This window comes from Amycolatopsis sp. NPDC006125, from assembly GCF_040614195.1.
GTDB classification, from domain to species: domain Bacteria; phylum Actinomycetota; class Actinomycetes; order Mycobacteriales; family Pseudonocardiaceae; genus Amycolatopsis_E; species Amycolatopsis_E tucumanensis.
Genome location: NZ_JBEXTZ010000012.1, coordinates 1 through 54846, shown reverse-complemented (window position 1 = coordinate 54846; position 54846 = coordinate 1). Strand labels below are relative to the sequence as shown.

The window sequence follows — 54846 nt, the reverse complement described above, 5'->3', positions numbered from 1 at the left end:
CGCTGCGGATGTAGGTTCTGTTTCATGAGCGGCGGAGCCGCTTGCGGTGGGCCGTCAGGCAGGTCACGTCCAAAACACACCCTAGGCGCCGAACTCCAAATTGAGGATCCCGGCGAGGTCGCGCAGGCAGTCCTCGAACACCGGCTCCAGGTCGGAGTAGGCGAAGTCGAGCTGGTGCAGCACTTCCATGCACAGCAGGCCGTACAGCCGGATCCAGCAGGACAGGAAGACGTGCGCGGCCGCGGGCGGCAGCTGTCCGTCGATGGCGGCCGAGTAGGCGGTCAGCTGCTCGCGCAGTGACGCGGGCAGCTCGGCCAGGTCGGGCACCGGGAACGGCCGGGTCCGCCACTGCTCGGCCACCAGGTCCAGCAGCACCTGCTCGAACCGCTGCCCGGCCTGGTGGCGCGGCGACTCCCGGTCGGACGGCGGGATCGGGCTGGCGAAGATCCACCCGAACTCGGCCGGGTGCGCGATCGCCCAGGCCCGCATGCCCCGGCAGGCCGCGAGGATCCGCTCGCCGGCCGGGGCGTCCGCGCGGGCGTCCCTGGCCTCCTCCATGGCCGTGGTCAGCTCGCGGAAGAAGTCGGCGGTCACCGCACTGACCAGCTCCTCGTGACCGGCGTAGTAGTGGTACAGCGCCGGGCCGCTCATGCCCACCTTCCGGGCGACCGCGTTGATCGTCACCGCGGACGACCCCTGCTCGACCAGCAGCGCGCGTGCCGCCGCGTGGATCTCCGCCAGCGTGGACCGGCGCAGCTTCTCCCGCCTACTGCTCGTGCCTGCGGGCATCGTCACCCCTCTCGTCACTCCGTTGACATCCTAGAGCATCTATGTTTACTTAATGGCTCTAAGCCAACTTAGAAGCGATAAGGAGAACCGATGAACTGGTGGTGGGCGGCGGTCGCGTTCGTGCTGCTGACGACGGCCGTGTGGTGGCGCAGGTCCAGGACCGTGCACCTGCGGCGGGCGGAGTCCGGGCGGTGAAGGCGACCATCGTGGGCGGCGGCATCGGCGGGCTGGCCGCGGCCGTCGCCTTCCACCGGCGCGGCTGGCAGGTCGAGGTGCTGGAACGGGCGCCCGAGTTCTCGGAGATCGGCGCGGGACTGTCGATCCAGCCCAACGGTCTCCGCGCGCTGGACGAGATCGGGCTCGGCGACGCGGTGCGCGCCGGCGGACTGGCGGACCCGCCCGCGGGCATCCGCCGCGCGGACGGGAACTGGCTGGTCCGCAACGACGTCGGCGACCTGCGGCGCCGGTTCGGGCCGTGGGTGGTCGTGCACCGCGCCGCGCTGGTCGACCTGCTCGTCGCGGCCCTGCCGGCCGACGCACTGCGGCCCGGCGCCGAGGTGCACACCGTGCGCGCCGACGGTTCAGTAGTCCACAGTGGAGGAACCTCGACCGCGGATGTGGTGGTGGGCGCAGATGGCGTGCGCAGCGTGACGCGGCGGTCGCTCTGGCCGGACCACCCCGGGCCGCGCTACGTCGGGTACACCACCTGGCGGTTCCTCGCCCCGCCGCACCCGGTGGACGGGAGCGTGGAGATCTGGGGCCGCGGCGAGCGGTTCGGGCACGTGCCGATGCCCGACGGCCGCGTCTACTGCTACCTGATGGCGAACGCCGAGGCCGGCTCCCGCACCGGCCTGGCCGCGCTGCGCGACCGGTTCGCGCACTGGCACGCGCCGGTTCCCGCGCTGCTGGACTCGGTTTCGGCCGACGCAGTCCTGCAGCACGACACGCACGAGCTGCCGGAACTGCCCACGTTCGTCCGCGGCCGGGTCGCGCTCCTCGGCGACGCCGCGCACGCCATGACCCCCAACCTCGGGCAGGGCGCGTGCCAGGCGCTCGAAGACGCGGTCACCCTCGCGACCACAGTGGACAGTCGGGGCGTCGGCGCGGGACTGGCCGAGTACGACCGGATCCGGCGGCCGCGCACGCGGATGATCGTGCGCCGTTCCCGGCAAGCCGGCGCGCCCGCGCACTGGGCGGCTCCGCTGGCGGCGGTGCGTGACGTGGCTCTGCCGCGGCTGCCGGCGGCGCTCTTCGGGCGCTCCATCACGCCCGCCTACACCTGGGAGCCGGCCCGATGACCCTCCCCCGCGTCCTGATCGCCGTGGTCGGTGTGGTCACCACGGTCAGCGCCGTGCTCGCCGACCTGGTCATCCCCGGCCTGGCGGCGCAACACGCGTTCAACCCGGCCTGGCCACCGCACGCCAAGTTCCACGACGCCCAGTACCTGGTCATGACGGTGCTGCTCGGCGTCATCGGCTTGGTGCTCGCGCGCCGGAACACGCGCGGCGGGTTGTGGTGCGCCGCCGCCGTCCTGGCCACGCCCTGGCTCGGCATGGTCGGCGCGCTCGCCTTCCCCGGCACCGCCACGCACGACCCGGAGTTCGCCGACCGGACGCTGTTCGTGCTCGGGATGCACGGGCAGGTCTTCCTGGCGATCGTCCTGCTCCTGGTCTTACTCGCCGCGACCGTCCTCGCGGCACGCGCCGAGCCGGCTAGGTGATGGCGTTGAAGCGGTCCAGCGCGACCTTGCGTTCCTGCGCGTGGTCGACCATCGGGGCCGGGTAGTCCTTCGGCGGGCGCGGCAGCTTCCACGGCTGGTGCACGGCCTTGCCGGGGATCTCACGCAGCTCCGGGACGTACTTGCGCACGTAGGCGCCGTCCGGGTCGAACTTCTCGCCCTGGGTGGTGGGGTTGAAGACGCGGAAGAACGGCGCCGGGTCGGTGCCGGTGCCCGCGACCCACTGCCAGTTCAGCTGGTTGGACGCCAGGTCGCCGTCCACGAGGTGGTTCATGAAGTGCCGGGCGCCCAGCCACCACGGCTGGTGCAGGTCCTTGACCAGGAAGCTCGCGACGATCATCCGGACGCGGTTGTGCATCCAGCCCTCGGCGAGCAGCTGCCGCATCCCCGCGTCGACGATCGGGTACCCGGTGCGTCCGTCGCGCCAGCGGTCGAAGGACTCCTGGTCGGTGTCGTACTCCAGTTTGTCGAAGCGCTCGTCGTAGTTCTCGCGCGCGGTTTCCGGGCGGTGGTGGAGCACGTCGGCGTAGAACTCGCGCCAGGCCAGCTCGCTGCGCAGCGATTCGGCGTCCTTGCCGTGCCGCGTGTCGAGGTCGGCCAAGAGGGTGCGCGGGTGGATGCAGCCCCAGCGCAGGTACGGCGAGAGGCGCGTGGTGGCCGGCCGGTCCGGGCGGTCGCGGTCGGTCGCGTAGCCGTCCAAGCCGCCGTCGAGGAACTTCTCCCACACCTCGTGCGCGGCGGCTTCACCCGGTCGCGGCAGGGTCATCGAACCGAGGTCGGGTTTCTCGGGGAGGCGGAAGGGTTTCTCCGGCTCGATCCAGTCCACTGTGGAGCCGGGGGCGGGGGCACGCCGGCCGTGCCGGCACCAGGCGCGGTAGAACGCGCTGAAGACCCGGTAGGGCTCGCCGTCGGGTTTCGTGATGCGCCCCGGGGTGACCGCGTAGGGCGAACCGCACTCCACCCACTCGATCTCCCCCAGCGCGGCGGCCACCGCCCGGTCGCGGCGGCTCCCGTACGGCGCTGTGTCGGTGCTGACGTGCACGCTTTCCGCACCGATCGACCGCGCCACCCGGGGCACCTCGCGCACCGGATCGCCGCGCACCACCATCAACCGCCCGTCCAGGCTCTCCGCCAGCGCCTCCAGGCACCCGTACAGGAACGCCTGCCGTGGCTTGCCCGCCGGTTTCAACAGCGCGTCGTCGAGCACGTACAGCGCGAGCACCCGTGAGGCGCGTGCGCTCGCGCTCACCAGCGCGGGCAGATCGGCGAGCCGCAAATCGCGCCGAAACCATAACAAGGCGGTACTCACGGCCTCCGACTCTAGGCGATCCGGGGTAATCCGGCTCAGCGACTACTCGATCGGGAACGCCGGTGACCCTGCGTACGTCTAGATCATGTGCGGCAGACACCGGAGAACCCCGTGTTCGAGGGCGCCCATGCCCTGGTCGACCTCGTCCGGACGCTGTACCGGCGCCCGGGTCTGAGCAGGCGGGACCCGGAGCTGCGCATCCGCGGCGACGTGCCGCTCCCCTTGGTCTGCCTGCTGCGCAAGCCGGGCTCGGCGAAGTTCCTGCCGCGGCTGGGCGCTCAGCTGGACGTCGAACTCCGGCAGGTCCCGCACGCCTACCTCGACGCGAACGCGGTGCGCAACCCGGCGGTCCTGCCGCTGCTGGAGGAGCTGCACGACCGCCTCGGCGCGGACGCGTTCGGCCGCGGTCACCTCAAGCACTTCGACCACTACCGGCTCGCGACCTGGCTGACCGAGCGCTCCCTGCCACGCGCGGAGGGCAAGGGCGACCGGCCGATCGTGCGGCTGCTGCGCGACTGGACCGGGCAGCGCGGGCCGGGTGGCGCGGACGCGGCGGTCGACCACGTGCCGGCCGGTGGGTGGAGCAAGGTCGCGCTGAGCGTGCTGTGGTGGATCCTGCGGTACTTCGGGTTCCGGTGGGGCCGTCACCGCGTGCCCGGGCTTGGCCGGGAGAGCCGCTGGTTCATGCGCCAGCCGTTCATGGTCCCGCGCCACTCGGCGGACTTCCTCGGGTTCGCCGAGCGCCTGACCCGGGACCGGCTCGGGTCGGAGAACCCCGAGCAGCTCAAGAAACTGCTCGTGCACGCGTTCCTGCAGGATCTGCGCGAGGCGTACCGCCGACGGAAGCTGCGGTTCCTGCCGCGGCGGCGGGGCTGGCGGCGCACGGCGTACGTGACCGTACTGCTCGACAACGTCACCGAGGCCAACGGCGGCTGGGAACTGCTCCGGCTGATCAACGAGGTGCGCAACGAAACGGGCGACCTGGACCCGCTGCTGATCATCACCGCGAGCGATGAACGCCCGCCGCCGGCCGCGGAGTCGGTCGCGGGGGCCGAGCCGGCCGCCCGCGCCACCCGGGCGTGGTCGACGTGGAAGCACCGGCTGCCGGGCCGGCGGCAGATGCTGGCCGGCGACGCGCGGTACCTGTTCATCGACCTGCCCAAGCCGTCGGTGGCGATCACCCCGGAGGACGCCGGCGTGTGGGAGGACCGGCAGGCCGGGCCGGTCACGCCGCCGTGGATCGCGCGTCGCGGGGTGCTCGAACTGGCTGTGGCGGCGCTGTTGGTGGTGAGCCTCGCGCCGACCGCGGTGCAGGTGAACGAGTACTGGGGCGCGCACTGCTCGTTCTTCCGGGCGGGGTTGTCCTCGGGCGTGGCCACGAAGGTCTCGGACGGGCAGTGCGTCGGCTACAGCGACAACGCGCGCCAGGTCTTCGGCGAGAACGAACGTCTGCGGCAGGCGCAGTTGCTGGTGTTCGCGGAGAACGCCAAGGCCGAGGAACTGCACCGCGCCAATCCGGGACGCGCGTACGTGAGCCTGGTGTACCTGGCGGGGCTGACGAACAACGAGCACTCGCCGGCGACCGCCCACGCCGTCGCCGAGGAGCTGGAAGGCGTGGTGATCCGGCAGCGTGAGCAGAACGACCCGTCGTCGAGCGTGAAGCCGCTGCTGCGGGTGGTCGTGGCCAACGGCGGGACCGGGATGTCGGCCGCGGACGTGGTGACCCGGGACATGCTGGTCCCGTTGATCGAGGGCGATCCGCGGATCCTCGGGGTGCTCGGGTTCGACCGGAGCGTCGCGCAGACCGAGCAGGCGATCGCGGAGCTGGGTGCGCACGGGATTTCGGCGCTGGGCACGACGTTGACGGCGGTGGGGCTGGCGGAGCGGTCGCCGCTGTACTTCCAGCTGGTGCCGGACAACACCCAGCAGGCCGAGTTGCTGGCCGGGTACGCGCGGTACGTGGGTGCGCCGAAGGTGACGATCTACCACCCGCCGCTGGATCCGGGGAACAGCTATGTGAGCACGCTGGTCGAGGTGGTGCGGCAGCGGTTGGCCGGGATCGAGGTGGCGAGCCAGGGCTGGACCACGAGTGTCGGGTCGTTGCCGTCACTGTGCCGGGATTCGGCCGATCGGAGCAGCGAAATCGTGTTCTACGCGGGGCGGGAGACCGAGTTCGGTGATTTCCTGCGCACGGTGCGGAGCAATTGTGCCGAGCCGCGGAAACTGCCGCGAATCGTCGCTGACGACGCGGTGTCGCGGTTCGTGGCGCACGCGCCGGACCGGAACCGCAGCGAGCTGAACGGGATTCCCGTCTCCTACGTCGGGATGGGCAGCCCGGTGGTGCTCGGCGGGCAGGCGTGCGTGGACGGACGGCCCGGGGCGCTGCCCGGTGGCGGGCCCGCGCTGGACGCGTTCTGCGCCGGCTACGCCGATCTGTTGCGGGACTTGCGGAAGCTGCCCCCGGAGGAGGCGCCGACGACGCCGTGGGCCGGGGAGCGGGTGGGCGGCCTCTACGACGCGGCCGGGTTCTTCCTGGACGCGGCCCGGCGGTTGCCGCTCCTCGGGGGTGGCGCGGGGGCTTCCGGCGCTTCGGGCGCTTCCGTTGCGGTGGCCCCGAACCGGGCGGCGGTGGCGCAGCAGTTCCGCGAGATGACCTTCCAGGGCGCGACCGGGGAGATCAGTTTCGCAAGGTCCCGGATCGCGAACGACCGGAGCCTGGCGATCCTGACGATCGCGAACATCTCCCGGCTCGATGGCCCGGAAGGGGTGCCCACGTGCGCATACCTGGTGGGCAAGCTGTACAGCGAAAACGAGCCCCGCGAAGCGAATGGGTGCCCGGTGGCGGGGTGAGGGGTTCTTTTCCGGGGGGTAGCTCGGGTTGGGGCGGGGCGCTCAGGTTGGGGCGGGGTGCTCGGGTTGGCGGGGTCGAGTTGGCGAGTGGCGGGCTGCTCGGTTGGCGGGGTACTCGATTGGCCCGGTGCCCGCGCTGGCGGGGTACCCGGAAGGGGGTTGGGGCGGGCTGCTCGGTTGGCCGGGTGTCCCGGGCGGCGGGGTGCCCGCTTGGCGGGTTGGCGACATGGCAGCCGCGTGCTGGCGCGGCGGGTTGGAGACATGGCAGCCGCGTGCCGGGGTGGCAGGTGGGCGACATGGCAAGGGCGTGCCGACGTGGCGGGGCGTCGCAGCGAGGTGCTGGGTTGGCGGGGCGGCTCGATTGGCGGCGTGCGCGCGTTTCTCTGGTTGGCGGGTTACACGGATGTGCTCCAGCGGGCACGGCTCGGGACCCTGCGCGCGGTGTCCGGCGGCCACTCGCAGCCGTACCAAACGAACTCGCGCGAGAGCACCACTCACACGAGATGGCCACCGGTAGCCGCATCAATGGGCCAACCGCGCCAATACGCCTCCCCGGAAAACAAGAACGGCGCGCCCCGCCAGGGACGCGCCGTCAGGGAACGCAGCAGAGTCAGCGTTCGGAGATCGCGGTGTACTCGCGCTCCTTCTCGCCGATGTAGATCTGCCTCGGGCGGCCGATCTTCGTCTGCGGGTCGTTGATCATCTCGCGCCAGTGCGCGATCCAGCCGGGCAGCCGGCCGAGCGCGAACAGCACCGTGAAGAACTGCGTCGGGAACCCGAGCGCGCGGTAGATCAACCCGGTGTAGAAGTCGACGTTCGGGTAGAGCTTGCGCTCGATGAAGTAGTCGTCCGAGAGCGCGGTCTCCTCGAGGCGCTTCGCGATGTCCAGGAGCTCGTCGTTCGGCGCGAGCTTGCCCAGGATCTGGTCCGCGGTGCGCTTGATGATCTTGGCGCGCGGGTCGTAGTTCTTGTACACCCGGTGGCCGAAGCCCATCAGGCGCACGCCCTTTTCCTTGTTCTTCACGCGGTTGACGAAGTTCGCCACGTCACCGCCCTCGGCCTTGATGCCGTTCAGCATCTCCAGCACCGCACTGTTGGCGCCACCGTGCAGCGGCCCGAACAGCGCCATGATCCCGGCCGAAATGCTCGCGAACAGGTTGGCCTCGGACGAACCGACCAGCCGCACCGTCGACGTGGAGCAGTTCTGCTCGTGGTCGGCGTGCAGGATGAACAGCAGGTCCAGCGCCTTGGCGACCTCGGGGTCGACCTCGTACGGCTCGGCGGGCAGGCCGAACGTCATCCGCAGGAAGTTCTCCACCAGGCCCAGCGAGTTGTCCGGGTACAGGAACGGCTGGCCGATGGACTTCTTGTAGGCGTACGCCGCCAGCGTCGGCACCTTGGCCAGCAGCCGGACGGTGGACAGCTCCACGTTCGGTTCGTCGAACGGGTTGAGCGAGTCCTGGTAGAAGGTGGACAGCGCGGACACCGCCGAGGACAGCACCGGCATCGGGTGCGCGTCACGCGGGAAGCCGTCGAAGAAGCGCTTGAGGTCCTCGTGCAGCAGGGTGTGCCGGTTGATCTTCTGGGTGAAGTCGTCCAGCTGCGCCTGGGTCGGCAGGTTGCCGTAGATCAGCAGGTAGGAGACCTCGAGGAAGCTGGAGCGCTCGGCCAGCTGCTCGATGGGGTAGCCGCGGTAGCGGAGGATCCCCGCGTCACCGTCGATGTAGGTGATGGCCGAGGAACACGACCCGGTGTTGACGAACCCCGGGTCGTACGTGATGTACCCGGTCGACGCCAGCAGCTTCCCCAGCTCGATGCCGGGAGCACCCTCGACGGCATTGACAACCTTCAGCTCGTGCTCGCCAGTCGGTAGGCGCAGCGATACGGTGCCGCCACCGGTCGCCGCAGTCGCGTCGGACATGCAGGTCGTCCCTCTCACGGTCACACGGGCCGGCAGCTCCTGCAGGTCACACAGGCAGCTTCGTGAACGCGCGTGACCGGAAATCGTCCGCGCACACCGCCCCGCTGGGGTATTAATTCTCCCATTACGCTAGTCGAACAACGGGCCTTCGCGCAGCCATTGTGTTACCTAGAGCAAACCGTTGGGATCAGGTTCACACCATCTCGGCCGCGGTGGGCGGCTCGGCGCCACTCCGCGAGACGGTGATGGACGCAGCCTTGGCCGCGAAAGTCAAGGCCTCGCGCCAGCCGGACTCACCCAGATCCGTGAGCGTGCCCACATTCCGATCGTGCAGCCACGACAACAGCGCGCCCTGCACCGTGTCGCCGGCGCCGATCGTGTCGACGAGCTGCGCGGGCGCGGACGGTACCGAAACGGTCACGGATCCGGTGTGGACGGCCAGACCGTCGCCGCCGCGGGTCAGGACGACGGCGTCGACCCCGGCGTCCAGCCACGACTTGATCGCCGCGTCCAGCCCGGCTGCGCCGGCCAGCCACTCGCCGTCATCGTCGGACAGCTTCAGCAGGCGCACGTCCGGCAGCCACGAGGTGAACCGGCGGCGGTAGGCGTCGGCGTCGGCGATGAGGTCGGCCCGGATGTTCGGGTCCAGCGCGGTCAGCACACCGCGGGCGGCTTCGCGGCGCAGCACCGTCTCGTAACTGGTGGCGCCGGGCTCCAGGACCATGCCGAGCGTGCCCAGGCACAGCACGGTGACGTCCTCGGGCAGCGGGCCCGGGTCGGCGACGAGCCGGTCGGCCGTGCCCTCGGTGTAGAAGGTGTAGCTCGCCGACCCGTTCGGCGCGAGCGCCACCACGGCGAGGGTCGTGTTCTCCGGACCCTCCTGCACCATCGATATGTCGACGTTCGACGCCGTCAGCCGCTCCCGCAGGGCCTGGCCGAAGCGGTCGGTCGAGATCCGGGACAGGAACGCGGTCGGCGTGCCGAGCCGCCCGGCCGCGAGGGCCACGTTGTACGGGCCGCCGCCGAGGCGCGGCACCAGGGACGTCAGGCCGTCGTTCGTCTTCTCGGCACCCGGCACCAGGTCGACCAGCGCCTCACCACCCACCACGATCACGGGCGAGATGCTAGCCCGCCGAGCAACAGTTCGGACAACGCCGTGAAGGCCTCCGCATCCGACACCCCGGTCCGCGAGCCGACCACCCCGGTCTGGATGGCCTCGACGAGCACCGCGGCCATCTCCGCGATGAGCGTCGCGTGCACGTCCCGGAACACCCCGTCCGCGACGCCCTTGGCGATGAACGACCGGATCTTCGCCGCCGCGGCCCTGCTGTTCAGCTCGTAGGCCGCGCGCGCCGGGGCGAAGTCGTTGATGTCCCGCATGAACGCCGGGGACGCCCGGTTCAGGTACTCGGCGATGCCGCTCAGGTAGACGCCGATGATCTCGCGCGCGTCCTCGATGCCGGCGGTCCGCTCGTCGAGCAGGTCGGCGGCGCCCTTGAAGTAGTGCGCCACGACGCGGACGGCGAGCTGTTCCTTGCTCGGCGCCAGCGCGTACAGCGTCGACTTCGAGCAGTGCGTCTTCGCGGCCAGGTCGTCGAGCGTGAAGTGGACGAAGCCCTCGACCAGGAACAACTCCTCCAGCTCGGCGAGCAGCGCCCGCTGCCGGGCGGTCAGCGCCTTGCCGCCCGGGGGTCGTAGCGCCTCGCGACTGGTCATCGGACCACCGTATGTGCTGTACTGGAGACGATTACAGAGTACTGTTTTGAGTACACCCCCGGAGGCGAAGATGCCGGTCGACCGCCTGCTCCCCGGCCGCGAGTACGAGGACCTGCTCGCGCTGGCGACGGAACTGGCCCGCGACGAGCTCAAGCCGCTCGCCGCCGAGTACGAGGAGGCCGAGCGCTTCCCGCGCGAGCAGTTCCGGCTGCTCGGCAAGTCGGGCCTGCTCGGGCTGCCGTACTCCGAGCGCTGGGGCGGCGGCGAGGTGCCGTACGAGGTGTACCTGCAGGTCCTGGAGGAGATCGCGGCCGCGTGGATGTCGGTCGGCGTCGGGCTGTCCGTGCACACGATGTCCTGCTACGCGCTGGCCCACTACGGCACCGACGAGCAGCGCGACCGGTGGCTGCCGGACATGCTCGAGGGGCAGTTGCTGGGTGCGTACGCGCTGTCGGAGTCGCACGCCGGGTCCGACGCGGCGGCGCTGTCGACGCGGGCGCGGCTGGACGGTGACCAGTACGTCGTCAACGGCACGAAGGCGTGGATCACGCACGGCGGCGAGGCCGACTTCTACACGACGATGGTGCGCACCGGCGAGTCCGAGATCTCGTGCCTGCTGGTGGACGGCCGCACGCCGGGCCTGTCCGCGGCGCCGCCGGAGCGGAAGATGGGACTCACCGGGTCGACCACCGCGCAGATGATCTTCGCCGACGCGCGGGTGGACGCCGACCGGCTGATCGGCCCGGCGGGCGCCGGGATGCGCATCGCGCTGTCCTCATTGGACTCCGGACGGCTCGGGATCGCCGCCTGCGCGGTGGGTCTGGCGCAGGCGGCGCTCGACGAGGCCGTCGCGTACGCGAAGGTCCGCACGCAGTTCGGCAAGCCGATCATCGACTTCCAGGGGCTGGAGTTCCTGCTCGCCGACATGGCCGCCGCGGTCGACTCGGCGCGCGCGACGTACTTGGACGCGGCACGGCGGCGCGACCGCGGGATGCCGTTCGGCCGCCAGGCGTCGGTCGCGAAGCTGATCGCGACCGACGCGGCGATGAAGGTGACCACCGACGCCGTCCAGGTCCTCGGCGGCGCCGGCTACACGCGGGACTTTCCGGTGGAGCGCTACATGCGAGAGGCGAAGGTGCCGCAGATCTTCGAGGGCACCAACCAGATCCAGCGCATGGTGATCGCGCGGCACCTGAAGCGCGCCTGAGCCGATGCGGCGCCGCTGGGTGTGCGACTCGGGCGGCTGAACGCAGACCTCGCGCGGCGGAGCGCGGGACTCGCGCGGCCCTCGCGGGCGTGAGTTCCGCGAGCGCGGGGCGCGGCGAGCGTGAGCCATCGCGGCGCCGCTGAGCACGGGACTCGCGTGGCGGATCGTGGGACTCGCGAGACCCGCGAGTCCCACCTTCGAGGGCGGCGCCCCCGGGACCTACTCCGCGTAGCGGCGCGGCGTCACCACGCCCTCGCCGCTGGTGTCGTCGAAGCGGTAGACCTCCTGGCCGCGCACGAAGACCCGCATGGCGCGGTTCATCACGTCCAGCGGGTCGCCCGACCACAGCACGATGTCGGCGTCCAGGCCCGGCTTCAGCGAGCCGATCCGGTCGTCCAGCGACAGCATCGCCGCCGGGTTGACCGTCAGCGCCCGCAGCGCGGTCTCCGGGTCCAGCCCGTCCTTCACGGCGAGCGCGGCCTGGTAGACGAGGAAGTTGATCGGTACCACCGGGTGATCGGTGGTGATCGCGATCTTCACCCCGGCCCGCGCCAGGATGCCGGCCGACCGCAGCGTCCGGTTCCGCAGCTCGACCTTCGACCGCGTGGTGAACAGCGGCCCGAGGATCACCGGGACGTCCTTCTCCGCCAGCACATCGGCGATCAGGTGCCCCTCGGTGCCGTGGTTGACCACCAGCTTGTAGCCGAACTCCTCGGCGAGCCGGATCGCGGTCACGATGTCGTCGGCGCGGTGGGTGTGCTGGTCCCAGTACAGCTCGCCGTCGAGGACCTTCGCCAGGGTTTCCAGCGTCAGGTCGACGTCGAACGGCTTGCCCTCGGCCCGCGCGTGGTCGCGCTGCGCCGCGTAGTTGCGGGCCTTCGTGAACGCCTCGCGGATGATCGCCGCGACACCGAGCCTGGTCGACGGCGTCTGGTTCTTGTCGCCGTACACGCGCTTCGGGTTCTCGCCCAGCGCGCTCTTCACGCTGACCGCCTCGTCGAAGACCATGTCGAGCGCGGTGCGGCCCCACGTCTTCACCGCGACGGTCTGCCCGCCGATCGGGTTGCCGGAACCGGGCTTGATCACCACGCTGGTGACCCCGCCGGAGAGGGCGTCGTCGAAGCCGATCTCGAACGGGTCGATGCCGTCGATCGCCCGGAAGCGGGCGCCGTTCGGGTCGGTCATCTCGTTCGTGTCGTTGCCGGCCCAGCCCTCGCCCTCCTCGTGCACGCCGAGGTGGGTGTGAGCGTCGACGAACCCGGGCAGCACCCAGGTGCCCGACGCGTCCACCAGCTCCGCGTCCTCCGGGACGTCGACCTCCGCGGCCGTGCCGACCGCGGTGATCCTGCCGTTCTCGACCAGGACCGTGCCGCCGTCGATCGGGTCACCCTCGACCGGCACCACGTATCCGCCAACAATCGCCTTCACCATGGTCAGCCACGCTAACGGAACCGCTTCTCCAGGTGCACGAGGTGGTAGTGCGCCTCGGGGGTTCGTCCGGTTTCGACATATCCCAGCCGGGCGTACAGCCGCAGCGGGCCTTCGCTGAGCTCGCCCGTGAACAGCCGCAGCACCCGCACCTCCGGCGGCAGCCGGTCCTCGGCGGCCTTCATCAGCGCCGAGCCGAGTCCCGCGCCCTGACGGTCGGGCGCGACGACCAGCCGTCCGACCTCGCCCACCTCGCCCCGCAAACGGATCCGGACACTCGCGACCAACCGCCCCGACTCGCGGATGCCCCACGTGACCACGCCGGGATCGGTCAGCACGGCACGCAGCTCGTCGAGGGTCTCGACCAGCGGCGGCAGGTCGAGGCTCCGGTGCGCCCGCGCCTCGGTGACGAACGCGGCGCGCTGCAGGGTCAGCAGCTCGCCCGCGTCCGCTGTGCCAAGTCTGACCGGGTCAGCCATGGACGCGGATGCCCCAGCTGCCGGTCCACGAGCCGCCCGGCTCCAGCTCGATCAGGTCGGTGCCGGAGTTCAGCGCGTCGGCCGGGCAGGTCATCGGCTCGATCGCGACGGCGCGGCCGCGGCCGACCAGGTCGGTGGGCGTGAACACCTGCACCCAGCCGAAGTCCGGCCCGGCCCACACGTCGACGCTGCGCTCGCCGTGGGACAGCACGTGGTGGAACCGGCCGTCCTCGGCCGCGACGAGACCGCCGAACGCGGTGTCCAGGTCGACCTCGGCGAGAACCCGGCCCTCGCGGAAGTCGTACTCGGTGCCCGCGGTGTCCTGCTCGTCGCCGTAGGGCAGCTGCTGGTCACCCACGTAGGGGCGCACCCGGGTCGCCGGCAGGGTCAGCGTCAGCTCGTCGGTCGGCACGTCGCCGATGCGGAAGTACGGGTGCGCGCCGACGCCGACCCCGATGGCGGATTCGCCCTCGTTGCGGATCTCGTGGGTGACGGTCAGCTCGCGCGGCGCCAGGTCGTAGGTGATCCGCGCCTGCAGCGGCACCGGCCAGCCGGGCTGCTTCCCGACCTCGATCTCGAACGTGATCGACGATTCGGCGTGCTCGACGAGCGTCCACTCGCGGTGCCGGGTCAGGCCGTGGATCGCGTTGCCGCGGGCCTCCTCGGTGACCTCCAGCTGCTGTTCCTCGCCCTGGTAGGTCCAGCGCGCGGCCTTGGTCCGGTTGGGCCACGGCAGCAGGATCTGCCCGGCGCCCTTCGGCGGGTGCTCGTCCTCGGCGAAGGTCTCCAGGTAGGGCACGCCGCTGATCTCGAACGTCCGCAGGCCCGCACCGATCTCGGTGACGACGGCGCGCGCGTTGCCGCGGGTGATCTCGAACTGCTGTCCCGTGGGGTTGGCCATGCGACGAACATAGCGCCCGGAGAACTAACTAGACCGGTCGTCATAGTTTGGGCTACGGTGATGGTCATGGTCCGGAGAACCGACACCCGCAACCGCATGGTCGCCTCGGCCGCGGAGCTGTTCCACACGCAGGGCTACCACGCGACCGGGCTGAACCAGCTGGTCAGCGCCGGTGGCGCGCCGAAGGGCTCGCTCTACTTCCACTTCCCCGGCGGCAAGGAGCAGCTGGCCGCCGAGGCGGTCGCGTTCTCCAGCGAGAACATGGCAGCCCTGCTGCGCGCGACGCTCGACTCCGCGCCGGACGCCGCGACGGCCATCACGCGGGTGATCGACGCGCTGGGCCGCAACCTCGTCGGCTCCGGCTACCGGTCCGGCTGTCCGATCGCGACGGTCGCGCTCGACGCCGGCGACAGCGAACCGATCCGCCAGGCGTGCACGGACGGGTACACGTCCTGGCACGCCGTCATCACCGAGTACCTCGCGGGACAGGGCATCGCGGCCGGGAAGGCGGCGACGCTGGCGACCATCGCGCTCAGCGCCATCGAGGGCGCCCTGCTCCTGGCCAAGACCCAGCACGACCTCGCGCCGCTGCACGCCGTCGGCGAGCACCTGCGCGCCACCTTCGAACGGGAGCTGCCTTGAAGGTCCACCACCTCAACTGCGGAACCATGCGCCCGCTCGGCGGCCGCCTGATCGACGGCCGCGGCGGGTTCCTGCACCGCGCCGAGCTGGTCTGCCACTGCCTGCTCGTCGACACCGGCGCCGAGCTGGTGCTGATCGAGACCGGCGTGGGGTCGCCGGCCGTCGACCGCGCCGCCGAGTGGCTGGGCGCGAATTTCGTGCGCATGGTCGGCATGCGGACGTCGGTGGCGGAGACCGCCGCCGAGCAGGTCCGGCGGCTCGGCTACGACGTCGAGGACGTCCGGCACATCGTCCTGACGCACCTCGACCTCGACCACGCGGGCGGGCTGGTCGACTTCCCGCACGCCACCGTGCACGTCTACGCCGAGGAACTGCGGGCCCTGCAATCACCGCGCGACGCGAAGGAACGCCTGCGGTACAAGCAGGTCCACTTCGCACACGGTCCACAGTGGAGCAGCTACGCGGACACCGGCGAGGAGTGGTTCGGCTTCGGCGCGGTGCGGGAGCTGAAGGAGCTGCCGCCGGAGATCCTGCTGGTCCCGCTCGGCGGGCACACGCGCGGGCACGCCGGGGTGGCGGTGGACACCGGCGACGGCTGGCTGCTGCACGCCGGTGACGCGTTCTTCCACCACGGCCAGATCGACCCGGCCCGCCCACACGCCACCCCGGGCCTCGCTTGGTTCGAGGCCCGGGTGGAGACCGTGTCCGGCGCGCGGCGGGAGAACCACCGGCGGTTGCGCGAACTGGTGCGCGAACACGGCGACGAGGTCACGGTGCTGTCGGCGCACGATCCTTGGTTCCTGAGGCACGCATCGCGAACCAGTTGACCACCCACAGCAGGAGACCGACGCCGAGCAGGATCGCCGCGATCACGTAGTCCCGCGCCGGCCGGCCGGACAGCGGGCTCACCAGGTACAGGCAGAACACCGCGGCCAGCGCCGGGATGATGGTGGGTGCGCGGAAGTGCGGGTGGTCCACCTTCTCCCGGCGCAGCACCAGCACGGCGATGTTGACGATGGCGAACACCAGCAGCAGCAACAGCGCCGTCGTGCCGCCGAGCACCCCGATGTCCACGGTGGACACCAACACGATCGCGATGAGGCTGGTGAACAAGATCGACACCCACGGCGTGCGGCGCAGCGGGTGCACCGTGCCGAGCACCTTCGGGATGATCCGCTCGTTCGACATGCCGTAGAGCAGGCGGCTGGCCATCAGCATGTTGATCAGGGCCGAGTTGATGACCGCGAACAAGCCGATCGCGGAGAACACCTCGCGCGGGAAGCCGGGCGCGCCGACGTCGAGCACCTTCAGCAGGGCGTTGCTCTTCGCGGCGGACAGCTCGTCCGCCGGCACCAGCAGGGAGGAGGTCAGCGACACCAGCACGTAGATGGTGGCCGCGACGACCATGCCCCACAGCATCGCCTTCGGGAAGATGCGCACCGGGTCGCGGCACTCCTCGGCCATGTTGACCGAGTCCTCGAACCCGACCATCGCGAAGAACGCCAGCGAGGTCGCCGAGGTGATGGCGACGAGCGCGGTCTGGTCGGCGGTGTCGATCTCGACGAGGCGGCCGGCGTCGCCGGAGCCGTTGAGCACCGCCCACACGCCGACACCGATGATGATCAGCAGGCCGGACACCTCGATGCAGGTGAGCACCAGGTTCGTCTTCACCGACTCGCTCACGCCGCGGAAGTTGATGGCGGCGAGCCCGACGATGAACAGCGGCGCGATCAGCCAGCCAGGGAGGTCGACGAACTCCTTCAGGTAGGTGTTGGCGAACGCGATCGCGGCCGAGGACGCGGACGTGATGCCCGAGCACATCACCGCGAACGCGACCATGAACGTCAGGAACGGGATGCGGAAGGCGCGGTTGGTGTAGAGCGCGGCGCCCGCCGCTTTCGGGTACTTCCCGACGAGTTCGAGGTAGCTGAACGCGGTCATGAACGCGACCACGAAGGCCAGCAGGAAGGGCAGCCACAGCGCGCCGCCGACGCGTCCGGCCACCTGCCCGGTCAGGGCGTAGACGCCGGTGCCGATGATGTCCCCGACCACGAAGAACAGCAGGAGCTTCGGGCCGATGACCCGTTTGAGGGCCGGTTCCTGAGTAGCGTTCACCTCAGTCATGCCCGAGAAGTGTGCCCGAATCCGGATTGCCCGGCCACGCTTTCGGGGTAATGCCCGCCGTTTGGATCAACGCTGGGGGGTAACACCGGTGCGTCGACGGCTTTCGAAGGGGCACCGCCGAATGGCCGAGCGCCCGCGCGCCGCGCCCGCGGGGGGCCGGAGGACGATCCCGACGTCCTCCGGCCCCGGTGGCACGCGTGACCGGCCGGGCACCGGGTAACCGGAACCGTGGACGGTTACCTGGCGATCTACCTCAACGACCAGCTCGCGCTCGGCATCGGCTGGCGTGAGCTGGCCCGGCGGGCCGCGGGCAGCAACCGCGGCACCGAAGTGGGTGACGCACTCGCGCACGTGGCGACGGAGATCGCCGAGGACGTGGACACCTTCCGGTCGATCATGGACCAGCTCGGCGTGCGCCAGAACCCGCTCAAGACGGCCGCGGTGTTCGGGGCCGAGCGGCTCGCCCGCCTCAAACCCAACGGGCGGCTGCTGGCGTACTCACCGCTGAGCCGCTTCCTGGAACTGGAAGTGCTGACCATGGGGATCGACGGGAAGAAGCAGCTGTGGACCACGCTGCGGGACCTGGCCGGGCTCGCCGACCGGGTCCCCGGAGTCGATTTCGACGCGCTGATCGAACGGGCCGCGGGGCAGCGTTCGCTGCTGGAGCCGCACCGCGTCCAGGCGGGGACAGAAGCGTTCAGGGCCGGGTGATCACGCCGAAGTCCACTCCGGACGGATCGGTGATCGTCGCGATGCGGCCGTACACGAAGTCCTCCGGTTCGGTGGACTTCCCGCCCGCCGCGAGCGCCCGCGCGATCGTCTCGTCGGTGTCGGCCACCTCGAACGTCGTGGACCACCTGGAGTCCGCAGGGCCGGGCACGCCCATGATCCCGCCGACTTCGTGCCCGTCGGGGCGGCGGAGGAACGTGAAGTCCAGCTCGGGCAGGTCTGCGTTGCGGTCCAGCGTGAAGCCGAACACCTGCGGGTAGAAGGCGCGGGCGTGCTCGGGCCGCGCGGTGGTCAGGTCGTTGCGGACGAGCGAGCCGGGCTCGTTGACCACCTGGCAGCCGGGCAGCTCACGCCCCTGCCACAACCCGAACCGCGCGCCGACCGGGTCCACCGCCAGCGCGATCCGGGCGCGGTCGCCGAATTCGGCGGGACCCTCGACGACCTGCCCGCCCGCGGCGCGCACCCGCTTCGCGGTGGCGTCGCAGTCGGCGGTCGCGAGGTACGTCGTCCAGGCCGGGGCGCCTTCGGCGAACCCGGCGGCCACGCGGTCGCCCAGCAGGAACAGGTCGTCGCGCGTGGTCCACCCGAACACGGCGCGGTAGAACGCGGTGGCGCGCGGGAGGTCGGGGGCGGTGAGGGCCATCCAGGTCGGGGTGCCCTCGGGCTGGTTGGTGTCGACGGAGCTCATACCGCGAACGGTAGGAGCCGAGCAGGTCAGTTCCCGTCCTACTTCGCCACCGCCGCGGCCCGGTAGCGCCAGAACGCCGGCAGCAGCGCGACGGCGATCGCGATGAACACGATGACCAGCACCCCGCCACCGGTCGCGGCGGCGGCCGTGCCGACCGCGGCCGCGGTCCAGCCGTGCGTGAGGTCGGCGATCCGGGGCCCGCCCGCGACGACGACCGTGAACGCGCCCTGCATGCGGCCGCGCATCTCGTCGGTCGCGGCCATCACCAGGATCGCCTGCCGGTAGATCGCGCTGACCATGTCCGCCGCGCCGGCCAGGCACAGGAACACCACGGCGAGCCACAGCGAGCTCGACAGCCCGAACCCGACGATGGCCAGGCCCCAGGCGCAGATCGCGATCGTGACGGCGACGCCCTGCCTGCGGACGCGGCCGAGCCAGCCGGAGAACAGCCCGATGACCACCGAGCCGATCGGGATCGCCGCGTACAGCCAGCCCAGGGCGAGGCCACCGCCGGGCGGGTCGCCGAACGTGCGCTCGGCCATCTCCGGGAACAACGCGCGCGGCATGCCGGCGACCATGGCGATGATGTCCACGACGAACGAGGCGAGCAGGACCTTCTGGGTGCCCATGTAGCGGAAGCCGTCGAGGACGTCCTTCAGCCCGGCGGCCCGGACGGTGCCGGACAGCGGCGGCAGCGGGGGCAGCCGCCAGACCGCGTACAGGGCGATGACCAAGGCGATCGTGTCGATGAGGTAGAGCGTGGGCAGGCCGATCACCGGCATCAGGGCGCCGGCGGCCATCGGCCCGAACACCATGCCGAACGTGTTGACGGTGCCGGACAGCGCGGCCGCCGCGGGCAGCAGTTCCGGTTCGATCAGCCGGGCCACGATCGCGCTGCGGGTCGGCATGTTGATCGCGAAGAACGCCTGGTTGAACGCGAGGAGCACGAAGACGAGCCACACCGAGCCGACGTCGAAGAACGCCTGCGCCCAGAGCAGGGCGGACACGACGGCGATGCCGGTGTTGCCGACGATGAGCAGCTTCCGGCGGTCGACGGTGTCGGCGATCGCGCCGCCCCACAGCCCGAAAACGAGCAGCGGCACCAGCGCGACGATGCCGGTCAGGCCGACGTACCCGGACGAGCCGGTGAGGTCGAAGACCTGCTTCGGCACGGCGACGGTGGTGAGCTGGCTGCCGATCGCGGTGATCGCGGTGCCGGTGAACAGGCGCCGGAAGGCGGGTGTGCGCAGCGGCCGCACGTCCACAACGACCGATTTCAGCAGTTTGCGCTTCTTACCCCGTTGTGACCCCGCCTCGACACTCACAACCGACCAGTTTAGCCGCGCTAACTAAACAGCGCTGGTGATTTAGCTCGCCGGCAGCAGGGCGGGAACGCAGAACTCGCGGCGGCGAGATCCGCGGTCGGCACGGGTCAGGGGGCGACGCGCTCGATGTGCCACCCGTCCTGGGTGCGCACGTACCGGAGCCGGTCGTGCAGCCGGTTCTGCTGCCCCTGCCAGAACTCGACGATCTCGGGCCGGATGCGCCACCCGCCCCAGTGCGGCGGCAGCGGCACCTCCTCGACGTCGCCGAAGCGGCGCTCGATCGAGGACAGCGCGACGTCCAGGTCCCGGCGGCTCGTGACGACCTTCGACTGCGGCGACGCCCAGGCCCCGAGCTGCGAGCCGCGCGGGCGCTGCTTCCAGTACTCGGCGGTCTCCTTGACGTCGACCTTCTCCACCTCGCCGCGCACGGTCACCTGCCGCTGCAGCGCGTACCAGGGGAAGGTCGCCGACGCGTACCGGGTCACGGTCAGGTCGTGGCTCTTCTTCGAGGTGTAGTTCGTGTAGAACACGACACCGCGCTCGTCGAGGCCCTTGCAGAGCACGGTGCGGGAGGACGGTCGACCTTCGGCGTCGGCGGTCGCCAGCACCATGGCGTTGGCTTCGGCGACCCCGGCGGCGATGGCCTCGTTCAGCCAGTCCTGCAGCTGCTCGGTCCAGCTGCCGGCCAGGTCGGCCTCGTCCAGCGCCTTGCCGTCGTAGGCCACCCGCATGCCGGGAAGGCGTACCGCAACGTCGTCGATGTTTTCGACCTCTGGCATGTGCCAACCTCCGACCCGCTTACTCACCCGTAACAGCTCACGTTAGGGCCTGGGGGGCCACTCCGAAAGCCAGCGAACGGTGACACCTGCCACGGCCCAGCAGCTCCTCGGCGGTGACCGCGTCCGGGGCGAGCGCGGTGATCAGGTGCCCCGCGACCGGCAGCGGCGTCACCGCCCACCAGTCGCCGCTCGACGGCTCCACCACCTCGTCGCCGACCAGCAGCTCGGTCGCCAGCACGCGGCGCCCGGCGAGGACGGCGGCGCTGGCGTCCAGGGCCGGGTCGCCGACGGTGAGGGTCTGGTCCAGCACCGGCCTGCCGCCCGAGGTGACGCGCTGCGACGTGGTGAGCCGTCCGGGTGCTTCACCCGCGCGGCCGAGGACCAGCACCTCGCGCGTGCGGAAACGTGCGGTCCCGTCCAGGGTCGCGATCAGCTCCGCGGTGTGCCGGGCCCGCGCGGTGACCACGGTCGGTTCCGGCAGGTACGCGAGCGACCCACCGGCGCCGACCTCGACCCGCACGGACGACCTGCTGGCCGCCGCGGCAGGGCCGGGCAGCGCGAGCGTCGCGGCGACGCCGGACAGTCGCAGGTCCGCGCCCGGCCCGACGCAGACCTCCAGCACCAGCTCGTCCCCGCCGAGCGGGGAGGTCGCCGAGTTGACCAGGTGGACCTGGGCCGCGGGACCGGACGCGCGCCGCGGCACCAGGGTCAGCGGCGCCATCGACTTCAGCTCCCGCAGCACCGTCCGCCCGCCGGCGACCTCGGCCACGAGCCGGGCGTGCGCCTTCACCCGGCGAGCTGCTTGCGCACCCAGGCCGCCACGTCGGGCGCGTCCGGCGTGCGCACCAGCGACTGGGTGATCACCGGCAGCTCCCCGCGCATGCGGTGGGCGTCGGAGGTCATCACGTCCATGTCGGCGTTGACCAGGTGGGCGATGTCGATCTTGTTGATCACCAGCAGGTCGGCCGTCGTGACGCCCGGCCCGCCCTTGCGCGGCACCTTGTCCCCGCCCGCGACGTCGACCACGAAGATCTGGCTGTCCGCCAGGCCCCGGCTGAACACCGCGGTCAGGTTGTCCCCGCCGCTTTCGATGATCACCAGCTCCAGGCCGGGGAACCGCTCCTCCAGCCGTTCCACCGCGTCCAGGTTGGCGGTGATGTCGTCGCGGATCGCGGTGTGCGGGCAGGCGCCGGTCTGCACGGCCTCGATGCGCGCCGGGTCGAGCACCCCGGCCTTGCGCAGGAAGTCGGCGTCCTCGGTGGTGTAGATGTCGTTGGTCACGACGGCGAGGTCGATCTCGTCCCCGAGCGCCCGGCACAGCGCGGCGGTCAGCGCGGTCTTGCCGCTGCCGACCGGCCCGCCGATGCCGATGCGGAAGGCCCGGCCGCGGGACGGCGGCGCCTCGTAGCGGTCGGGTTCGGTGGCCGTCGGGTCGAAGTTGACCGGGTGCACGTGGCCGTGCCCGTGTCCGTGTTCAGCTGGCAAAGAGACGCACCTCTTCCTGGTGGTGGCGCAGGTGTGCTTCGGCGAGCAGGTCCAGCGCCGGTGATCCCGGGGACGGCAGCCGCGCCGGGTCGGTCCCGGCGCAGCCGGCCGCCTTGTCCGCCACGGCTTCCAGGTCGGGCGCGAGCGCCGCGACCACCGCGTTCACCGCGAACGGGTCGAACCCCAGCAGCCGGACCGCCGCGCTCGCCGGCCCGCTGACCGCGAGGTAGGCGACGGTCAGCGCCGCGTCCCGCGGCGTGCCCCCGGAGACGCCGGTGAGCGCGCCGGTGATGATCGGGTGGTGCGGGCGCGGGGTGGCGGCCAGCAGCTCGTCGATCACCGGGGACGGCCAGGCGATGCGACCGGCGCGCGCGGTGCCGCGGCCCTGGGCGCGTGAGGCCGCGCGCTGGGCCGGGGACGGCGTGCGGGCGTCGAGCTCCTCGTCCAGCCGCGTCCACTGCCTGCACCCGACGGACGCGGCGGCGAAGGCGGCGGCGAGGTACCCGGCCGTCCACAAGCGACCGTGCAGGAAGCCCGGCAGGTCGCGCACCTCGCGGATCAGGCCGCGCGCCACGGCTTCCTCCAGCCCGCCGGAGTGCACGTGGCCGCCGCCCGGGAACCGGGAGTCGGCAAGCAGGATCGCGGAGATGCCCATCAGAACAGGAAGTACCGCTGGGCCATGGGCAGTTCGGCGACCGGCTGCGGCTCGATCAGCTCGCCGTCCACGTGCACGGCGAAGCTGTCCGCGTCGACCTGGATGTCCGGCAGCGCGTCGTTGAGCACCATGTCGGCCTTGGTCACCCGCCGCACGTTCTTCACCGGCACCAGCGCGCGGGTCACCGGAAGTTCGGTGCCGAGCGCCTCCGGCGCGACGAAGTACAGGCTGCTCGCGGCGGCCACGGACGGCGCGGCGCCGAACATGGGCCGCGCGAGCACCGGCTGCGGCGTCGGGATGGACGCGTTCGCGTCGCCCATCGCGGCCCACGCGACGAACCCGCCCTTGAGCACGACGTGCGGCTTGACGCCGAAGAACTTCGGCTCCCACAGCACCAGGTCGGCGAGCTTGCCGACCTCGACCGAACCGATCTCGCCGTCCATCCCGTGCGCGATGGCCGGGTTGATCGTGTACTTGGCGACATAGCGACGCGCCCGCAGGTTGTCCGCCGCACCGTCGCCGGGCAGCGCGCCGCGGCGGCGTTTCATCACGTGCGCGGTCTGCCAGGTGCGGATGATCACCTCGCCGATCCGGCCCATCGCCTGCGAGTCCGAGCTCATCATCGAGATCGCGCCGAGGTCGTGCAGCACGTCCTCGGCCGCGATGGTGCTCGGCCGGATCCGGCTCTCGGCGAAGGCCAGGTCCTCCGGCACCGACGGGTTGAGGTGGTGGCACACCATGAGCATGTCGAGGTGCTCGTCAAGGGTGTTGACCGTGTGCGGGCGGGTCGGGTTGGTCGACGACGGCAGGAAGTTCGGCAGCCCGGCGACCTTGATGATGTCCGGCGCGTGCCCGCCGCCGGCGCCCTCGGTGTGGTAGGCGTTGATCGACCGGCCGGCCACCGCGTCCACAGTGGACTCCAGGAACCCGGCCTCGTTGAGCGTGTCGGTGTGGATCGCCACCTGCACGCCGGATTCGTCGGCCACGGACAGGCACGCGTCGATCGCGGCCGGCGTGGTGCCCCAGTCCTCGTGCAGCTTGAACCCGCCCGCGCCGGCCGCGAGCTGCTCCCGCAGCGCTTCCGGCCGGACGGTGTTTCCCTTGCCCAGCAGCAGGACGTTGACCGGCTGGCCGTCCATCGCCTGCAACATCCGGGCCAGGTTCCACGGCCCCGGCGTGACCGTTGTGGCCTTCGTGCCCTCCGACGGGCCGGTGCCGCCGCCGACGAGCGTGGTCAGGCCGGAGGCCAGCGCGGTGTCGACGAGCTGCGGGCAGATGAAGTGGACGTGGCAGTCGACGCCACCCGCGGTGAGGATCTTCCCGTTGCCGGACAGGACCTCCGTGGCCGGGCCGATCACCAGGTCCGGGTCGACGCCGTCCATGGTGTCCGGGTTGCCCGCCTTGCCGATGCCGACGATCCGGCCGTCGCGCACACCCACGTCGGCCTTGACCACGCCCCAGTGGTCGAGCACGACGGCGCCGGTGATGACCAGGTCCGGCGCGCCCTCGGCGCGGGTCGCCATGCCCTGGCCCATCGACTCGCGGATCACCTTGCCGCCGCCGAAGAGCACCTCGTCGCCGGAGCCGGCGCCCATGCTGCGGTCCTCGGTGACCTCGATGAGCAGATCGGTGTCGGCCAGCCGGATCCGGTCTCCGGTCGTGGGCCCGAACAGCTCGGCGTAGCGCTCGCGGTCGATGCTGGTCACTCGGCGTCCTTCCGCAGGCCCGGCACCACGCCGCGGCCCGCCAGCGGCACCAGGCCGACCTCGCGCTCGACGCCCGGCTCGAAGCGGACGGAGGTGCCGGCGGGGATGTCCAGGCGGTGACCGCGCGCGGCCGCCCGGTCGAATTCGAGCGCCGGGTTCGTCACCGCGAAGTGGTAGTGCGAGCCGACCTGCAGCGGACGGTCACCGGTGTTGCTCACCCGCAACCGCACGCGTGGGCGACCCGGGTTCAGCTCCACGGGTGATTCCGCCGGGATGATCTCTCCTGGACGCACTCGGTGCTCCTCAGACGATCGGGTCGTGCACGGTGACGAGCTTCGTGCCGTCCGGGAAGGTGGCTTCGACCTGGACCGAGTCGACCATCTCGGGCACGCCGTCGAGCACCTGCTCCCGGGACAGCACGGACCGGCCGCTGGACATCAGCTCGGCGACCGTGCGGCCGTCGCGGGCGCCCTCCAGGACGTGGTCGGTGATGAGCGCGACGGCTTCCGGGTAGTTCAGGCGCACGCCGCGCTCCAGCCGCTTCCGCGCCACGTCGGCGGCGACGTGGACCAGCAACTTGTCGCGCTCCTGGGGGCTCAGGTGCATGGGCTCAGGTCTATCACCGCGTGGACGGCGACACGCAGGCGCGAAACACAGGATTTACGTGCGAACGGCCCATCCGGCTGAATCGTTCTCGTAATCGTGACCGAAACCACCGCATTCTTCGATTGCCCCTACGCCGTTCGAGGGGCATGGTGTGGTCACCGTGCGACGAGGCGCCCCCGAGCGCGTCACGCGCGCGTAACAACTCCATGTCGGGGAAGAATGCGCAGCGAAAGGTTTCACCAGTGACTACCTCAGCGCCCGTTGCGAACAACACTGAACCGGACGACGGGTTCAAGCCCGGTCTGGAAGGCGTGGTCGCCTTCCGCACCCAGATCGCCGAGCCGGACCGCAACGGCGGCGCGCTGCGCTACCGGGGCGTGGACATCGAAGACCTGGCAGGCAAGGTCAGCTTCGGCGACGTGTGGGGCCTGCTGGTCGACGGCCACTTCGGCAACGGCCTGCCGCCCGCCGAGCCGTTCCCGATCCCGGTGCACACCGGCGACGTCCGGGTCGACGCGCAGGCCGCGCTCGCGATGGTCGCGCCGATCTGGGGTTTCCGGCCGCTGCTGGACATCAGTGACGAGGAGGCGCGGGACAACCTCGCGCGCGCCTCGGTGATGGCGCTGTCGTACGTGGCGCAGTCCGCGCGCGGCGTCGGGGTGCCTGCCGTGCCGCAGTCCGCGGTGGACGCGGGGCACACGATCACCGAGCGGTTCATGATCCGCTGGCGCGGCGAGCCGGACCCGGCGCATGTCAAGGCCGTCGACGCGTACTGGGTGTCGGCGGCGGAGCACGGCCTCAACGCCTCGACGTTCACCGCGCGCGTGATCGCTTCGACGGGCGCCGACGTCGCGGCCGCGTTGTCCGGCGCGATCGGCGCGATGTCGGGCCCGCTGCACGGCGGCGCGCCCGCGCGGGTGCTGCCGATGATCGAGGCGGTCGAGAAGGAAGGCGACGCGCGCAAGGTGGTCAAGGGGATCCTCGACCGCAAGGAGCGCCTGATGGGCTTCGGGCACCGGGTGTACCGGGCGGAGGACCCGCGGGCCCGCGTGCTGCGGCGGACGTGCCGCGAGCTGGGCGCCGCGCGGTACGAGGTGGCCGAGGCGCTGGAGCAGGCCGCGCTGGCCGAGCTGCGCGAGCGGCGCCCGGACCGCGCGATCGAGACGAACGTCGAGTTCTGGGCGGCGGTCATTCTGGACTTCGCGCAGGTCCCGACGCACATGATGCCGGCCATGTTCACCTCGGCGCGCACCGCGGGCTGGGCGGCGCACATCCTGGAGCAGAAGCAGACCGGCCGGCTCGTCCGCCCCTCGGCGAGCTACGTCGGCCCCGGCCCGCGCTCGCCGGAGGAGGTCGAGGGCTGGTCGGCGGTCAAGCCGCTGTAGTCCGTCGCGGAATGCCCCGGGATCACTGCGGTTCCGGGGCCTTTTCGCCGCGCGCCGTCACCGCGCGCAGCACCGGGCGCACCAGGACCGCGCCGGCCAGGAGGATCACGGCCGCGCCGAGGCAGGCCGCGCGCCAGCCGGAGCCGGTGCCGTAGAGCAGGCCGGCGGTGAAGGCGCCGATGGTGGCGCCGAGCAGCGTCGCGCTCTCGTAGATGCCCATCGCCCGGCCGAGGCTCACCCCCGCGGCCTCGGCCACGATCTCCTGCTCGACGGGGATCGCCGCGGCGAACGCGGCCGCCGACAGCACCCACATCCCGGCCAGCACCACCGGGTTGGGCGCGAACGACAGTCCTGCCGCGAAGACCGCGCTGCACCCCATCGCCAGCGACAGCACCGTCGTGCGGCCCAGCCGTCCGGTCACCTTGTGCAGGTACTCCGGCAGTGTCGTGTAGACGATGAACCCGGGCAGGAACACCCCGGCGATCTCGCCCAGCTCCAGGTGGTGCCCGCGCTGCAGGTGCATGAGCAGCAACAGGGCCACGCCCGCTTCGGCGAGCGCGGTGATCACCACGAGCAGCAGCATCGGCCGCAACCGCCTGCCCAGCTGCCCGAACCCCTGCCCGGTCGTCCGCGGCGCGGCCGGACCCGTCGGCGCGAGCATCACCACCGCCGCGACGGCACAGGCGGCCGCGCCGAGCCAGAACACGCCGCGGTAGTCGATGCGCGGCACCAGGGACATGGCGGCGACGAAGGCGATCCACGTGCCAGCGCCCTCGGCGGAGAACAGTTTGCTGAACGCGGCCTTGTCGTTGTCGAGCCCTTCGCCGACACGGGCGCGCAGCGCCACCCAGAAGATCGCCCCGCCAGCGCCGCCGAGCACCGCGGCCGCGAAAGCCGGCCCCAGCCCCGGAGTGACCGCGTACCCGGCGAACGACAGTCCATAGAGGACAGCGCCGATGGCGGCCAGCCGTCCGCGGTCGAAGCGGTCGGCCAGCACCCCCGCGAGCGGCCGCACCACGAACGACACCAGGGTCTCCAGCGCCGTCAGCGCCCCCACCCCGGCCGCGCTCGCGCCCAGCGCGCTGCCCGCCCACAGGGGCAGGAAGAAGTCCAGGACCTCGACCGGCCCGCGCGTCAAGGCCGCGGCCAGCTCGTTCTGACTCGCGCGGCGTTTCCCCTGCGCCATCGCAACCCCCAGGTTTTGAAGATACGATCGTATCTTAACGCGCGCGGTCAAACGATTTCGGCGACTCCGTCGATCTCGCACCTGGGCGTCGAAGTCGGCCGGATTTCGTGCGTGGCCGGGTCGAGCGGCCCCTGTCCGGAGGTGAAGACCAGGTCGCCGGCGCGCATGGCCTGGGACAGCGGCGGCTCGGTGCCGTCGGGGAAACGGACGAACGGAGCCATGCCGGTGTGGATTCTCTCGATCATGCGCGCCATCCCGCCGAACCTAGGATGGCAACCGTGCCCAAGATCGTGGACCGCGAGCAGCGCCGCCGGGAGATCGCGGAAGCCGTGCTCCGGCTGATCGCCAGGGAGGGCATCGAAGCGGTCAGCGTGCGCACCGTCGCCACCGAGGCCGGGCTCTCCGCAGGGGCCGTGCAGAAGTACTTCGCCACCCGCGACGAGCTGTTCCGCTTCGCGTTCGACCTCACCGGCGAGTACATCGAGCAGCGCTGGATGCGCGTCCCGCAGGGCCACCTGCTCACCATGCTGCGCGCGCTCGTCGCCGAGGCCCTGCCGCTGGACGACCAGCGCCGCGCCGAGGTCATCGTCGTCCTCGCGTTCGCGGCGCGCGCCGCGGTCCTCCCGGAGTGGGCGGACCACCTGCGCGAGGGCTACGAGTTCATGCGCGCGCAGACCGCCGACTTCCTCGGCCAGGCCCAGCGCCACGGGCACGTCCGCGACGACCTGGACGCGGGGAAGCTCGCCGACGTCGTCGTCGCCCTCACCGACGGCTTCGCCCAGCACCTGCTGCAGGCCCCGCCCGGGTCGGAGCTGCACCGCCGCCTGCTCGGCTCGCTCGAGTTCGCCCTCACGGAGCTGCTCGCGCCCCGCGCGGCAGAATGACGGCATGCTGCCCAGCACCGAGTTCGCCCTGCTCCGCCGCCTGTCCCTGGAACAGGTGAACGGCCGCGCGCCGTCGATGGTCGCCGCCGTCGTCCGCGACGGCGAGGTCGCCTGGTGGGGCGCGCGTGGCTCCGTCGACGGCGCCGCGCCCGACGACGACACCCAGTACCGCCTCGGCTCGATCACCAAGTCGATCGTCGCCGCGCTCGTGATGCGGCTGCGCGACGAGGGCCGTCTCGACCTCAACGACCCGCTGGACAAGCACGTGCCTGGCACGAGCTTCGGCGCCTCCACCGTCGGGCAGCTGCTCTCGCACACCGGCGGACTGACGTCGGAGTCCCCCGGCTCCTGGTGGGAGCGCAGCGAGGGCGGCGACTGGGCCAGCCTCGAGGCGAGCCTCGCCCGGGACGCGCTGAAGAACCGCCCCGGCAGCCGGTTCCACTACTCCAACGTCGGCTACGGCGTGCTCGGCGAGCTGATCGCCCGCCACCGCGGCACCGACTGGCTGACCGCGCTGAACCGCGAGGTCCTCGAACCGCTGGGCATGTCGCGCACGACGCCGCACCCCACCGGCAAGCACGCTCGCGGCTGGGCGGTGCACCCGTTCGCCGACCTGCTGCTGCCCGAGCCCAGCCCGGACGCCGGCGCGATGGCCCCGGCCGGGCAGCTGTGGTCGACGGTCCGCGACCTGGCCCGCTGGACCGCGTTCGTCGGGGGCGACAGCGCGGACGTGCTCAGCCCGGACACCGTCGCCGAGATGCGCGCGGTCGCCACGGTCGACGACGCCGACACCTGGACCTCCGGGTACGGCCTCGGCCTGCAGGTCCTGCGCCACCAGGGCAGGCGGCTGGCCGGGCACACCGGCTCGATGCCCGGGTTCCTCGCCTGCACGCTGGTCGACGAGGTCACCGGCACCGGCGCGCTGACCCTCGCCAACACCACCTCCGGCCCGGCGATCCTCGGACTGGCGGTCGACCTGATCTCGATCGCCGACGAGCAGGAGCCGAACCTGCCCGAGGAGTGGCGCCCGTCCGAGGTGGACCGGTCGCTGCTCACCCTCACCGGCCTGTGGCACTGGGGCCCGACGCCCTACCACCTGCGGCTGATCCCGGGCGGCATGCTGAGCCTCGCCCCGGTCAGCGGCATGGGCCGCGCGTCCCGGTTCCGCCCGGTCGCGCCGGACGAGTGGCTCGGGCTGGACGGCTACTACGCGGGCGAGACGCTGCGCGTCGGCCGCGACACCGACGGCACGCCGCGGCACCTGGACCTGGCGACGTTCGTCTTCACCCGCACCCCGTACGACCCGGCCGCGCCCGTCCCCGGCGGCGTCGACCCGGAGGGCTGGCGTACCGCATAGTGGGACCCGCCACCGCCGTCACGCGGCGGAAACGCGACCTGCGAGACTGGGTCCATGACCGATGAGCTGACCATTCCGGCTGAACTGAAGCCCTCCGACGGGCGCTTCGGCTGCGGACCGTCCAAGGTCCGGGCGGAGCAGCTGGCGAACCTCGCTTCCGAGGGCGCCGCCTACATGGGCACCTCCCACCGGCAGAAGCCGGTGAAGTCCCTCGTCGGACGGGTGCGCTCCGGTCTGTCCCAGCTCTTCTCCCTGCCCGACGGCTACGAGGTCGTGCTCGGCAACGGCGGCACCACGGCGTTCTGGGACGCGGCCGCGTTCGGCCTGGTGAACGAGCGTGCGCAGCACTTCACCTACGGCGAGTTCTCGTCGAAGTTCGCCAAGGTGACCTCGGACGCGCCGTTCCTGGGCGACTCGATCGTCGTCAAGGCCGAGCCGGGCAGCGCCCCGGAGATCGCCTACGAGCAGGGCGCGGACCTGGTCGGCTGGGCGCACAACGAGACCTCGACCGGTGTCGCGGTGCCGGTGCGCCGCCCCGCGGGCAGCGAGGGCGCGCTCGTCGCGATCGACGCCACCTCGGGCGCAGGCGGCCTGCCGGTCAAGGCCGAGGACTTCGACGTCTACTACTTCGCGCCGCAGAAGTGCTTCGCCTCCGACGGCGGCCTGTGGCTGGCGCTGATGTCGCCGGCGGCCATCGAGCGGGTCGAGAAGATCGGCTCCAGCGGCCGGTGGATCCCCGAGTTCCTGTCGCTGACCACGGCGCTGGACAACTCGCGCAAGGACCAGACGTACAACACCCCGGCGGTGGCGACGCTGTTCCTGCTGGCCGACCAGATCGAGTGGATGCTGTCCAACGGCGGGCTCGACTGGGCGGTGTCACGCACGCAGGACTCCTCGACGCGGCTGTACGAGTGGGCCGAGGAGACCAGCTACACCGTGCCGTTCGTGAAGGACCCGTCGCTGCGCTCGCAGGTCGTGGGCACCATCGACTTCGTGGACGAGGTCGACGCGGCGCAGGTCGCCAAGGTGCTGCGGGCCAACGGCATCGTCGACGTCGAGCCGTACCGCAAGCTGGGCCGCAACCAGCTACGCGTCGGCATGTTCCCCGCGATCGAGCCGGGCGACGTCACGGCGCTGACCAGCTGCATCGAATGGGTCGTCGAGCGGCTTGGCGACTAGTCCCAGCACCAGGAGCAGCAGGACGCCGGTGAGGACGTAGCTCTCGGCGAGCGGCCAGACGCTCCGGTGGTCCCACAACGGGCTGACCACGAACACCATTGTCGCGAGGGCGGCGGTTCCGAGCACCAGCGGCCGGAACCGCCGCCCTCGCCACGTCAGGACCCCGATCACCGGCGCCGCCCACACCCAGTGGTGGGTCCAGGACACCGGTGAGACCAGCAGCGCGCCGACCGCGCACGCCAGCAACGCCACCACGGCGTCGGCGCGCCGCATCACCAGCGCGGTGACGACGAGGGTGACGGCCACCGCGACCAGCCAGGCCCAGGTCGGCGCGCCGAGCCGGGCGAGCAGGCCGTGCAGCGACTGGTTGCCGATGTAGCCGGGGTCGCCGACCCGCTCGCCCTGGAAGACCAGTTTCGTCCAGTACGTGACCGAGGCCTGCGGCGCGATCGCCCACGCCAGGAGCGCGCAGGCGGCGAACGTCGCGACCGCTCGCCCGGCGGCCCGGAAGTCCTTGCGCAGCAAGAAGAACAGCACGAACGCGGCCGGGGTCAGCTTGACCGCCGCGGCGAGGCCGACCAGGAATCCGCGACGGCGGACCGGGGCGAGCGCGTCGACCGCGACGAGCAGCACGAGCAGCAGGTTGATCTGCCCGAACCCGAGTGTGGCGCGCACCGGCTCGCTGAACGACGCCACCGCCTGGACGATCAGCGCGGCGCCGCCGAACACGTGCAGCCGCCGGTCGTACCGGGAAAAGCACAACGCGAGCACGGCGCCGAGCGCGACGACGGACACGACGGTGATCCCGACGAGCGCGACATCGGGCGGAATCACCAGCAACGGCGCGAAAACGAACGCGGCGAACGGCGGATAGGTGAACGGCAGGAGTGTTCCGTTCCGCGTAGGCGGCAATGGGCCGTACGGGTCACCGCGGTCGAAGAACGCCTGCGCGCCGAGCCGGTAGACGTCCAGATCCAGGCCGTCCAACCGCTTCCAGGCCAGCAGGATCCCGACCAGCACGACTTCGATCGCCACTCCCGTGGCCAGCACCCTCCGCCCCACCGCGCAATACTCGCGGATCCTGATCACCGGGGTCCCGTCCGGGTGGCCGAACGGGTGGAATTGCTGCAAGATCAACCAAAAAGTGTCGGCGCGCCTGCCCCGTCAAGCGGACGCGCCGACCTACCGTGAACACCCGAAGGTGAAGTCAGGAGGAAGCGGATGCGGACGCTGAGAGTGGTCGGGCTGCACGAGGACGGTAAGTCCATCGTGTGCGAAGACCCAGCGCGGCGCGAGCGTTTCCTCCTGCCCGCCGATGAGAAGCTGCGCGCGGCCGTCCGGGGCGACGTGCCGAGGCTCGGGCAGATCGAAATCGAGACGGAGAGCCAGATGCGACCACGCGAGATCCAGGCCCGGATCCGGGCCGGCGAGTCGGTGCAGCAGGTCGCGGACGCCGCCGGGGTTTCGGTGGAACGGGTGGAGCGGTTCGCGTACCCGGTGCTGCTGGAGCGGTCCCGCACCGCCGAGCTGGCACAGTCGGCGCACCCGGTGCGCGAGGACGGCCCGGACGTGCGGACGCTCGGCGAGATCGTGGCGTACGCGTTCGGCGTGCGAGGCCAGGACTACTCGCAGGCGTCGTGGGACGCCTGGCGCGGCGACGACGGCCGGTGGATCGTGGCGCTCCGGTGGACCGCGGGCCGCTCCGACAACGCCGCGCACTGGCAGTTCTCGGCCGGCGCGCACGGCGGCACGGTCACGGCGCTGGACGAGCACGCCGAGGACCTGCTGGACCCGCACCGCACGCCGCGGACGCTGCGAGCGGTGGGCGCGGAGGCCGAGCCGCTGCCGGAGCCCGAGCCCGAGCCGGCGGACGAGCAGCCCACGCTCGACATCGACGCCCACCCCGACCCGACGGCAGCCAAGCCGAAGCCGAAGAAGAAGGCCCACCCAGCCGTCCCAGCCTGGGAAGACGTCCTACTGGGAGTCCGCAGCCAGCGCGGCTGACAGCCACGGGGTTGGCGCGAGTTTCCGCAACTCGGGCGAGTTCCGGCTAGCATCGGACACGTGACATTCGAGCGGATCACCGTGGACGCTGACCTGATGGGGGGTCAGCCGTGCATCCGTGGCCTACGGATACCCGTGGCCACGGTGATCGCCATGCTTGCCGACGGCATGACCGTGGACGAGATCGTCACCGAGTTGCCCGACCTCACGCCTGGTGACGTCGTGGAGGCGCTGCGGTTCGCCGCCGAAGCAGTACGGGAACGTGAGCTGCCCCTGAGGCACACCGCGTGAGGTTCCTCGTCGACAACAATCTGTCGCCTGCGGTTGCCAAGCTCCTCACCGACGCCGGACACGAGGCTGTCCACCTGCGGGAGTACGGTCTGCAGGCCGCTCCGGACCCGGTCGTGCTGGCCGTGCCCGCGACGAAGACCGGATCCTGATCTCGGCGGACACCGACTTCGGCACCCTCCTCGCCCGGGAGCACGCCGACCGTCCATCGGTGCTGCTCGTTCGCCGTCTCGTCGGTCGACGAGCTGCCGATCAGGCAGCCGTCATCATCGCCAACCTTCCGACGGTCGAGGACGATCTGGCGAGCGGTGCAGTCGTCGTGCTCGCCGACGATTGGCTCCGCGTGCGTCGTCTCCCATTACTGCCCTGATCGACTACGCGGAACCGGCCCCACACCAGACCGCCGCCCCGGCAGCAGCGACGCATGCCGCTGCCCCGGCCCCTCCCCATAACGCGAAGCCAGCCAATCGGCCACGACCCCGGTCCCGGCAGCGTAAACACCCTTGTGCGCCAGGTCCACGACGAGCTCCCGCCGCGGCCAGGTCCACGGCGGCGCCCCCACCCCGGTCGCGTTCTCCAGCGTCTGGTCGTTCGTCAGCCGGACCGCCCAGAACATGGCCGACGCCCACGGGCCGCGCAGCCCGGCCGTCGCCATCACGCCCCGCAGCGCCCCCAGCAGCGCGCCCTGCCCGAAGTGCATCGCCAGGTTCACCGACCGCCGCCTGCCGTCCGGCAGCCCGAGCAGCCGTGCGAGGGTCCGCCCCGGCACGTGCGAGTCCGGCCGTCCGGTGAACCGCTGCTCGACCTTCTCCGCCGCCGTCATCACGAGCACGCCCGCCAGCCCGGCGACCGCGCCCTGCGCTACCGCTCGTCCCCACATGCGGGCACGTCTACCCGCGCCGGGCGAATCGAACCACCGCCACGGGGTACTGGGACCTGGTGAAACGAATCCTCACCGCCGCCGAGTCCCTCCGCGCCGTCGACCCCGCCACCTCCGTCGCGGCCCGCGGCCTGCGCAAGGTGATCGGCCGCGGCGCCGCCGACCGCCTGCTCCGGGGCGCCTGGCTCGGCCACCCCGTGCACCCGCTGCTGGTCACGTTGCCGATCGGGGCGTGGCTGTCCTCGGCGGTGCTCGACCTGACCGGCCAGCCCGAAGCCGCCCGGCGCCTGGTCACGATCGGACTGGCCGCGACCCCGCCGACGGTCCTCACCGGCCTCGCCGAGTTCTCCGGACTGGACACCGCACAGCGCCGCGTCGGGGCGATCCACGCCGTCGCCAACACCCTCGCCGCGGGCTGCTTCCTCGCCGCGAACCGCTCCAGCCGCCGCACCGCCCGCTTCTGGGCCGCGGCCGGGCTGGTCACGCTCAGCGCCGGCGGCGCGCTGGGCGGGCACCTGTCCTACGCGCAGGGCGCCGGCGTTGGCCGCTGGTCATCCCTCCAGCCGGACGGCCAGTGAACCCGGCACCACCCCCGGGTCCGTCAGAACACGACGGCCAGCACGCCGAACCAGGACAGCACGACCCCGGCCGCCGCGCCCAGCGCCACCCACCGGATGATCGGCAGCTTCCGCGCCAGCCACAGCGACGGCGCGATCCCGGCGGTGACCACGACCGCCGCGACCAGCACCAGCCAGCCCGCGGTCTCCGCCGCCAGCGCGATCGCGAGCGCCATCATCGCGACGATCACCACCGCCGCCACGAACCCGGCCACCACCAGCCCGGTCGCCCACGGCGTCGGCTCGTCCCCGACCCCGGCGAACAGCCGCGGGGGCTCCTCGGCGCGCGGTGGCGGCGGCACGACCACCTGCTCCCCGGTCACCGGGTCCACGTAGTGCACCGGCGTGCCCATCACCCCGGCGACGCGCGAAGCCAGCTGCTGCCCGCGCCGGGACACCACGGTCGCGGCCTCGCTCGGGTCGTTCGCCGATCGCCGCAGCGCCGCGGCGACCTGTGCCCACTCGTGCAGCGCGTCGGCCAGTTCGACACCCAGCGCGAGGCTGTGGGGGTCGATCTCGCGCGTGTACACGTCACCGTGCCCCTTGAGCACGGCGCGGTCGCCGCGGACCCGCAATTCCACGCATGCACCTTTCCGGCCGTCGCGCCAGGACGTCGTCAATTTACCGCTGCGGCGAGCTCGTAGAAGGCCACCGCCGCGGCAGTGGCCACGTTGAGCGAATCGACGCCTTCGCTCATCGGGATCCGCACCGCGACGTCGGCGCTGTCCAGCGCTTCCGCGGTCAGGCCGGGCCCCTCCGAGCCGAGCAGCAGCGCCGTCCGGCCACCGTCGGCGGCCACCTCGCGCAGCGTCCGCGAGTCGGCGCGGGGCGTCAGCGCCGCCACCCGGAACCCCGCCGCCCGCACCCGCTCAAGCCCGGACGGCCACGGCGTCAGCGCGGCGAACGGCACCCGCAGCACGTTGCCCATCGACACCCGCACGCTCCGCCGGTACAGCGGGTCCGCGCAGCCGGCGCCGAGCAGCACCCCGTCGACCCCGAGCGCGGCCGCGTTGCGGAACAGGGCGCCGATGTTCTCGTGGTCGCCGACGCCCTCCAGCACGGCGACCACCCGCGACCGCGCGAGGATCTCGTCCGCGTCCGGCTGGGGCGCGCGGTCGGCCACCGCGAGCACGCCCCGGTTGAGGTGGAACCCGACGACCTTCGCCATCACCTCGGCCGACGTGACGTACGCCGGCACCGGCACGTCCGCCAGGTCGGGCGCGAGTTCTTCGATCCGCCGCTCGACGCCCAGCAGGGCCCGCGGCGGGTACGCTGACGCGAGCAGGCGCCGGACCACCACGGTGCCCTCGGCGATCACCAGGCCGCGCCCGCCGGGCCGGTCCGGTCGCCGGTCCGCCGTGGAGAGGTCCCGGAAGTCGTCGAGCCTGGGATCACCCTCGTCTTCGGTTCGCACGATCTGCGCCACGGCATGAAGTCTGCGGCTTCGGGGTAGATCCTCCGTCGTCGGGGTGGGTGCTCCGAACGTCATGCGTACCACTGGGCCGAACGGAGCAGCAGGGGCCGCGGTGGGGCGCGTCGCAGCGGAGCCACCGTTTTGGCCGATGACCCCGCGACGATCGCTGTGCGACCGTTGTCGGCCGGGGTGCCGCGGCGATCACCACAGCCGCGGCCGAGGACAAGAGCAGGGATGGCATGGGCAAGGACGTGTCGGCGGAAACCTTCAGCCCCCGGGACCGGGCGCGGTACCGGCACAAGCTCCAGCGGTGCCTGGACACCCTGGCCAGGATGCTCGCCGACGACAGCTTCTCGTTCCCGCGAAGACACATCGGGCTCGAGGTCGAACTGAACCTGGTGGACGACCGGCTGCGGCCGTCCATGTCGAACAGCGCCGTGCTGGAGGCGCTGGACGACGAGTCCTTCACCACGGAACTGTCGCAGCACAACATCGAGCTGAACGTGCCGCCGCGCCCGCTCGCCGGGAAGTCCGCGATCGAACTGGAGCACGACCTGGTCGGCTACCTGGGCGAGGCCGACCGGAACGCGACGGCCGCGGGCGCGCGGCTGGCCGTGATCGGCATCCTGCCGACACTGGCGCAGGACCACTTCGACCAGAAGTGGATCACCAACAACACCCGCTACACGCTGCTCAACGACCAGATCTTCGCCGCCCGCGGGGAGAACATGACGCTGTCCATGGACGGCGCCCCGCTCGGCGGGCACAACCCGGAGCGGTTGCGCGCCTACTCCGAGTCCATCCTGCCCGAGGCCGCGTGCACGTCGGTGCAGTTGCACGTGCAGGTGGCGCCGGAGGAATTCGCCACGCACTGGAACGCCGCGCAGTGCCTGGCGGGTGTGCAGGTGGCGGTCGGCGCGAACTCGCCGTTCCTGCTGGGCAAGGCGCTGTGGCACGAGACCCGCATCCCGCTGTTCCTGCAGGCCACCGACACGCGCCCGGAGGAGCTGCGCAACCAGGGCGTGCGGCCGCGGGTGTGGTTCGGCGAGCGGTGGATCACCTCGATCTTCGACCTGTTCGAGGAGAACGTCCGCTACTTCCCCGGTCTGCTGCCGGAGACCGACAGCGAGGACCCGCTGGACACGCTGGAGTCCGGGCAGGCGCCGAAGCTCACGGAACTGATGCTGCACAACGGAACCGTGTGGCGCTGGAACCGCCCGGTGTACGACGTGGTGGACGGCAAACCGCACCTGCGCGTGGAGAACCGCGTGCTGCCCGCGGGCCCGACCGTGCTCGACATGATGGCCAACGCGGCGTTCTTCTACGGCGCGCAGCGGGCGCTCGCCGAGGCGGAGCGTCCGGTGTGGACACAGATGTCGTTCCAGGCAGCGGAGGAGAACCTGTACGCCGGCGCGCGCAACGGGTTTGACGCGCAGCTCTACTGGCCCGGCCAGGGCTGGGTGCCGCCGGACGAGCTGGTGCTGCGCGTGCTGCTGCCGCTCGCGGTCGAGGGGCTGCGCAGCGCGGACGTGTCCGAAGCGGCCATCGACCGCTACCTCGGCGTCATCGAGCAGCGCTGCCTGACCCGCCGCAACGGCGCGTGGTGGCAGCGGGCGGTGGTCACCGGGGCGGAGGACCGCGGCGAGGACCGCGAGACCGCGTTGAACACCATGCTCGGGCGCTACCTGGAACTGAGCCGGAGCGGCGAGGCCGTGCACACCTGGCCCGTGGACACTCCGTGATCAACCGGGCTCTGTTCGGGTCAATCCGGCCTTGTTAGGGTAGCCTAAGTGACCGATGTCGCTTACAGTGCCACTCATGGCGGCTCCCCTCGCGGTTGACTCGGACCTGACCCAGACCCCGTTCTCGACCACCCTGAGGGAGTCGACACGGCGGGCGCACGACCGAGCGCACCACTCCCGGTACATGCGGGACCTGTTCAACGGCGACCTGGACCTGACCGAGTACGCCCGGCTGGTGGCCCAGTACTGGTTCATCTACCAGGCGATCGAGGAGGCCGCGGACGCGATGCGCCGCGACCCGGTCGGCGGCCGGTTCGTGTTCGACGAGCTGCGCCGGGTGCCCGCGCTGGCGGCCGACCTGGAGTTCCTCTACGGCGAACAGTGGCGGGACCGCGTCACGCCGGTCCCGGCCACCGAGGACTACGTGCGCCGCATCCGGTCGGTCGCCTTCGACTGGGCAGGCGGCTACGTGGCCCACCACTACACGCGCTACCTCGGCGACCTCGCCGGCGGACAGGCGGTGCGCAAGCTGCTGGCCAAGGCCCACGGCGTCGAGGGGCCGGGCGCGCTGTTCTACCACTTCGACGACATCGACAACGTCCCGGCGTTCCGGAAGCGGTACAAGGCGCTGCTCGACGACACCCCGTGGACCGGGGCCGAGCGCGACCGGATCGTCACCGAGACACTGGTGGCGTTCGAGTTCAACATCGCGGTGCTCGACGACCTGGCCCAGTGATCATCCGCACACCCCGTTGACCTCCATCTAGCTGGAGATTGCAGGGTTGGGACATGACCGGTTCCCGCAGTGCGGACAGCGGCTCCCCAGTTAGCTTCCCGCGCGCGCGAGGACTAGGTTTTGATACCGCAAGGGACTCTGCGTCAGACAAGAAGGAGGGCTGATGGCCCGCTACGAGCTTCCTGACCTCGACTACGACTACGGCGCGCTCGCCCCGCACATCTCGGGTCAGATCAACGAGCTGCACCACAGCAAGCACCACGCGACCTACGTCAAGGGTGCCAACGACACCCTGGACAAGCTCGCGGAGGCTCGGGACAAGGGCGACTTCGGCTCGATCGTCGGCCTGGAGACCACGCTGGCGTTCAACCTGGCCGGGCACGCCAACCACGTGGTGTGGTGGAAGATCCTGTCCCCCGAAGGCGGCGACAAGCCGACCGGCGAGCTGGCCTCGGCGATCGACGAGGCGTTCGGCTCGTTCGACAAGTTCCAGGCGCAGTTCAACGCCGTCGCCACGACGATCCAGGGCAACGGCTGGGCCGCCCTGTCGTGGGACCCGATCGGCAAGACGCTGATCACGCAGCAGCTGCGCGACCACCACAACAACCTGATCCTGCCGACCGTGCCGATCCTGCTGGTCGACGTGTGGGAGCACGCCTTCTACCTCGACTACAAGAACGTCAAGGCGGACTACGTCAAGGCGCTGTGGAACGTCTACAACTGGGGCGAGATCAGCAAGCGCTTCGACAACGCCGTCTCCGGCGGCAACGGCCTGCTCCTCTGAGCGAGCCTGATCGAGGGGTCCTTCCGCGCACCCGCGCGGACAGGGCCCTTCTTTTTTTCCGCTTGACCTCGACCACAGTGGAGGGTGCAGGCTGGCTGCCATGGATGTCGACGCGTACCTGGCCCGCATCGGAGCCGGCCGTCCCGCCGCCCCCACCCCGGCGGCGCTGCGGGAGCTGCACGAAGCCCACCTGCTGGCGGTTCCGTTCGAGAACCTCAGCGTGCACCTGCCCGAGCGGATCGTGCTGGACGAGGACGCGTTGTTCGACAAGGTCGTCCGGCGCCGCCGCGGCGGGTTCTGCTACGAGCTCAACGGCCTGTTCGCGGCCCTCCTGCGTGAGCTGGGCTTCCCGGTGACCCTGCTGGGCGGGCGCGTGTTCGGCGGCGGGCAGTGGGGCCGGCCGCTGGAGCACCTGGCGCTGCGGGTCGACCTGGACGAGCCGTGGCTGGCCGACGTGGGCTTCGGCCGCTTCGCCCGCCACCCGCTGCGGCTGACGGCGTGCGAGCCGCAGACCGACCCCGAGGGCGAGTTCCTGGTGGTGGACGCGCCGGACGGGGACATCGAGGTGCGGCTGAACGGCGAGCCGGCCTACCGGCTGGAGAAGCGGCCGCGGCAGCTGTCCGACTTCGGCCCGACCTGCTGGTGGCAGGCCACCTCGCCGGAATCGCACTTCACGCAGAACGTGCTGAGCACGATCTCGACGCCGTCCGGGCGGGTCACCCTGGCGGGCGACAAGCTGATCGAGACAGTCGACGGCAAGCGGGCCGAGCGCGAGCTGAGCGACACCGAGAAGGTCGAGGCCTACCGGGTGCACTTCGGGATCGACATGAACGAAGCCCCGGTGCTGGGATCCTTCCCGGCACCGGGGCTCCGCCCGTTCCCGAACTGACTGCCGCTCCCACCACGAAGCGGACAAGCATTAGGTTAGCCTAACTTCACCAACCCCCGCAAGGGGCCGGTTCCGGGAGATCGTCCGTTCACCCGTCGGCGTGATCGCGGCGGACGATCGCCCGTTCCAGCAAGCCGTGGAGCGCGCGCTGCTCACCGGCGTCGAGAGCGGCGAGCGGTGAGTCGCGCACGAGGAGATCGAGGAGCTTGCCGCGCAGCTCCTCGCCCTTCGCGGTGAGGACCAGCTGACGGGCGCGGCGGTCGGTGGGGTGCGGCCGGCGCTCGACCAGCTCCAGCTTCTCGAGCTTGTCCACGACGAAGGTGGCGTTGGACGGCTCGCAGCTCATGCGCTCGGCCAGTTCGCGCATGGTCATCGGCCCGGTCATCTCCCGCAGCGCCGTCGCCTGCGGCGCGGTGAGCCCGAGAGCGGCGGCGCGTTCGCGCACGTGGTCGGCGATCTGCTGGGCCAGCCCGTTCACCAGCCCGCACAGCTCGCGTTCGGCGATGACCTGCGGTTCCATGCTCCCATCGTAGTGATCCGTCAAGCCAGTACATTTTCAGCTTGAATGTTTCAAGCTTGATGCTTTACGGTCGGACGCATGATCACCTCTTCCGACGAGCGCCTGCGACGGCAGGCCGGCATCCACTCAGTGCGGCTGGGCGACACGAAGGTGACGTTCGTGCCGGACGGCGTCGTGCACCTGCCGGCGCGCGGCTGGCTGCCGGACACCACCGACGAGTTCTGGCACGCGCACCCGGAGTACCTGGACGACTCCGGCCACCTGGTGGCCAGCATCGGCGGGCTGCTCGTCGAGCACGGCGACCGCGCGCTGCTCATCGACGCCGGCTTCGGGCCGGAGTCCCTGCCGCCCGATCCGGGCACCCCGCGCGGCGCGATCCGCGGCGGCGCGCTGCCCGCGAACCTGGCCACGCTCGGCCGGTCCCCGTCGGAGATCGAGGCGGTGGCGTTCACGCACCTGCACGCCGACCACACCGGCTGGGCCTGGCACCCCGCGCCCGACCGGCCCGTCTTCGCGCACGCCGACTACGTGGTCGCCGAACCGGAATGGGCCGCGCGCGACGCGATGGCACGCGACATCGCCGCGCTGGCGCCACAGGTCCGCACGGTGCGCGACGGGGAGGAGATCTTCCCCGGCGTGCGGATCCGGATCAGCTCGGGTCACACCCCGGGGCACGCCGAGTACGTGATCACCGGCGGCGGGCAGCGGCTCATCGCGTTCGGCGACGCGCTGCACTCGCCGGTCCAGGTGGACCACCCGGAGTTCTCGGCGGCGGTCGACCACGATCCCGTCCACGCCGCCGCCCATCGCGCCCGCCTCGTCGCCGAACTGTCCGAACCGGACACGATCGGGTTCGGCATCCACTTCGCCGACGTGGTGTTCGGGCGGGTCCGGCGGGACGGCGGCGCACCGGCGTGGCATCCCCTTCCCCCAACCGGGGATCACTGATCGAACTCGCTCGGTCACCGGATAGCGTTTGCCGTGTGAAGACGTCGACAGTGATCGCGATCGTGCTCGGCGTGCTGCTGTCCTTCGCCTCCGTCGCCGGCGCGGCCGGGTACCTGTGGTCGCAGGGCAGCGACGCGCCGCCGCCCGCCCCCGGCCTGCCCGCCGTGTGGCCCGGCAAGGACGGCGAACTGCCGCGCCGCGTGCCGATGCCCTCCGGCGAGATGCTGGCCGCGCTGCCCGCGGGCAGTTCCGGTCACGTGCTGTGCCAGGCGTTGTCGGAGCAGCGCTGGGAAGCGGTGCTCGGCGGGGCCACGCTGCGCGAGGTGCGGGGCAGCGTCTGCCACCTGGTCACCGGGAGTCTCGACGTCACCCTGCGCCTCGACAACGTGCCCGCCACCCTGCGGTCGCCGCAGTCGGTGACGGTGTCCGGGCGGGCCGCGGAGGTCGAGTCGAGCGGCACCGTCAACGCGCGGCTCAACGTCCACCTGGTCGACGACGCGCCCAGTGGCGAGGTCCACCCGTACCTGCGCTTGGACATCACGCGATACGCCGTCACGCGCCCGGGCCTCACGCTGGATGACCTCGCCATGTCGATCGCGCGGGACGTCATCGACACGACCATGGCGCCCGGCCCGGACCTGCCCGCGCAGGGCCGCGACGCGGTGATCGCGATGCGGACGACCGAGCCGGTGCCGGGCTATGGCATCCAGGACGCGCCGTGGCCGGTGGTGTCGTGGCAGCTGTGTACGCAGCTCGCGAAGGCGATGGGCACGAGCCCGTCGACGGCGAAGCCGAGGTTCGACGGCCGCTGCACGGTGCGCACGGTGCAGGCGACCCTGACGGACGACGTGACGCCGCGCGCGTACCCCGACACGCTGGCCGGCCACCCCGCCCTGATCACCGACGAGGTGGTGGCGGTGAAGCTCGACGAGAACTCGAGCCAGGAACTGGCGTTCACCGGCACAGGGCGCGACCTGAAGTCACTCGCGGAGACGGTGCTACCCGCCCTCCTCGGACGCTGAGCCCCAGCGTCCGAGCACCGGTGTGCCCGACGGGGTGTGGACGGTCAGGTCACTCGGGTGATCCAGGCACTCGGCCCGAAGGTCGCCCCCACACACGTCACAAGTCACGACACCGAGCGACGCCCGGGCACCGGCGCGTCAGGCGGCCTGCGACCGGTCCGAGCGGCGCCGCGGGTTGAGCACCCGCAGGCCGGCCAGCCGCACCGGCGTCGTCATGCCGCCTCGGCGGGCCAGCACCGCCGCGCACGCCACGGCGGCCACCGCGGAGATCACGCCGCCGATGAGGAACGGCGACCGGCCGCCGAAGGTGTCGGCCATCCACCCCACCATCGGGCCGCCGACGGGGTTCCCGCCGATCAGCACCAGCACGTAGAGCCCCATGACGCGGCCGCGCATCTCCGGGCTCACCGACGTCTGCACCAGCGAGTTCGCCGTGTTCAGGAACGTGATCGTGGCGAACCCGAGCGGGATCAGCGCGATGCCGAACGCCAGGTAGGTCGGCATGAACCCGGCGACGAACTCGACCGCGCCCAGGCTGAACGCCGCGATCAGCAGCAGCCGCACGCGCGGACGGCCCCGCGCCCCGCGCCGGGCGGCCATCAGCGAACCCGTGAACGTCCCCACCGCGAGCAGCGTGGACAGCAGCCCGTACCCGTCGGCCTGCGTGCCGAACACGTTGCCGGCCACGATCGCCAGCGACGTGAAGAACGTGATGCCGAAGGTGCTGACGAAGAACACCAGCACCATCAGCGAAACCAGGTCCGACCGCCCGCGCACGTAGGCCAGCCCCTCGCGCAGCTGCCCCTTGGCCCGCGCGACGGCCGGGCCGCGGAACAGCTTGTCCGGGTCCATCAGAAGCAACCCAGTGATCACGGCCAGCGTGCTGACCGCGTTCGCCAGGAACATCCAGCCGGTGCCGACCCACGTGATCGCGAACCCGGCGATGGCGGGCCCGACGATCCGGGCCATGTTGAACACCGACGAGTTCAACGCGACCGCGTTGGTGATCTGCTTGCGCCCCACCATCTCCGCGACGAACGACTGCCGCGCCGGCACGTCCAGCGAGCTGAAGATGCCGAGCACGAAGCACAGGAGGTAGACCTGCCACAGCGTCACCACACCGGACACGTCGAGCAGCCCGAGCACCAGCGCCTGCACGCCGATGCCGCTCTGGATCGCGATGCACAGCTTGCGCTTGTCCACCCGGTCGGCGAGGACACCGGCCCACAGGGACAGCATCAGCGTCGGCAGGAACTGCAGCGCCACCGCGATCCCCAGCGCCACCGGGTTGTTCCCGGACAGCTCGAACACGAGCCAGTCCTGGGCGATGCGCTGCATCCAGGTGCCGACGTTGGAGATGATCTGGCCGGAGAAGAACAGCCGGTAGTTGGGCACCCGCAGCGAGGCGAACATGCTCGCCTTCGGCTGCGCCTTCTCCTCGGGCTCCGCGGGCTCAGTGGGTTCCGGGGCCGCGGCGGCGGCGGACTTGGGCCGCATCCGGCCGGACGGCGCGGTGCAGGCGGCGCGGTCGGCGGGTGGCGCCTGGCCCCGGGTACCTGTGTTCGTCAGTTCGGACTGTCCGTCAGTACCCGTGTTGAAGCCCACCGTTATTCGTTCCCCGCCATCCTGTCGATGATCTCGGCGGCGCGGGCGAGCACTTCCCGCTCCTCGCCGCTCAGTTCTGCCAGCTTCCGGTCCAGCCAGGCCTCGCGCACCGAGATCGTCTCCCCGACGAACGCCAGTCCCCGCTCGGTCAGTGCGACGATCGACTGCCGCCCGTCCGTCGGGTGCGGGCTCCGCTCGACGAACCCGAAGTCCTCCAGCGCCGCGATGACCCGGGTCATCGACGGCGGCTGGACGCCTTCCTTCGCCGCGAGCTTGCCCGGCGTGAGCGGTCCGCACTTGTGCAGCGTGGACAACGCCGCCAGCTGCGTTAGCGAGACGTTCTCGTCGGTGCGCTGCGCCCGGAGCTTGCGGTTCAGCCGCACCACCGCGAGCCGCAACCGGCTCGCCAGGGCAGGCTCCCGCATATCGGACACATAGTTAGCATACCTTACGATCAATCGACCCCGCGGGTGAAATCGATCGCATCACCGGCGACGGTCGAACCAGGTGACCACCACGCCGTTGTCGAACGACTTCCGCTCGGTGACCGCGAAGACCGTCGGGTCGAACTTGCCGTCGACCATGGGGATCCCGTCCCCGGCGACCACGGGGTAGCTCTTGACCACCATCCGGTCGATCTCCGGCCACACCGCCCCGGCCAGCTTGCCGCCGCCGCAGAGCCAGATGTCCTTGCCCTCCTCCTGCTTGAGCGCGCGGACCAGGCCGAGCGGATCGCCGGCGACGACCGTGACCGCAGGGTCCGGGGAGGGGCCGAACGTGCTCGACACGACGTACTGGCGCAGGTGCGCGTACGGGCTGGTGAACCCGAGATCCAAGCCGGGACGGTAGGCCCCGAGTCCCATCACGACCGTGTCGAACTGCCGATTGGGCGCGTCCTCCAGACCGAACGCGGCTCTCATCATCGTCGGAACGGTCTCCGGGAACCGCTCGTTCATCCACGCGCTGTACGCGGCGGCCTGCCCCTCGTCGCCCTGCGGGTAGAAGTCGTACTCGCCGCCGGGACCCGAGATCCGGCCGTCAATGGTGACCGCGATGTAGTAGACCAGCTCTCGCATGAAGTGCTCCATCCGTAGTACTATGTCTGTAGTGGTTCGACCGTAGTACTACAACTGGAGTGGTGTCAAATGGTTCGCAGGAACGAGGAGCGGCGGGCGGCACTGCTGGACGCCGCGATCGAGGTGCTGGCCGCCGAGGGCGCACGCGGGCTGACGTTCCGCGCCGTCGACAAAGAGGCCGCGGTGCCTGCCGGCACGGCCTCCAACTACTTCGCCAACCGCGACGACCTGCTGTACCAGATCGCCCAGCGGTTCTACGAGCGCATGGAACCGGACGCCGCGACGATCGAGCGGCAGCGGACGGCGCCGCGGGACCGGGCGACCTACACCCAGCTCATGCGCGAACTCGTGGCACGGATCAGCGCGTTCCCCAGCGGCTACCTCGCGCTGCTCGAACTACGCCTGGAAGCCACCCGCCGCCCCGAGCTGCGCAAGCTGCTGACCGAGCGCGTGCGCGCCGACGTCGACGCGAACGTGACCTACCACGAGCAGTCCGGGCTGCCCGGCGACGCGACCGCGGTGCGGCTGCTGATCCTCACCCTCAGCTGGATGATCGTCGAGCAGCTCACCCTGCCGGACGTGTACGGCGAAGCCGAGCGGGACGAGCTCATCGCGGCCGCGGTCGAGCGGCTCGTGGCGGAGTGACTCAGCCGATCGCGTCCTGGATCGGCCCGACCGCGAAGTAGGCCACGAACGCCACGGCGATGACCCACAGCAGCGGGTGCACCTTGCGCGCCCCGCCGGTCACCGCCTGGATCACGACGTAGGAGATGAACCCGACGCCGATCCCGTTGGTGATCGAGTAGGTGAACGGCATGACGACGATCGTCAGGAACGCGGGCAGCGCGATCTTGAAGTCGGTGAAGTCGATCTCCCGCACCTGGCTGATCATCAGCGCGCCGACGACCACCAGCGCGGGCGCCGCGGCCTCGACCGGGATCACCTCGTACAGCGGCGTGAAGAACATGGCGGCGAGGAACAGCAGCCCGGTGACCACGTTGGCCAGCCCGGTCCGCGCGCCCTCGGCGATGCCGGACGCCGACTCCACGAACACGGTGTTGGAGCTGGACGAGCCGACACCGCCGGCGACCGCGCCGAGGCTGTCCACGAACAGGGCCTTGCCGGTGTTGGGCAGCTCGCCGTCGCGGTCCAGCAGACCGGCCTCCTTGCCGAGGCCGGTCATTGTGCCGATGGTGTCGAAGAAGTCGGTCAGGATCAGGGTGAACACGATCAGCGCGGCGGTGATGGCCGGGACCTGCACCCACGCGTCGAAGTTCACCTTGCCCAGCAGCGAGAGGTCCGGCAGGCCGGCGATCTGGTCGGGCAGCGCCGGGTATCCGAGGTTCCAGCCCTTCGGGTTGGTGCCGCCCGCCGGGCCGGCGTTGACGATCGCCTCCAGGATGATCGCGATCACGGTCGCGACCAGGACGCCGATGAGGATCGCGCCGCGGACCCGCCGCGCCACCAGGACACCGGTGATCAGCAGCCCGATCACGAACACCAGCGTCGGCCAGCTCGCGATCGACCCCCCGATGCCCAGCCCGACCGGGACGGTGGTGTTCGCCGCGTCCGGGATTCGTCGCACGAAACCGGCGTCCACCAGGCCGATCAGCGTGATGAACAGGCCGATGCCGACAGCGATCGCGGCCTTCAGCGCGGGCGGCACGGCGCGGAACACCATCGTGCGGACGCCGGTGAGCACCAGCACCAGGATGATCAGGCCGTTGAGCAGCACCAGGCCCATCGCCGCGGGCCAGCTCATCTGCGGCGCGACGCTGACCGCGATCAACGAGTTGATGCCGAGCCCGGTGGCCATCGCGAACGGGTAGTTCGCCACGACGCCCATCAGGATCGTCATGACGCCCGCGATCAGCGCGGTCACGGCCGCCACCTGCGGGACCGGCAGGATGTTGCCGAACAGGTCCTTGTGGGCGCCCGCGTCCTGGGCCGAGAAGCTGCCGATGATCAGCGGGTTGAGCACCACGATGTAGGCCATCGTGACGAAGGTGACCAGCCCGCCGCGCACCTCGCGGCCGACGGTCGACCCGCGCTCGGTGATCTTGAAGAACCGGTCGAGCCCGGTCCTGCCGCCCTGCACAGCCATGCAACCTGCCTTACCTGGTGCCACTGGGATGACCCGCGGGTAGCCTTCCTGACGTGGCCGATCCGATCAACGCCGGGGATGTTAAACGTCCGTTGCTTCCGGTGCCCGAGTTACCCGAGCGGCTGGTGGTGCTCTACCCGGTCGTCGTGGTCGGCACACTCGTGTGGTTCACCGGGTTCGCCGTGCTGGGCGCGCTGCGCCTGTTCGACGTCGGCGGCCCGGCGGACGTGTGGATGTGGACCTGCCTGTCCGGCGGGGTGCTCGGGCTGATGGGGATGGGCATCATGAGCTGGCAGCGCTGGGCGCGCCGCCACGGCTCGCGCAGCGCCCAGACCGGTCTCTAGAGCAGGTAGGTCGTCGTCGCGGGGTCGTTCAGCACGGCTTCCACCAGGTGGCGATCGGACCAGCGGCCTGCCGCCCAGGCGAACGCGCGGGCCAGCCCTTCGGGTGAGTCCTCCGCGTGATGTTCCCCGTGAAACGTCCCACTTTCGACCCACCACGGCGTGGCGCGCTTGACTCCGTCGACCTCGACGGTCAACTCGTCGTGCACCACGAGCCCGCCCTCGGGCAGCGGGATGTCCAGCAGCTCCGCGGCCAGGACCAGCGCGGTCATCTCCGCCCACGGCACGAACTCGCCGTCGCTGCTGACCCGGGCGTCGGCGTGCTCGGACAGCAGCGGGATGTCCAGCAGCTCGGCCAGCGCGGCGACGTCCGCGCCCGGCGAGGCGGCGACCAGGCGTTCCGGCGCCCACACCGCACCCAGCCACGGCAAGTCCAGCACCGCGGTGCGCTCGGCGTCGACCACGGACCCGTCGACCGTGCGCACCCGCTCCGGCGCGTCCAGCTCGGCCCACTCCAGGTCCGCGGCGGCCAGCACGGCGTGCGCCCGCAGGATCAGGCCCGGCGGGACCTCGCGGTCCGAGTCGCCGAGCCGGTCGAGCAGGTCGGCCGCGTCGTCGAGGTTGCGCACGGCCAGTTCCGACCGGACCCCGGCGGCGGCCAGCACGTCCGCGCGCACCCCGACGTCGGGCACCGGGTCGTACAGGCCGGTCAGGCTCGCCGCGTCCGGCAGCCGCCACTCGGCGGGCGCGCGGCCGGCCAGCAGCGCGTTGCGCTCCAGCCACGCCGCGGACGGGCTGTCCGGCATCGTCAGCGCCTGCCAGGTCTCGCGCTGCCCGGCGATCAGCCGCAGCGCCTGCGGCCAGGCGTCGTCGGCGACGAGGTCGAGGTCGCGGATCTCCGGCTGCTCGTCCTCGTTCGGCGCCACCAGGAACTCGTCGAGCACCCCGAGTTCGGTGAGCACCCTGGTCGGCCACTGCTCAGCGAACTCCGCGTCCAGCACGGAGAACGGACCGTCCTCTTCGAACACCTCGGGGTCGAAGACCTCGCGCAGCGGCGAGTTCGGCAGCACCAGCTCGTCGGCGCGCCGCCAGCCGTCCGCCGACGGCAACGCGAGCGCGCCCAGCCCCTCCGCGGAGGTGTCGGAAACCAGTCGTAGCACGGCTTCCGCGAGCGGACGGGTGTCCAAACCGGACTCGGCGTCGGCCACGCTGCGGTCGATCGCCTCGCGCAGCGCGGGCGCGTCGAGCAGGTCCGCCGCCTCCGCCTGCTTCGCGCCGAGGCGCTCCAGCAACGGGTGCGCCGCCTCCGGGTGGACCAGCCGCAGCCCGCCCACGTCGGCGTCGGCGAGCAGGTCGAGAAGCTCGGACGCGCCGAGCAGCAACGCGCCGCGCGGACCGGGCAGCGTGCGCCCGTCCGCCAGCGGCACCGGCAACGCGCCCAGCTCGTCCGCGGTCACCTCGTGGTTGTCCAGCAGCGGCAAGACGGCGTCGTACAGCGAGCGCCACCACTCCGGGTCCCGGTCCACGCCGATCAGCAGGTCGACCAGGTCGGCGACGTCGAGCCGGTCGGCGTCGACCGTCGCGAGGAGCTGCGCAGGCTCGTAGCCGCTGATCCCGGCGAGCCCGGGCACGACACCGGCGAGCAGCTCCAGCAGCCGCGGGGACTCGACCGACAGCACCCGGGCACTCGACGGCACGAGGTCGTCGCCATCGGCCGCGGGCAGCCACGCCTGCGTCGCGAGCTGCCTGCCGACCAGCTCACGCAGCTTGCCGTCCACTTCGGACAGCGGGAAACCCGCTTCCGGCACCAGGTCCAGGCGTTCCTCCGGCGCGAGCTCGCGCACCAGGGCCGGGTACTCGCGGGCGGCCGCGGCGAGCGCCTCGTCGGCGCCGGGCAGCACCCGGCGGCGGGACGGCTCCAGCGGCACCGTCGCGATCAGCCGGGCAGGCAACGACAGCCGCTCGTCGGTGGGCGTCGGCGCGTGCAGCACGTCCTCGGTCAGGCGCCCGTCGACCGGCTTCGCCCACACCACGTTCTCGCCGACCCTGGTCAGCCAGCGGACCGTCCCGGACGGGGTGGACAGCTCCACCACACCATCCACTTCGGACCGCGCCCACTCCGCGCCGGGCGCCTCGATCCGGGCCAGCCAGGGCAGGGACAGCAGCAGGTCCTCGGCTTCGTCCCGCAGGCGGGCCAGCAGCTCGTCCGCGTCCACGCCCTCGCGCAGGGGCAGCCGGACCTCGGTGTCGAAGCCGTCGGGCAGGTCCTCGTCCACCGGCCACGGCAGGCGCAGCACCGGCACCGCGCCGTCGCGCCCGGCGGCCTCCCTGGTGCGGGCCTCGGAGAACGCGACGCCGCCGGTCCGCGAGATCACCCGCGGTTCGCTGCTGACCGCGAGCACCGCCGCGAAACCGACGCCGAACTGGCCCACGGTGTCGCCCTGCTTGGCCGACGCCCGCAGCGAAGCCAGCGACGCCACGCCGGCGGCGTCGAGCGGCGCGCCGGTGTTGGCGACGCGGAGCTCGTCGCCTGCCACGGACACCCGCAGCGTGCCGGGAGTGCCGGCGAGCGCGGCGGCGTCGGCCGCGTTCTGCGCCAGCTCGACGAACAGCCGGTCGCGGTAGCCGCCGACCCGCAGGTCGGTCTCGGCGTTGGTGTCTTCGGTGAACCGGGTCGGCGAGTCCCGCCAGGCCCGCAGCACCGAGGCCCGCAGCGCCTCGGTGCCGAACGGATCACTCAGCTGACTCACTCACCGTCTCGGCGTCCGGGGTCGCGCCCGTCTCGGTCTTCGGCTCCTCGACCGGCTCCATGTCCAGCAGCGAGTCGTCGTAGACCAGCTCGGCGACCGGCACCGACGAGGTCACCTCGACCTCGACCTCGGAGTGCGCGCCGCAGCCGTACTCGGCGTGCACGACGTTGCCGTCCGCCGGGGCGATCTCGTTGCCGCACACTCCGAAGGCGGCGCGCAGCGAACCGGCCAGCGGGAGGTAGAAGCCGCACGTGCCGCAGTGGGCCGGCGCGCTGCGCGCCATGTCCGACCGCGGCCCGAACTCGCCGCGGTGCCACCGGGTGGCGGCCTCCTCGCGGCCGAATCGGGACAGGACGTGCACCCGGCCGAGCCCGGCCTCGTGCGCGACCTCCTCGACCGCCGGGTCGTCGGACTGGAGGTACGCCGGGACCAGTCGCGGGTCGTCCTTGTCCGGCGGGAGGATGTCGCCGACGCCGAGGTCGCCCGCCCGCACGCGGCGCTCCCACGGCACCCACTGCGGGGCGATCAGGGCGTCCGGGCCCGGCACGAGCACGACCTCGCTGACCGTCACCGGGGCGTCCGCGCCCGCGCTCGCGACGGTCACCGACCAGCGCCAGCCGCGGTAGCCGGGCACGTTGGCCTCGAAGAGGTGGCTCGCCGACACCGCGTCCTCACGCGACACGCCGACGTGCGCCCCGACCTGCTCGGCCCCCGCCTCTTCGACCGCGACCTCGCGCGCGAGGTCGACTGCCTCGGCGAGAGCGCGCTCCACGGAGCCGTCGTCCAGGGTGAGCAGCAGCGTCATACCCCAATTGTGCCCCGCGCGCCTCCGGCCGCCGTGTCAGGGTGGAGGCGTGCGCACCCTGATCACCTTGACCCTCGCCACGGTCGTCGCGCTCGCGGGCTGCGCGGCGGCCGCACCGCCCGCGCCGGCCGCGGTTCCGCAGCTCACGGTGCAGGTGCTGGAGACGCTGCCGCACGATCCGGCGGCGTTCACGCAGGGGCTCGAGTTCTCCGGCGCCACCCTGTACGAGGGCACCGGGCTGGTCGGGCAGTCGTCCGTGCGGGCGGGCGCGCCCGGGCAGCCGCCCACCACGCGCGTGGACCTGCCCGCGCCGCTCTTCGGTGAGGGCATCACCGTCACCGGGCCGACCCTGTGGCAGCTGACCTGGCAGAACGGGGTCGCGATCGAGCGGGACGCGCGGACGCTCGCCGAGCTGCGGCGGGTGCCCTACGACGGCGAGGGCTGGGGGCTGTGCCACGACGGCGGCCGTCTGGTGATGAGCGACGGCTCCGACCGGCTCACTTTCCGCGACCCGGCGACGTTCGCGGTGACCGGCGAGGTCACCGTGCGCTACGGCAAGCAGACCTTTTCGCAGCTCAACGAGCTGGAGTGCGCCGGCGGCGCGGTGTACGCGAACGTGTGGCAGACCGACCGGATCCTGCGGATCGACCCGGCGACCGGCGAGGTGACCGGGCAGATCACCGCGGCCGGGCTGCTCACCCCGGCCCAGGCATCGGCCGCGGACGTGCTCAACGGCATCGCCGCGATCCCCGGCACGGACGAGTTCCTGATCACCGGGAAGCTCTGGCCGGTGATGTTCCGGGTGAAATTCGTGCCCGCTTCCTGATCACCGAGCGCGTCGGCCCAGGAATACGGCAAGATTGACGTGTGGGGCGCAAACGGAAGTGGACACCGGCACCGGGTGCCGGGCAGCCGTGGCGCGCCCAGGGGCGCTTCTACCCGGAGTCGGCCGCGGTGCCGAACGCGGACGAGGCGCCGACGAGCGCGTTCCCGGCAGGCGGGCGCACACCCCCGCCGCCACCACCGCGTGGCGCGCGGCCATACCCGCCGCGGCAGGGCCCGCCGCCCCAGCAGCGGCCGTGGCACAGCGAGCCGCCGCCCCGCCGCACCGAACCGCTCTACGAGCACTACAACACCGACGGGTACGCGGACAACAGCGCGCGCGCGGAGCCGGAGCCGGCGGCAGAGCACCGCACGGAGGCGACCGCCGGGCCGCTGCCCCGGATGCCGAAGAAGCTGACCGTCACCCGCGTCGCCGCGCTGCGCAGCCGCGAGCTGGGCGGCCGCGCGGTCGGCATGTTCCAGCGCGCGACGAAGGCCGACGGCGCCGACAAGTCCGGCCTCACCTCGCTGACGTACGCGGTGATGCTGAACTACGCCAGCGACGCGGCGATGGCCATCGCGCTGGCCAACACCCTGTTCTTCGCGGCCACCAGCGGCGAGGGCCGCGGCAAGGTCGCGCTGTACCTGCTGATCACCATCGCGCCGTTCGCGCTCGTCGCGCCGGTCATCGGCCCGCTGCTGGACCGGATCCAGCGCGGCCGCAGGCTGGCGATGTGCCTCACCTCGGTCGGCCAGGTGCTGATGGCCGTGCTGATGGCGCTGCACTTCAACGACTGGGGCCTCTACCCCGCCGCACTCGGGAAGATGGTGCTGTCCAAGTCGTTCACGGTGCTGAAGTCGGCGGTCACCCCGCGGGTGGTGCCGCCGGACATCACGCTGTCGAAGACCAACGCGCGGCTGACGGTGTTCGGGCTCGCGGCGGGTGGTGTGTTCGGCGCCATCGCCTCCGGCGTGAACGCGCTGTTCGGGTCCGCGGGCGCGCTGTGGTTCACCGCGTTGATCTGCGCGGCGGGCGCCGTGCAGGCGATGCGGATCCCGGCGTGGGTCGAGGTGACCGAGGGCGAGGTCCCGGCGACGCTCAAGGCCCACCCGGCGAAGAAGAAGAAACGACAGCCGCTCGGCAGCGACGTGGTGCTCGCCCTGTGGGGCAACGGGACCATCCGCATCCTCACCGGGTTCCTGATGATGTTCGCCGCGTTCGCCGTGAAGGCGCAGGCGGAGCAGACCGGGCAGACCCCGTTCATGCAGCTGCTGCTGCTCGGCCTGATCGGCGGCGCGGCCGGGGTCGGCGGGTTCGTCGGCAACGCGCTGGGGTCGCGGCTGAGCTTCGGGCACCCCAGCCAGGTCGTCCTCGGCTGCGTGGGCGCGGCGCTGGCCTCGACGATCCTCGCGGCGGTCATGGCCGGGATCGTCACGGCCGCGATCGTCGGTCTCGTCGGCGCGACGGCCAGCGCGCTGGCGAAGATCAGCCTCGACGCGGTGATCCAGCGCGACCTGCCGGAGGAGTCGCGGGCGTCGGCGTTCGGCCGGTCGGAGACGGTGCTGCAGCTGGCGTGGGTGTTCGGCGGCGCGATCGGGCTGCTGCTGCCGCCGACGTACTGGATCGGGTTCCTGGTGGTGTCGATCCTGCTGGCGGTGGGGCTGGCGCAGACGTTCCTGCTGGAGCGGGGCTCGTCGCTCCTGCCGGGGCTGGGCAGCAGGCGGGACCGCAGGCCGGCGCGGACCGGCAACGGGGCCGCTCCGCGGGTGCAGTGAGCCGACCCGTAGGGTTTCCGGCATGCGGCGAACTTTGCTGTTGCTGTCGGCCGGGGCGCTGGCGCTGACCGGGTGCTCGGCCACGGTCGGCCCGCCCGAGGTCACGTTCTTCGGCGACGGCCACACGGTCAACGCCGAGCCGATCGTGAACTGCGACGCGCTGTTGAAGTCGTGCTCGGAGAACCCGGACGCCGCGGTGAGGCTGAAGGTGCGCCCGGGCAAGCCGGTGCAGATCTCCGTGCCGTCCGAGATCGGCGACACGCCCTGGCTGGTGAACGTCCAGTACGCCAACGCCAAGGGCGAACTGCAGCCGGTGAAGCAGCAGTTCTTCTCGCCCGGGGACAAGCTGGCCTACACGGCCACCGGAGCCGCGCCGGACGACCAGCTCGTGGTGGTCGAGGTGCAGCAGCTCGGGGCTGCGTATGCGGCTGATCAGGCTGGGAATCCGATTCTCGATGAGAACGGGAATCCGCAGTTGGTGGCGCGGGCGTTCTGGTCTCTTCAGGTTGAGCCGGGTTCGTAGGGCCCGCTACGCGGGTGTTTAGGGCGCCGGGCTTCGCTTCGCTACGCCCGGATCTGCCCCTCCCGAACCCGATCTTTCAGTGTTCGGTTGCCGAGAAGTCGCGTCAAGGCGGGAAAGCGTAACGTGAACCGA

At 71.6% G+C, this 54846-nt stretch carries 57 protein-coding genes and 1 pseudogene (1 of these 58 only partly in view); 27 read left to right on the top strand and 31 right to left on the bottom strand.

The genetic code is table 11. The features are described from left to right. Positions 1 to 14, top strand: partial view of an ABC transporter permease gene (locus tag ABZ193_RS09045; protein ID WP_020416847.1) — the end only. It extends 1174 nt beyond the left edge of the window; 14 of the gene's 1188 nt are visible here — the last part of the coding sequence; its start codon lies off the left edge, out of view; its stop codon occupies positions 12 to 14. Positions 15 to 81: 67 nt separating this feature from the next. On the opposite strand, the gene ABZ193_RS09040 is transcribed toward ABZ193_RS09045, so the two are convergent. Next, on the bottom strand, positions 82 to 789 hold the full coding sequence (locus ABZ193_RS09040) for a TetR/AcrR family transcriptional regulator (RefSeq protein ID WP_354709470.1): 708 nt from the start codon (positions 787 to 789) through the stop codon (positions 82 to 84). A 191-nt stretch (positions 790 to 980) separates the two neighbouring features. On the opposite strand from ABZ193_RS09040, the gene ABZ193_RS09035 reads away from it, so the two are divergent. Both ABZ193_RS09035 and ABZ193_RS09030 read left to right on the top strand, forming a co-directional pair. After that, positions 981 to 2087 (top strand): FAD-dependent monooxygenase, encoded by a 1107-nt coding sequence (locus ABZ193_RS09035; protein ID WP_354709468.1) that lies wholly within the window; start codon positions 981 to 983, stop codon positions 2085 to 2087. Further along, positions 2084 to 2509: a DUF6640 family protein gene (locus ABZ193_RS09030; protein WP_020416851.1), complete on the top strand. Its 426-nt coding sequence runs from the start codon at positions 2084 to 2086 to the stop codon at positions 2507 to 2509. The genes ABZ193_RS09035 and ABZ193_RS09030 overlap by 4 nt, the downstream gene beginning before the upstream one ends. Here the strand turns inward: ABZ193_RS09030 and ABZ193_RS09025 are convergent. Beyond that, positions 2502 to 3824 carry a deoxyribodipyrimidine photo-lyase gene (locus ABZ193_RS09025; protein WP_354709466.1) on the bottom strand — a complete coding sequence of 441 codons (1323 nt, stop codon included), beginning with the start codon at positions 3822 to 3824 and terminating at the stop codon, positions 2502 to 2504. The two genes, ABZ193_RS09030 and ABZ193_RS09025, sit on opposite strands and share 8 nt — an antisense overlap. A gap of 123 nt (positions 3825 to 3947) precedes the next feature. On the opposite strand from ABZ193_RS09025, the gene ABZ193_RS09020 reads away from it, so the two are divergent. Next, positions 3948 to 6686: a hypothetical protein gene (locus tag ABZ193_RS09020; RefSeq protein ID WP_354709465.1), complete on the top strand. Its 2739-nt coding sequence runs from the start codon at positions 3948 to 3950 to the stop codon at positions 6684 to 6686. Between the two features lie 610 nt (positions 6687 to 7296). Here ABZ193_RS09020 and ABZ193_RS09015 read toward each other — a convergent pair. The 3 genes from ABZ193_RS09015 to ABZ193_RS09005 form a co-directional block, all read right to left on the bottom strand. Beyond that, positions 7297 to 8607: a citrate synthase gene (locus ABZ193_RS09015; protein WP_020416854.1), complete on the bottom strand. Its 1311-nt coding sequence runs from the start codon at positions 8605 to 8607 to the stop codon at positions 7297 to 7299. A gap of 193 nt (positions 8608 to 8800) precedes the next feature. Further along, positions 8801 to 9721 carry a carbohydrate kinase gene (locus tag ABZ193_RS09010; protein ID WP_354709464.1) on the bottom strand — a complete coding sequence of 307 codons (921 nt, stop codon included), beginning with the start codon at positions 9719 to 9721 and terminating at the stop codon, positions 8801 to 8803. After that, positions 9718 to 10323 (bottom strand): TetR/AcrR family transcriptional regulator, encoded by a 606-nt coding sequence (locus tag ABZ193_RS09005; RefSeq protein WP_020416856.1) that lies wholly within the window; start codon positions 10321 to 10323, stop codon positions 9718 to 9720. The genes ABZ193_RS09010 and ABZ193_RS09005 overlap by 4 nt, the downstream gene beginning before the upstream one ends. 70 nt (positions 10324 to 10393) lie before the next feature. On the opposite strand from ABZ193_RS09005, the gene ABZ193_RS09000 reads away from it, so the two are divergent. Beyond that, on the top strand, positions 10394 to 11530 hold the full coding sequence (locus tag ABZ193_RS09000) for an acyl-CoA dehydrogenase family protein (protein WP_354709509.1): 1137 nt from the start codon (positions 10394 to 10396) through the stop codon (positions 11528 to 11530). 219 nt (positions 11531 to 11749) lie between these two features. Here ABZ193_RS09000 and ABZ193_RS08995 read toward each other — a convergent pair whose 3' ends face one another. The 3 genes from ABZ193_RS08995 to ABZ193_RS08985 are packed head-to-tail and all read right to left on the bottom strand — an operon-like array spanning position 11750 to position 14338. Then, a complete protein-coding gene (locus ABZ193_RS08995) occupies positions 11750 to 12961 on the bottom strand; it encodes an amidohydrolase (protein WP_237338965.1) in 1212 nt (403 codons plus the stop codon). Positions 12962 to 12972: 11 nt separating this feature from the next. Beyond that, positions 12973 to 13437 (bottom strand): GNAT family N-acetyltransferase, encoded by a 465-nt coding sequence (locus tag ABZ193_RS08990; protein WP_354709462.1) that lies wholly within the window; start codon positions 13435 to 13437, stop codon positions 12973 to 12975. Further along, positions 13430 to 14338: an aldose 1-epimerase family protein gene (locus tag ABZ193_RS08985; protein WP_237338967.1), complete on the bottom strand. Its 909-nt coding sequence runs from the start codon at positions 14336 to 14338 to the stop codon at positions 13430 to 13432. Before ABZ193_RS08985 ends, ABZ193_RS08990 begins: the two co-directional genes overlap by 8 nt. A 66-nt stretch (positions 14339 to 14404) precedes the next feature. Between ABZ193_RS08985 and ABZ193_RS08980 the strand changes: the two genes are divergently transcribed. Together ABZ193_RS08980 and ABZ193_RS08975 are read left to right on the top strand one after the other, a co-directional pair. After that, the gene (locus ABZ193_RS08980) at positions 14405 to 14980 is read left to right on the top strand and encodes a TetR/AcrR family transcriptional regulator (RefSeq protein ID WP_237338968.1); all 576 of its coding nucleotides are present in this window, start codon (positions 14405 to 14407) and stop codon (positions 14978 to 14980) included. Further along, the gene (locus tag ABZ193_RS08975) at positions 14977 to 15807 is read left to right on the top strand and encodes an MBL fold metallo-hydrolase (RefSeq protein ID WP_237338969.1); all 831 of its coding nucleotides are present in this window, start codon (positions 14977 to 14979) and stop codon (positions 15805 to 15807) included. The genes ABZ193_RS08980 and ABZ193_RS08975 overlap by 4 nt, the downstream gene beginning before the upstream one ends. On the opposite strand, the gene ABZ193_RS08970 is transcribed toward ABZ193_RS08975, so the two are convergent. Next, positions 15749 to 17104, bottom strand: coding sequence for an APC family permease (locus tag ABZ193_RS08970; RefSeq protein ID WP_020416863.1), 1356 nt, complete (start codon positions 17102 to 17104; stop codon positions 15749 to 15751). The genes ABZ193_RS08975 and ABZ193_RS08970 overlap by 59 nt on opposite strands. Before the next feature lie 228 nt (positions 17105 to 17332). Here ABZ193_RS08970 and ABZ193_RS08965 point away from each other — a divergent pair, with 228 nt between their 5' ends. Next, a complete protein-coding gene (locus tag ABZ193_RS08965) occupies positions 17333 to 17815 on the top strand; it encodes a hypothetical protein (protein WP_354709461.1) in 483 nt (160 codons plus the stop codon). Here the strand turns inward: ABZ193_RS08965 and ABZ193_RS08960 are convergent. From ABZ193_RS08960 to ABZ193_RS08920, 9 genes are all read right to left on the bottom strand, one after another. Beyond that, complete coding sequence (locus ABZ193_RS08960; protein ID WP_237338971.1) at positions 17802 to 18521, bottom strand: VOC family protein; 720 nt, start codon at positions 18519 to 18521, stop codon at positions 17802 to 17804. The genes ABZ193_RS08965 and ABZ193_RS08960 overlap by 14 nt on opposite strands. Before the next feature lie 38 nt (positions 18522 to 18559). Further along, positions 18560 to 19846 (bottom strand): MFS transporter, encoded by a 1287-nt coding sequence (locus ABZ193_RS08955; RefSeq protein ID WP_027935686.1) that lies wholly within the window; start codon positions 19844 to 19846, stop codon positions 18560 to 18562. 107 nt (positions 19847 to 19953) lie between these two features. Continuing rightward, a complete protein-coding gene (pdxH, locus tag ABZ193_RS08950; protein WP_027935687.1) occupies positions 19954 to 20625 on the bottom strand; it encodes a pyridoxamine 5'-phosphate oxidase in 672 nt (223 codons plus the stop codon). Positions 20626 to 20662: 37 nt separating this feature from the next. After that, complete coding sequence (locus ABZ193_RS08945) at positions 20663 to 21415, bottom strand: urease accessory protein UreD (protein WP_020416868.1); 753 nt, start codon at positions 21413 to 21415, stop codon at positions 20663 to 20665. Continuing rightward, a complete protein-coding gene (gene ureG / locus ABZ193_RS08940; protein WP_027935688.1) occupies positions 21412 to 22110 on the bottom strand; it encodes an urease accessory protein UreG in 699 nt (232 codons plus the stop codon). The genes ABZ193_RS08945 and ureG overlap by 4 nt, the downstream gene beginning before the upstream one ends. Next, entirely contained in the window at positions 22100 to 22765 is a 666-nt protein-coding gene (locus tag ABZ193_RS08935; protein ID WP_020416870.1) for an urease accessory UreF family protein, read from the bottom strand. Before ABZ193_RS08935 ends, ureG begins: the two co-directional genes overlap by 11 nt. Continuing rightward, positions 22765 to 24471: an urease subunit alpha gene (locus ABZ193_RS08930; protein ID WP_354709459.1), complete on the bottom strand. Its 1707-nt coding sequence runs from the start codon at positions 24469 to 24471 to the stop codon at positions 22765 to 22767. The genes ABZ193_RS08935 and ABZ193_RS08930 overlap by 1 nt, the downstream gene beginning before the upstream one ends. Next, positions 24468 to 24764 carry an urease subunit beta gene (locus ABZ193_RS08925; RefSeq protein WP_027935689.1) on the bottom strand — a complete coding sequence of 99 codons (297 nt, stop codon included), beginning with the start codon at positions 24762 to 24764 and terminating at the stop codon, positions 24468 to 24470. Before ABZ193_RS08925 ends, ABZ193_RS08930 begins: the two co-directional genes overlap by 4 nt. A 10-nt stretch (positions 24765 to 24774) precedes the next feature. Continuing rightward, positions 24775 to 25077 carry an urease subunit gamma gene (locus ABZ193_RS08920; RefSeq protein WP_020416873.1) on the bottom strand — a complete coding sequence of 101 codons (303 nt, stop codon included), beginning with the start codon at positions 25075 to 25077 and terminating at the stop codon, positions 24775 to 24777. A 242-nt stretch (positions 25078 to 25319) separates the two neighbouring features. On the opposite strand from ABZ193_RS08920, the gene ABZ193_RS08915 reads away from it, so the two are divergent. Further along, entirely contained in the window at positions 25320 to 26462 is a 1143-nt protein-coding gene (locus tag ABZ193_RS08915; RefSeq protein WP_027935690.1) for a citrate synthase 2, read from the top strand. A 22-nt stretch (positions 26463 to 26484) separates the two neighbouring features. Here the strand turns inward: ABZ193_RS08915 and ABZ193_RS08910 are convergent, their stop codons facing one another. Then, positions 26485 to 27648 carry an MFS transporter gene (locus tag ABZ193_RS08910; protein WP_020416875.1) on the bottom strand — a complete coding sequence of 388 codons (1164 nt, stop codon included), beginning with the start codon at positions 27646 to 27648 and terminating at the stop codon, positions 26485 to 26487. A 47-nt stretch (positions 27649 to 27695) separates the two neighbouring features. After that, positions 27696 to 27902, bottom strand: coding sequence for a hypothetical protein (locus ABZ193_RS08905; RefSeq protein WP_354709457.1), 207 nt, complete (start codon positions 27900 to 27902; stop codon positions 27696 to 27698). Positions 27903 to 27917: 15 nt separating this feature from the next. Here ABZ193_RS08905 and ABZ193_RS08900 point away from each other — a divergent pair, with 15 nt between their 5' ends. Genes ABZ193_RS08900 through serC form a run of 3 tightly spaced genes read left to right on the top strand, consistent with a single transcriptional unit; the run spans position 27918 to position 31068 of the window. Beyond that, the gene (locus tag ABZ193_RS08900) at positions 27918 to 28532 is read left to right on the top strand and encodes a TetR family transcriptional regulator C-terminal domain-containing protein (RefSeq protein WP_027935691.1); all 615 of its coding nucleotides are present in this window, start codon (positions 27918 to 27920) and stop codon (positions 28530 to 28532) included. 4 nt (positions 28533 to 28536) lie between these two features. Then, a complete protein-coding gene (locus tag ABZ193_RS08895; RefSeq protein WP_020416878.1) occupies positions 28537 to 29889 on the top strand; it encodes a serine hydrolase domain-containing protein in 1353 nt (450 codons plus the stop codon). A gap of 54 nt (positions 29890 to 29943) precedes the next feature. Beyond that, positions 29944 to 31068 (top strand): phosphoserine transaminase, encoded by a 1125-nt coding sequence (gene serC / locus ABZ193_RS08890; protein WP_020416879.1) that lies wholly within the window; start codon positions 29944 to 29946, stop codon positions 31066 to 31068. Here serC and ABZ193_RS08885 read toward each other — a convergent pair. Next, positions 30976 to 32205, bottom strand: coding sequence for a glycosyltransferase 87 family protein (locus tag ABZ193_RS08885; protein WP_237338974.1), 1230 nt, complete (start codon positions 32203 to 32205; stop codon positions 30976 to 30978). The two genes, serC and ABZ193_RS08885, sit on opposite strands and share 93 nt — an antisense overlap. Before the next feature lie 84 nt (positions 32206 to 32289). On the opposite strand from ABZ193_RS08885, the gene sepH reads away from it, so the two are divergent. From sepH to ABZ193_RS08870, 3 genes and pseudogenes are all read left to right on the top strand, one after another. Next, positions 32290 to 33072: a septation protein SepH gene (gene sepH, locus ABZ193_RS08880; protein WP_020416881.1), complete on the top strand. Its 783-nt coding sequence runs from the start codon at positions 32290 to 32292 to the stop codon at positions 33070 to 33072. A 60-nt stretch (positions 33073 to 33132) separates the two neighbouring features. Beyond that, positions 33133 to 33363, top strand: coding sequence for a DUF433 domain-containing protein (locus tag ABZ193_RS08875; RefSeq protein ID WP_020416882.1), 231 nt, complete (start codon positions 33133 to 33135; stop codon positions 33361 to 33363). Continuing rightward, positions 33360 to 33730, top strand: a pseudogene (locus tag ABZ193_RS08870) (DUF5615 family PIN-like protein). Before ABZ193_RS08875 ends, ABZ193_RS08870 begins: the two are co-directional and overlap by 4 nt. On the opposite strand, the gene ABZ193_RS08865 reads toward ABZ193_RS08870, so the two are convergent. Then, entirely contained in the window at positions 33719 to 34240 is a 522-nt protein-coding gene (locus tag ABZ193_RS08865) for a hypothetical protein (protein ID WP_020416884.1), read from the bottom strand. The pseudogene ABZ193_RS08870 and the gene ABZ193_RS08865 sit on opposite strands and share 12 nt — an antisense overlap. A 59-nt stretch (positions 34241 to 34299) precedes the next feature. Here ABZ193_RS08865 and ABZ193_RS08860 point away from each other — a divergent pair, with 59 nt between their 5' ends. Next, on the top strand, positions 34300 to 34818 hold the full coding sequence (locus tag ABZ193_RS08860; RefSeq protein ID WP_020416885.1) for a DUF2231 domain-containing protein: 519 nt from the start codon (positions 34300 to 34302) through the stop codon (positions 34816 to 34818). A gap of 23 nt (positions 34819 to 34841) precedes the next feature. Here the strand turns inward: ABZ193_RS08860 and ABZ193_RS08855 are convergent, their stop codons facing one another. Both ABZ193_RS08855 and ABZ193_RS08850 read right to left on the bottom strand, forming a co-directional pair. Then, positions 34842 to 35438 (bottom strand): DUF2537 domain-containing protein, encoded by a 597-nt coding sequence (locus ABZ193_RS08855; protein ID WP_020416886.1) that lies wholly within the window; start codon positions 35436 to 35438, stop codon positions 34842 to 34844. Positions 35439 to 35473: 35 nt separating this feature from the next. After that, complete coding sequence (locus tag ABZ193_RS08850; RefSeq protein WP_237338975.1) at positions 35474 to 36283, bottom strand: RNA methyltransferase; 810 nt, start codon at positions 36281 to 36283, stop codon at positions 35474 to 35476. Between the two features lie 227 nt (positions 36284 to 36510). Between ABZ193_RS08850 and ABZ193_RS08845 the strand changes: the two genes are divergently transcribed. The 4 genes from ABZ193_RS08845 (at position 36511) to ABZ193_RS08830 (ending at position 40422) form a co-directional block, all read left to right on the top strand. After that, positions 36511 to 38013, top strand: a complete 1503-nt coding sequence (locus tag ABZ193_RS08845) for a glutamate-cysteine ligase family protein (RefSeq protein ID WP_237338976.1) — start codon at positions 36511 to 36513, stop codon at positions 38011 to 38013. A 76-nt stretch (positions 38014 to 38089) separates the two neighbouring features. Further along, positions 38090 to 38749, top strand: a complete 660-nt coding sequence (locus ABZ193_RS08840) for a biliverdin-producing heme oxygenase (RefSeq protein WP_237338977.1) — start codon at positions 38090 to 38092, stop codon at positions 38747 to 38749. Positions 38750 to 38912: 163 nt separating this feature from the next. After that, a complete protein-coding gene (locus tag ABZ193_RS08835; protein ID WP_017985168.1) occupies positions 38913 to 39533 on the top strand; it encodes a superoxide dismutase in 621 nt (206 codons plus the stop codon). Positions 39534 to 39633: 100 nt separating this feature from the next. Next, a complete protein-coding gene (locus ABZ193_RS08830) occupies positions 39634 to 40422 on the top strand; it encodes an arylamine N-acetyltransferase (RefSeq protein ID WP_237338978.1) in 789 nt (262 codons plus the stop codon). A gap of 88 nt (positions 40423 to 40510) precedes the next feature. Here the strand turns inward: ABZ193_RS08830 and ABZ193_RS08825 are convergent, their stop codons facing one another. Next, the gene (locus tag ABZ193_RS08825) at positions 40511 to 40942 is read right to left on the bottom strand and encodes a MarR family transcriptional regulator (protein WP_237338979.1); all 432 of its coding nucleotides are present in this window, start codon (positions 40940 to 40942) and stop codon (positions 40511 to 40513) included. 78 nt (positions 40943 to 41020) lie between these two features. Here ABZ193_RS08825 and ABZ193_RS08820 point away from each other — a divergent pair, with 78 nt between their 5' ends. Beyond that, positions 41021 to 41890, top strand: coding sequence for an MBL fold metallo-hydrolase (locus tag ABZ193_RS08820; protein ID WP_237338980.1), 870 nt, complete (start codon positions 41021 to 41023; stop codon positions 41888 to 41890). A 35-nt stretch (positions 41891 to 41925) separates the two neighbouring features. After that, complete coding sequence (locus ABZ193_RS08815; protein ID WP_237338981.1) at positions 41926 to 42912, top strand: hypothetical protein; 987 nt, start codon at positions 41926 to 41928, stop codon at positions 42910 to 42912. Positions 42913 to 43050: 138 nt separating this feature from the next. Here ABZ193_RS08815 and ABZ193_RS08810 read toward each other — a convergent pair whose 3' ends face one another. The 3 genes from ABZ193_RS08810 to ABZ193_RS08800 all read right to left on the bottom strand — a co-directional run bounded on the left by ABZ193_RS08810 (position 43051) and on the right by ABZ193_RS08800 (position 45593). Continuing rightward, complete coding sequence (locus ABZ193_RS08810) at positions 43051 to 44325, bottom strand: MFS transporter (protein ID WP_237338987.1); 1275 nt, start codon at positions 44323 to 44325, stop codon at positions 43051 to 43053. Positions 44326 to 44519: 194 nt separating this feature from the next. Further along, entirely contained in the window at positions 44520 to 44942 is a 423-nt protein-coding gene (locus tag ABZ193_RS08805) for a MarR family transcriptional regulator (RefSeq protein WP_020416895.1), read from the bottom strand. Between the two features lie 60 nt (positions 44943 to 45002). After that, positions 45003 to 45593, bottom strand: coding sequence for a dihydrofolate reductase family protein (locus ABZ193_RS08800; protein WP_354709454.1), 591 nt, complete (start codon positions 45591 to 45593; stop codon positions 45003 to 45005). A 69-nt stretch (positions 45594 to 45662) separates the two neighbouring features. Here ABZ193_RS08800 and ABZ193_RS08795 point away from each other — a divergent pair, with 69 nt between their 5' ends. Further along, positions 45663 to 46238 carry a TetR/AcrR family transcriptional regulator gene (locus ABZ193_RS08795; RefSeq protein WP_020416897.1) on the top strand — a complete coding sequence of 192 codons (576 nt, stop codon included), beginning with the start codon at positions 45663 to 45665 and terminating at the stop codon, positions 46236 to 46238. 1 nt (position 46239) lies between these two features. Here ABZ193_RS08795 and ABZ193_RS08790 read toward each other — a convergent pair whose 3' ends face one another. Continuing rightward, positions 46240 to 47697 (bottom strand): NCS2 family permease, encoded by a 1458-nt coding sequence (locus ABZ193_RS08790; RefSeq protein ID WP_354709452.1) that lies wholly within the window; start codon positions 47695 to 47697, stop codon positions 46240 to 46242. A gap of 101 nt (positions 47698 to 47798) precedes the next feature. Here ABZ193_RS08790 and ABZ193_RS08785 point away from each other — a divergent pair, with 101 nt between their 5' ends. After that, entirely contained in the window at positions 47799 to 48041 is a 243-nt protein-coding gene (locus ABZ193_RS08785; RefSeq protein ID WP_020416899.1) for a DUF2530 domain-containing protein, read from the top strand. On the opposite strand, the gene ABZ193_RS08780 is transcribed toward ABZ193_RS08785, so the two are convergent. Both ABZ193_RS08780 and ABZ193_RS08775 read right to left on the bottom strand, forming a co-directional pair. Beyond that, the gene (locus tag ABZ193_RS08780; protein WP_354709451.1) at positions 48038 to 50788 is read right to left on the bottom strand and encodes a molecular chaperone Hsp90; all 2751 of its coding nucleotides are present in this window, start codon (positions 50786 to 50788) and stop codon (positions 48038 to 48040) included. The two genes, ABZ193_RS08785 and ABZ193_RS08780, sit on opposite strands and share 4 nt — an antisense overlap. Continuing rightward, on the bottom strand, positions 50772 to 51593 hold the full coding sequence (locus ABZ193_RS08775; protein WP_354709450.1) for a DUF3027 domain-containing protein: 822 nt from the start codon (positions 51591 to 51593) through the stop codon (positions 50772 to 50774). The genes ABZ193_RS08780 and ABZ193_RS08775 overlap by 17 nt, the downstream gene beginning before the upstream one ends. 49 nt (positions 51594 to 51642) lie before the next feature. Between ABZ193_RS08775 and ABZ193_RS08770 the strand changes: the two genes are divergently transcribed. From ABZ193_RS08770 to ABZ193_RS08760, 3 genes are read left to right on the top strand one after another with little or no spacing between them, the layout of a single operon-like run. Beyond that, positions 51643 to 52419 (top strand): glutaminyl-peptide cyclotransferase, encoded by a 777-nt coding sequence (locus ABZ193_RS08770; protein ID WP_354709449.1) that lies wholly within the window; start codon positions 51643 to 51645, stop codon positions 52417 to 52419. A gap of 41 nt (positions 52420 to 52460) precedes the next feature. Next, positions 52461 to 54191: an MFS transporter gene (locus tag ABZ193_RS08765; RefSeq protein WP_354709447.1), complete on the top strand. Its 1731-nt coding sequence runs from the start codon at positions 52461 to 52463 to the stop codon at positions 54189 to 54191. A 22-nt stretch (positions 54192 to 54213) separates the two neighbouring features. Then, on the top strand, positions 54214 to 54714 hold the full coding sequence (locus ABZ193_RS08760) for a DUF2771 family protein (protein ID WP_027935695.1): 501 nt from the start codon (positions 54214 to 54216) through the stop codon (positions 54712 to 54714). The last annotated feature ends 132 nt before the right edge of the window (positions 54715 to 54846 follow it).

Excerpts from the sequence above, each read along its gene's own strand:
- ABZ193_RS09040 (WP_354709470.1), bottom strand. The coding sequence starts at position 789 with ATGCCCGCAGGCACGAGCAGTAGGCGGGAGAAGCTGCGCCGGTCCACG.
- ABZ193_RS09030 (WP_020416851.1), top strand. The coding sequence starts at position 2,084 with ATGACCCTCCCCCGCGTCCTGATCGCCGTGGTCGGTGTGGTCACCACG.
- ABZ193_RS09015 (WP_020416854.1), bottom strand. The coding sequence starts at position 8,607 with ATGTCCGACGCGACTGCGGCGACCGGTGGCGGCACCGTATCGCTGCGC.
- ABZ193_RS09005 (WP_020416856.1), bottom strand. The coding sequence starts at position 10,323 with ATGACCAGTCGCGAGGCGCTACGACCCCCGGGCGGCAAGGCGCTGACC.
- ABZ193_RS09000 (WP_354709509.1), top strand. The coding sequence starts at position 10,394 with ATGCCGGTCGACCGCCTGCTCCCCGGCCGCGAGTACGAGGACCTGCTC.
- ABZ193_RS08995 (WP_237338965.1), bottom strand. The coding sequence starts at position 12,961 with ATGGTGAAGGCGATTGTTGGCGGATACGTGGTGCCGGTCGAGGGTGAC.
- ABZ193_RS08990 (WP_354709462.1), bottom strand. The coding sequence starts at position 13,437 with ATGGCTGACCCGGTCAGACTTGGCACAGCGGACGCGGGCGAGCTGCTG.
- ABZ193_RS08985 (WP_237338967.1), bottom strand. The coding sequence starts at position 14,338 with ATGGCCAACCCCACGGGACAGCAGTTCGAGATCACCCGCGGCAACGCG.
- ABZ193_RS08980 (WP_237338968.1), top strand. The coding sequence starts at position 14,405 with ATGGTCCGGAGAACCGACACCCGCAACCGCATGGTCGCCTCGGCCGCG.
- ABZ193_RS08970 (WP_020416863.1), bottom strand. The coding sequence starts at position 17,104 with ATGACTGAGGTGAACGCTACTCAGGAACCGGCCCTCAAACGGGTCATC.
- ABZ193_RS08960 (WP_237338971.1), bottom strand. The coding sequence starts at position 18,521 with ATGAGCTCCGTCGACACCAACCAGCCCGAGGGCACCCCGACCTGGATG.
- pdxH (WP_027935687.1), bottom strand. The coding sequence starts at position 20,625 with ATGCCAGAGGTCGAAAACATCGACGACGTTGCGGTACGCCTTCCCGGC.
- ABZ193_RS08935 (WP_020416870.1), bottom strand. The coding sequence starts at position 22,765 with ATGGGCATCTCCGCGATCCTGCTTGCCGACTCCCGGTTCCCGGGCGGC.
- ABZ193_RS08920 (WP_020416873.1), bottom strand. The coding sequence starts at position 25,077 with ATGCACCTGAGCCCCCAGGAGCGCGACAAGTTGCTGGTCCACGTCGCC.
- ABZ193_RS08910 (WP_020416875.1), bottom strand. The coding sequence starts at position 27,648 with ATGGCGCAGGGGAAACGCCGCGCGAGTCAGAACGAGCTGGCCGCGGCC.
- ABZ193_RS08905 (WP_354709457.1), bottom strand. The coding sequence starts at position 27,902 with ATGGCGCGCATGATCGAGAGAATCCACACCGGCATGGCTCCGTTCGTC.
- ABZ193_RS08900 (WP_027935691.1), top strand. The coding sequence starts at position 27,918 with ATGGCAACCGTGCCCAAGATCGTGGACCGCGAGCAGCGCCGCCGGGAG.
- ABZ193_RS08895 (WP_020416878.1), top strand. The coding sequence starts at position 28,537 with ATGCTGCCCAGCACCGAGTTCGCCCTGCTCCGCCGCCTGTCCCTGGAA.
- serC (WP_020416879.1), top strand. The coding sequence starts at position 29,944 with ATGACCGATGAGCTGACCATTCCGGCTGAACTGAAGCCCTCCGACGGG.
- sepH (WP_020416881.1), top strand. The coding sequence starts at position 32,290 with ATGCGGACGCTGAGAGTGGTCGGGCTGCACGAGGACGGTAAGTCCATC.
- ABZ193_RS08865 (WP_020416884.1), bottom strand. The coding sequence starts at position 34,240 with ATGTGGGGACGAGCGGTAGCGCAGGGCGCGGTCGCCGGGCTGGCGGGC.
- ABZ193_RS08845 (WP_237338976.1), top strand. The coding sequence starts at position 36,511 with ATGGGCAAGGACGTGTCGGCGGAAACCTTCAGCCCCCGGGACCGGGCG.
- ABZ193_RS08840 (WP_237338977.1), top strand. The coding sequence starts at position 38,090 with ATGGCGGCTCCCCTCGCGGTTGACTCGGACCTGACCCAGACCCCGTTC.
- ABZ193_RS08835 (WP_017985168.1), top strand. The coding sequence starts at position 38,913 with ATGGCCCGCTACGAGCTTCCTGACCTCGACTACGACTACGGCGCGCTC.
- ABZ193_RS08830 (WP_237338978.1), top strand. The coding sequence starts at position 39,634 with ATGGATGTCGACGCGTACCTGGCCCGCATCGGAGCCGGCCGTCCCGCC.
- ABZ193_RS08825 (WP_237338979.1), bottom strand. The coding sequence starts at position 40,942 with ATGGAACCGCAGGTCATCGCCGAACGCGAGCTGTGCGGGCTGGTGAAC.
- ABZ193_RS08820 (WP_237338980.1), top strand. The coding sequence starts at position 41,021 with ATGATCACCTCTTCCGACGAGCGCCTGCGACGGCAGGCCGGCATCCAC.
- ABZ193_RS08810 (WP_237338987.1), bottom strand. The coding sequence starts at position 44,325 with ATGTTCGCCTCGCTGCGGGTGCCCAACTACCGGCTGTTCTTCTCCGGC.
- ABZ193_RS08805 (WP_020416895.1), bottom strand. The coding sequence starts at position 44,942 with ATGCGGGAGCCTGCCCTGGCGAGCCGGTTGCGGCTCGCGGTGGTGCGG.
- ABZ193_RS08800 (WP_354709454.1), bottom strand. The coding sequence starts at position 45,593 with ATGCGAGAGCTGGTCTACTACATCGCGGTCACCATTGACGGCCGGATC.
- ABZ193_RS08795 (WP_020416897.1), top strand. The coding sequence starts at position 45,663 with ATGGTTCGCAGGAACGAGGAGCGGCGGGCGGCACTGCTGGACGCCGCG.
- ABZ193_RS08790 (WP_354709452.1), bottom strand. The coding sequence starts at position 47,697 with ATGGCTGTGCAGGGCGGCAGGACCGGGCTCGACCGGTTCTTCAAGATC.
- ABZ193_RS08775 (WP_354709450.1), bottom strand. The coding sequence starts at position 51,593 with ATGACGCTGCTGCTCACCCTGGACGACGGCTCCGTGGAGCGCGCTCTC.
- ABZ193_RS08760 (WP_027935695.1), top strand. The coding sequence starts at position 54,214 with ATGCGGCGAACTTTGCTGTTGCTGTCGGCCGGGGCGCTGGCGCTGACC.